53 protein-coding genes, 1 tRNA gene, 1 rRNA gene and 2 pseudogenes are annotated in these 52,135 nt (G+C 70.0%); 35 read left to right on the top strand and 22 right to left on the bottom strand.

From position 1 onward, the window contains the following. Positions 1-91: ribosomal RNA gene (rrf, locus tag BDK63_RS14565) — 5S ribosomal RNA — on the top strand; the annotation flags it as partial. A 190-nt stretch (positions 92-281) separates the two neighbouring features. Then, positions 282-479, top strand: coding sequence for a hypothetical protein (locus tag BDK63_RS14560; protein WP_343065328.1), 198 nt, complete (start codon positions 282-284; stop codon positions 477-479). A gap of 91 nt (positions 480-570) precedes the next feature. On the opposite strand, the gene BDK63_RS14555 is transcribed toward BDK63_RS14560, so the two are convergent. Continuing rightward, positions 571-1,386, bottom strand: a complete 816-nt coding sequence (locus tag BDK63_RS14555) for a Tim44 domain-containing protein (RefSeq protein ID WP_183333224.1) — start codon at positions 1,384-1,386, stop codon at positions 571-573. Positions 1,387-1,505: 119 nt separating this feature from the next. Here BDK63_RS14555 and BDK63_RS14550 point away from each other — a divergent pair, with 119 nt between their 5' ends. Beyond that, positions 1,506-2,081, top strand: coding sequence for an isochorismatase family protein (locus BDK63_RS14550; RefSeq protein WP_183333208.1), 576 nt, complete (start codon positions 1,506-1,508; stop codon positions 2,079-2,081). A gap of 6 nt (positions 2,082-2,087) precedes the next feature. Here BDK63_RS14550 and yaaA read toward each other — a convergent pair whose 3' ends face one another. After that, positions 2,088-2,867 carry a peroxide stress protein YaaA gene (yaaA, locus tag BDK63_RS14545; protein WP_183333206.1) on the bottom strand — a complete coding sequence of 260 codons (780 nt, stop codon included), beginning with the start codon at positions 2,865-2,867 and terminating at the stop codon, positions 2,088-2,090. A gap of 96 nt (positions 2,868-2,963) precedes the next feature. After that, positions 2,964-3,995, bottom strand: coding sequence for an NADP(H)-dependent aldo-keto reductase (locus BDK63_RS14540; protein WP_183333204.1), 1,032 nt, complete (start codon positions 3,993-3,995; stop codon positions 2,964-2,966). A 230-nt stretch (positions 3,996-4,225) separates the two neighbouring features. Here BDK63_RS14540 and BDK63_RS14535 point away from each other — a divergent pair, with 230 nt between their 5' ends. Together BDK63_RS14535 and BDK63_RS14530 are read left to right on the top strand one after the other, a co-directional pair. Continuing rightward, positions 4,226-4,741: a tetratricopeptide repeat protein gene (locus BDK63_RS14535; protein WP_183333202.1), complete on the top strand. Its 516-nt coding sequence runs from the start codon at positions 4,226-4,228 to the stop codon at positions 4,739-4,741. A 70-nt stretch (positions 4,742-4,811) separates the two neighbouring features. Continuing rightward, positions 4,812-5,312, top strand: coding sequence for a hypothetical protein (locus BDK63_RS14530; RefSeq protein ID WP_183333200.1), 501 nt, complete (start codon positions 4,812-4,814; stop codon positions 5,310-5,312). A gap of 33 nt (positions 5,313-5,345) precedes the next feature. Here BDK63_RS14530 and BDK63_RS14525 read toward each other — a convergent pair whose 3' ends face one another. From BDK63_RS14525 to BDK63_RS14500, 7 genes are all read right to left on the bottom strand, one after another. Then, on the bottom strand, positions 5,346-5,900 hold the full coding sequence (locus BDK63_RS14525) for an LOG family protein (RefSeq protein ID WP_183333198.1): 555 nt from the start codon (positions 5,898-5,900) through the stop codon (positions 5,346-5,348). Positions 5,901-6,040: 140 nt separating this feature from the next. Further along, positions 6,041-6,163 carry a hypothetical protein gene (locus tag BDK63_RS18700; protein ID WP_281379297.1) on the bottom strand — a complete coding sequence of 41 codons (123 nt, stop codon included), beginning with the start codon at positions 6,161-6,163 and terminating at the stop codon, positions 6,041-6,043. A 46-nt stretch (positions 6,164-6,209) separates the two neighbouring features. After that, positions 6,210-6,731 carry a DUF501 domain-containing protein gene (locus BDK63_RS14520; protein WP_183333196.1) on the bottom strand — a complete coding sequence of 174 codons (522 nt, stop codon included), beginning with the start codon at positions 6,729-6,731 and terminating at the stop codon, positions 6,210-6,212. Further along, the gene (locus BDK63_RS14515; protein ID WP_183333194.1) at positions 6,703-7,029 is read right to left on the bottom strand and encodes a hypothetical protein; all 327 of its coding nucleotides are present in this window, start codon (positions 7,027-7,029) and stop codon (positions 6,703-6,705) included. Before BDK63_RS14515 ends, BDK63_RS14520 begins: the two co-directional genes overlap by 29 nt. Before the next feature lie 82 nt (positions 7,030-7,111). Beyond that, positions 7,112-7,582 (bottom strand): Cys-tRNA(Pro) deacylase, encoded by a 471-nt coding sequence (gene ybaK, locus BDK63_RS14510; RefSeq protein WP_183333191.1) that lies wholly within the window; start codon positions 7,580-7,582, stop codon positions 7,112-7,114. Beyond that, positions 7,579-7,986 (bottom strand): acyl-CoA thioesterase, encoded by a 408-nt coding sequence (locus BDK63_RS14505; protein ID WP_183333189.1) that lies wholly within the window; start codon positions 7,984-7,986, stop codon positions 7,579-7,581. Before BDK63_RS14505 ends, ybaK begins: the two co-directional genes overlap by 4 nt. 71 nt (positions 7,987-8,057) lie before the next feature. Continuing rightward, the gene (locus tag BDK63_RS14500) at positions 8,058-8,870 is read right to left on the bottom strand and encodes a hypothetical protein (protein WP_183333187.1); all 813 of its coding nucleotides are present in this window, start codon (positions 8,868-8,870) and stop codon (positions 8,058-8,060) included. A gap of 49 nt (positions 8,871-8,919) precedes the next feature. Between BDK63_RS14500 and BDK63_RS14495 the strand changes: the two genes are divergently transcribed. Next, on the top strand, positions 8,920-9,258 hold the full coding sequence (locus BDK63_RS14495) for a hypothetical protein (protein WP_183333185.1): 339 nt from the start codon (positions 8,920-8,922) through the stop codon (positions 9,256-9,258). A gap of 12 nt (positions 9,259-9,270) precedes the next feature. Here the strand turns inward: BDK63_RS14495 and BDK63_RS14490 are convergent, their stop codons facing one another. Next, positions 9,271-9,705, bottom strand: a complete 435-nt coding sequence (locus BDK63_RS14490; protein ID WP_183333222.1) for a hypothetical protein — start codon at positions 9,703-9,705, stop codon at positions 9,271-9,273. A 54-nt stretch (positions 9,706-9,759) separates the two neighbouring features. Between BDK63_RS14490 and BDK63_RS14485 the strand changes: the two genes are divergently transcribed. Continuing rightward, positions 9,760-10,935 carry a MalY/PatB family protein gene (locus tag BDK63_RS14485; protein ID WP_183333183.1) on the top strand — a complete coding sequence of 392 codons (1,176 nt, stop codon included), beginning with the start codon at positions 9,760-9,762 and terminating at the stop codon, positions 10,933-10,935. A gap of 76 nt (positions 10,936-11,011) precedes the next feature. Here BDK63_RS14485 and BDK63_RS14480 read toward each other — a convergent pair whose 3' ends face one another. Further along, positions 11,012-11,947: a tetratricopeptide repeat protein gene (locus BDK63_RS14480; protein WP_183333181.1), complete on the bottom strand. Its 936-nt coding sequence runs from the start codon at positions 11,945-11,947 to the stop codon at positions 11,012-11,014. Positions 11,948-12,028: 81 nt separating this feature from the next. On the opposite strand from BDK63_RS14480, the gene BDK63_RS14475 reads away from it, so the two are divergent. Beyond that, positions 12,029-12,811, top strand: a complete 783-nt coding sequence (locus BDK63_RS14475; protein WP_183333179.1) for a DUF3750 domain-containing protein — start codon at positions 12,029-12,031, stop codon at positions 12,809-12,811. Positions 12,812-12,872: 61 nt separating this feature from the next. Here the strand turns inward: BDK63_RS14475 and BDK63_RS14470 are convergent. Then, a tRNA-Met gene (locus BDK63_RS14470) sits at positions 12,873-12,949 on the bottom strand. Positions 12,950-13,139: 190 nt separating this feature from the next. Here BDK63_RS14470 and phbB point away from each other — a divergent pair. Then, entirely contained in the window at positions 13,140-13,886 is a 747-nt protein-coding gene (gene phbB / locus BDK63_RS14465; RefSeq protein WP_183333177.1) for an acetoacetyl-CoA reductase, read from the top strand. A gap of 117 nt (positions 13,887-14,003) precedes the next feature. Here the strand turns inward: phbB and BDK63_RS14460 are convergent, their stop codons facing one another. Further along, positions 14,004-16,790: a DUF349 domain-containing protein gene (locus BDK63_RS14460; protein ID WP_183333175.1), complete on the bottom strand. Its 2,787-nt coding sequence runs from the start codon at positions 16,788-16,790 to the stop codon at positions 14,004-14,006. A 257-nt stretch (positions 16,791-17,047) separates the two neighbouring features. Between BDK63_RS14460 and minC the strand changes: the two are divergent. The 4 genes and pseudogenes from minC to sbcB all read left to right on the top strand — a co-directional run bounded on the left by minC (position 17,048) and on the right by sbcB (position 20,491). Continuing rightward, positions 17,048-17,796: pseudogene (gene minC, locus BDK63_RS14455) on the top strand (septum site-determining protein MinC). 63 nt (positions 17,797-17,859) lie between these two features. After that, positions 17,860-18,678 carry a septum site-determining protein MinD gene (minD, locus tag BDK63_RS14450; RefSeq protein ID WP_183333171.1) on the top strand — a complete coding sequence of 273 codons (819 nt, stop codon included), beginning with the start codon at positions 17,860-17,862 and terminating at the stop codon, positions 18,676-18,678. Further along, positions 18,675-18,926, top strand: a complete 252-nt coding sequence (gene minE / locus BDK63_RS14445; RefSeq protein ID WP_183333169.1) for a cell division topological specificity factor MinE — start codon at positions 18,675-18,677, stop codon at positions 18,924-18,926. The genes minD and minE overlap by 4 nt, the downstream gene beginning before the upstream one ends. A gap of 77 nt (positions 18,927-19,003) precedes the next feature. Then, the gene (gene sbcB, locus BDK63_RS14440) at positions 19,004-20,491 is read left to right on the top strand and encodes an exodeoxyribonuclease I (RefSeq protein WP_183333167.1); all 1,488 of its coding nucleotides are present in this window, start codon (positions 19,004-19,006) and stop codon (positions 20,489-20,491) included. Between the two features lie 195 nt (positions 20,492-20,686). Here the strand turns inward: sbcB and BDK63_RS14435 are convergent, their stop codons facing one another. Continuing rightward, on the bottom strand, positions 20,687-23,554 hold the full coding sequence (locus BDK63_RS14435) for an insulinase family protein (protein WP_183333165.1): 2,868 nt from the start codon (positions 23,552-23,554) through the stop codon (positions 20,687-20,689). A 23-nt stretch (positions 23,555-23,577) separates the two neighbouring features. After that, positions 23,578-24,252 carry an SOS response-associated peptidase gene (locus BDK63_RS14430; RefSeq protein WP_183333164.1) on the bottom strand — a complete coding sequence of 225 codons (675 nt, stop codon included), beginning with the start codon at positions 24,250-24,252 and terminating at the stop codon, positions 23,578-23,580. 200 nt (positions 24,253-24,452) lie between these two features. On the opposite strand from BDK63_RS14430, the gene BDK63_RS14425 reads away from it, so the two are divergent. Together BDK63_RS14425 and BDK63_RS14420 are read left to right on the top strand one after the other, a co-directional pair. Continuing rightward, complete coding sequence (locus BDK63_RS14425) at positions 24,453-25,070, top strand: TetR/AcrR family transcriptional regulator (RefSeq protein WP_183333161.1); 618 nt, start codon at positions 24,453-24,455, stop codon at positions 25,068-25,070. Next, a complete protein-coding gene (locus tag BDK63_RS14420) occupies positions 25,067-25,789 on the top strand; it encodes a 1-acyl-sn-glycerol-3-phosphate acyltransferase (RefSeq protein ID WP_425485960.1) in 723 nt (240 codons plus the stop codon). Before BDK63_RS14425 ends, BDK63_RS14420 begins: the two co-directional genes overlap by 4 nt. 10 nt (positions 25,790-25,799) lie before the next feature. On the opposite strand, the gene BDK63_RS14415 is transcribed toward BDK63_RS14420, so the two are convergent. After that, entirely contained in the window at positions 25,800-27,071 is a 1,272-nt protein-coding gene (locus BDK63_RS14415; protein WP_183333159.1) for an HlyC/CorC family transporter, read from the bottom strand. Between the two features lie 78 nt (positions 27,072-27,149). Then, positions 27,150-27,950: a cytochrome C assembly family protein gene (locus BDK63_RS14410; RefSeq protein ID WP_183333157.1), complete on the bottom strand. Its 801-nt coding sequence runs from the start codon at positions 27,948-27,950 to the stop codon at positions 27,150-27,152. A 234-nt stretch (positions 27,951-28,184) separates the two neighbouring features. Here BDK63_RS14410 and ffh point away from each other — a divergent pair, with 234 nt between their 5' ends. From ffh to BDK63_RS14355, 11 genes are all read left to right on the top strand, one after another. Further along, positions 28,185-29,594 (top strand): signal recognition particle protein, encoded by a 1,410-nt coding sequence (ffh, locus tag BDK63_RS14405; RefSeq protein WP_183333155.1) that lies wholly within the window; start codon positions 28,185-28,187, stop codon positions 29,592-29,594. Between the two features lie 182 nt (positions 29,595-29,776). After that, on the top strand, positions 29,777-30,025 hold the full coding sequence (gene rpsP / locus BDK63_RS14400) for a 30S ribosomal protein S16 (RefSeq protein WP_183333153.1): 249 nt from the start codon (positions 29,777-29,779) through the stop codon (positions 30,023-30,025). 37 nt (positions 30,026-30,062) lie between these two features. Beyond that, on the top strand, positions 30,063-30,614 hold the full coding sequence (rimM, locus tag BDK63_RS14395; protein ID WP_183333150.1) for a ribosome maturation factor RimM: 552 nt from the start codon (positions 30,063-30,065) through the stop codon (positions 30,612-30,614). A 50-nt stretch (positions 30,615-30,664) separates the two neighbouring features. Beyond that, positions 30,665-31,426, top strand: coding sequence for a tRNA (guanosine(37)-N1)-methyltransferase TrmD (gene trmD / locus BDK63_RS14390; protein ID WP_183333218.1), 762 nt, complete (start codon positions 30,665-30,667; stop codon positions 31,424-31,426). A 146-nt stretch (positions 31,427-31,572) separates the two neighbouring features. Next, positions 31,573-31,929 carry a 50S ribosomal protein L19 gene (gene rplS / locus BDK63_RS14385; RefSeq protein WP_023005502.1) on the top strand — a complete coding sequence of 119 codons (357 nt, stop codon included), beginning with the start codon at positions 31,573-31,575 and terminating at the stop codon, positions 31,927-31,929. Positions 31,930-32,063: 134 nt separating this feature from the next. Then, positions 32,064-32,966 (top strand): site-specific tyrosine recombinase XerD, encoded by a 903-nt coding sequence (xerD, locus tag BDK63_RS14380; protein WP_183333148.1) that lies wholly within the window; start codon positions 32,064-32,066, stop codon positions 32,964-32,966. A 3-nt stretch (positions 32,967-32,969) separates the two neighbouring features. After that, the gene (locus BDK63_RS14375; protein WP_183333146.1) at positions 32,970-33,710 is read left to right on the top strand and encodes a DsbC family protein; all 741 of its coding nucleotides are present in this window, start codon (positions 32,970-32,972) and stop codon (positions 33,708-33,710) included. A 110-nt stretch (positions 33,711-33,820) separates the two neighbouring features. After that, positions 33,821-35,137, top strand: a complete 1,317-nt coding sequence (locus BDK63_RS14370; protein WP_183333144.1) for a homoserine dehydrogenase — start codon at positions 33,821-33,823, stop codon at positions 35,135-35,137. 3 nt (positions 35,138-35,140) lie between these two features. After that, positions 35,141-36,529 (top strand): threonine synthase, encoded by a 1,389-nt coding sequence (gene thrC / locus BDK63_RS14365; protein ID WP_183333142.1) that lies wholly within the window; start codon positions 35,141-35,143, stop codon positions 36,527-36,529. Between the two features lie 285 nt (positions 36,530-36,814). Then, positions 36,815-38,626, top strand: coding sequence for a single-stranded-DNA-specific exonuclease RecJ (locus BDK63_RS14360; RefSeq protein WP_183333140.1), 1,812 nt, complete (start codon positions 36,815-36,817; stop codon positions 38,624-38,626). A 4-nt stretch (positions 38,627-38,630) separates the two neighbouring features. Next, positions 38,631-39,248, top strand: a complete 618-nt coding sequence (locus tag BDK63_RS14355; RefSeq protein ID WP_183333138.1) for a YitT family protein — start codon at positions 38,631-38,633, stop codon at positions 39,246-39,248. A gap of 60 nt (positions 39,249-39,308) precedes the next feature. On the opposite strand, the gene BDK63_RS14350 is transcribed toward BDK63_RS14355, so the two are convergent. Both BDK63_RS14350 and BDK63_RS14345 read right to left on the bottom strand, forming a co-directional pair. Then, positions 39,309-42,071, bottom strand: a complete 2,763-nt coding sequence (locus BDK63_RS14350) for a heavy metal translocating P-type ATPase (protein WP_343065326.1) — start codon at positions 42,069-42,071, stop codon at positions 39,309-39,311. Then, complete coding sequence (locus tag BDK63_RS14345; protein WP_183333136.1) at positions 42,068-42,532, bottom strand: MerR family transcriptional regulator; 465 nt, start codon at positions 42,530-42,532, stop codon at positions 42,068-42,070. Before BDK63_RS14345 ends, BDK63_RS14350 begins: the two co-directional genes overlap by 4 nt. 308 nt (positions 42,533-42,840) lie before the next feature. Between BDK63_RS14345 and BDK63_RS14340 the strand changes: the two genes are divergently transcribed. From BDK63_RS14340 to BDK63_RS14305, 8 genes are all read left to right on the top strand, one after another. Beyond that, the gene (locus BDK63_RS14340) at positions 42,841-44,172 is read left to right on the top strand and encodes an OmpP1/FadL family transporter (protein WP_183333134.1); all 1,332 of its coding nucleotides are present in this window, start codon (positions 42,841-42,843) and stop codon (positions 44,170-44,172) included. Between the two features lie 198 nt (positions 44,173-44,370). Next, positions 44,371-45,469, top strand: a protein-coding gene (gene prfB, locus BDK63_RS14335) for a peptide chain release factor 2 (RefSeq protein WP_183333132.1) whose coding sequence is annotated in 2 segments (ribosomal slippage) — positions 44,371-44,445 and positions 44,447-45,469 — 1,098 coding nt in all. Because the reading frame shifts where the segments join, the coding sequence is not laid out codon by codon here. A 4-nt stretch (positions 45,470-45,473) separates the two neighbouring features. Beyond that, positions 45,474-47,039 (top strand): lysine--tRNA ligase, encoded by a 1,566-nt coding sequence (gene lysS / locus BDK63_RS14330; protein ID WP_183333130.1) that lies wholly within the window; start codon positions 45,474-45,476, stop codon positions 47,037-47,039. A gap of 60 nt (positions 47,040-47,099) precedes the next feature. Then, positions 47,100-47,486, top strand: coding sequence for a hypothetical protein (locus BDK63_RS14325; protein WP_183333128.1), 387 nt, complete (start codon positions 47,100-47,102; stop codon positions 47,484-47,486). Positions 47,487-47,564: 78 nt separating this feature from the next. Beyond that, positions 47,565-48,983 (top strand): MFS transporter, encoded by a 1,419-nt coding sequence (locus BDK63_RS14320; protein WP_183333126.1) that lies wholly within the window; start codon positions 47,565-47,567, stop codon positions 48,981-48,983. A 42-nt stretch (positions 48,984-49,025) separates the two neighbouring features. After that, on the top strand, positions 49,026-49,337 hold the full coding sequence (locus BDK63_RS14315; RefSeq protein ID WP_183333124.1) for a BolA family protein: 312 nt from the start codon (positions 49,026-49,028) through the stop codon (positions 49,335-49,337). Next, positions 49,334-50,158 carry a hypothetical protein gene (locus BDK63_RS14310; RefSeq protein WP_343065325.1) on the top strand — a complete coding sequence of 275 codons (825 nt, stop codon included), beginning with the start codon at positions 49,334-49,336 and terminating at the stop codon, positions 50,156-50,158. Before BDK63_RS14315 ends, BDK63_RS14310 begins: the two co-directional genes overlap by 4 nt. Further along, on the top strand, positions 50,148-50,663 hold the full coding sequence (locus BDK63_RS14305) for a GNAT family N-acetyltransferase (protein ID WP_343065324.1): 516 nt from the start codon (positions 50,148-50,150) through the stop codon (positions 50,661-50,663). Before BDK63_RS14310 ends, BDK63_RS14305 begins: the two co-directional genes overlap by 11 nt. A 21-nt stretch (positions 50,664-50,684) precedes the next feature. Here the strand turns inward: BDK63_RS14305 and BDK63_RS14300 are convergent, their stop codons facing one another. Next, positions 50,685-50,876, bottom strand: coding sequence for a cell division protein ZapB (locus tag BDK63_RS14300; RefSeq protein ID WP_183333122.1), 192 nt, complete (start codon positions 50,874-50,876; stop codon positions 50,685-50,687). A 100-nt stretch (positions 50,877-50,976) separates the two neighbouring features. Further along, on the bottom strand, positions 50,977-51,648 hold the full coding sequence (gene rsmD / locus BDK63_RS14295) for a 16S rRNA (guanine(966)-N(2))-methyltransferase RsmD (RefSeq protein WP_183333120.1): 672 nt from the start codon (positions 51,646-51,648) through the stop codon (positions 50,977-50,979). Positions 51,649-51,739: 91 nt separating this feature from the next. Between rsmD and BDK63_RS18415 the strand changes: the two are divergent. Continuing rightward, a pseudogene (locus BDK63_RS18415) lies at positions 51,740-52,135 on the top strand (signal recognition particle-docking protein FtsY); the annotation flags it as partial.

Raw genomic sequence — 52,135 nt, 5'->3', positions numbered from 1 at the left:
CACCTGATCCCATGCCGAACTCAGCAGTGAAACCGCTTAGCGCCGATGGTAGTGTGGGGTTTCCCCATGTGAGAGTAGGTCATCGTCAGGCACCTATTGAAGAAAAGCCCCGTGTTCGAAAGAGCACGGGGCTTTTTGCGTTTCGGGCGCCGTCGTCGGCATGTAGCGATGTCGTTACATGGTGTTGCAGCCGGTAGTGGAGCCGGCCGGGTGTCTGGACTAGGGTGGAGACGGATACTGCCTTGCAGGATCCTCGGATACCGAGTTCTCAGGAGGAGACGATGATGAAGACCGATATGCTCAAGAGGCTGGGCCTGGCGCTGTTGATCGCCATGCTCGCGGGTGGCCTGGTGGCCTGCCAGGACGACCCCGGCCCGGCGGAGGAAGCCGGCCAGGAGATCGATGAGGCCATGGAGGATGCCGGGGAGGGCGTCGAGGAGATGGGGGAGTCCATCCAGGACGCTGCCGAAGGCAACTGATGGCAGGCAAGGCATGATATGCAGAAGGCCGGGCATTCGCCCGGCCTTCTGTGTGTCTGGATACCCGGCGGGAGCCTGCCCGCCGAGTCGTTCAGCCGTTCTGCTCGATGCCCCGTACGTACCAGGGAGCATCGTCACGCAGTTCGCGGACCAGGTGCCAGGTCTCGTTGAACTCGTTGTGCTCGTCGTTCTCGTCGAGGATGCCGTGGAAGATCACCGTGGCCTCGGCCTGCTGCCCCAGTTCCTGGACCATGCCCAGCTCGGCGAAGAGCCGCACCACCTCGGTGCGGTTGTTGGCCGGATGCCGGGCACGTTCCTCGCGCAGCAGGTTGTAGAGCTCGGGGGTGACATACTCCTGGATGCCGGCGAAGTCGTTGTTGTCCCAGGCGCGCTGCAGGGTCATGAAGTGCTCCTTGGCACCGCCCAGGAAGCGCTCCCGGTCGAACCATTCCGGCTCGCCGGTGAAGGCGCCGCCGACGCCCATGGGCGGGGTATCGGCCTGGAAGGCCTGGGGCTGGGGGCGCGCCATGGCATCGCCGCTGCCCGCGCCGGCCATGGCGGGACGACGGCGGGCCAGCAGGCGGAAGAGCAGGAAGCCGATGGCGGCCACGATCAGGATGTCCATCAGGCGCAGCTCGTCGAAGGCGCCGCCGAAGAACAGCGCCGCCAGCAGGCCGCCGGCGAGCAGGCCGCCCAGCATGCCGGGCATGCGCGAACCGGCCGCCGCCCCCTGCTGCTGGCCCTGCCGGGCAGGCGCGGCCTGGTTGGGTGCTGCTGCGGGGCGATCCGCCGAGCGAGAAAAGCTGCCGACATTGCCGCCGCCACCCAGGCGGCGGGCCTCGGCGAGTTCCAGGGCGGGGCCGAGCGTGAAGAGCCCGACGACCAGCATGGCGAGAAGGTGACGCATCAGGGGTGCCTCCAGGGTCTGGGTGACTTCCGGTTGGATGGGGAAGGGGTCGAGTCGGTTCATTCTACCGGCTATGCTGGGGGCTCACGACAACAACCGTAGCGACATGGAGTCTGCCGATGCGCCTGACACGTGAAGAGAGCCTGATGTTGATCGTCGACCTCCAGGCGGGGCTGCTGCCGGTGATCGAGCACGGCGACCAGGCGGTCACCGAGGCGGCCTGGCTGGGGGGGCTGGCCGAGTCGATCGAGGTGCCGGTGTGGGTCACCGAGCAGTATCCGGAGGGGCTGGGCGGCAGCGAGCCGCGGCTGCTGGAAGCGCTGCCGGGGCATCGACGCTGGCAGAAGCTCACCTTCGACGCCTGCGGCAACCCGGCGTTCGTGGCGGCCCTGGCGGAGAGCGGCCGGCGCCAGGTGGTGCTGTGTGGCACCGAGGCGCATATCTGTGTCATGCAGACGGGGCTCGGGCTGCTGGCGGCGGGCTACGAGGTCTACTGGCTGACCGAGGCCTGTGCCAGCCGCCGGGCCGGCGAGGCACGACTGGCCCGGGAGCGCATGGTCCAGGCTGGCGCCGTGGCGGTGAGCGCCGACATGGTGGCCTACGAGTGGCTGCACCGCTGCGACGACGAGCGCTTCAAGCAGGCCCACCGCCGCTTCCTCAAGGGCCGCTCGGCGCGGCCGCTGGTGTTTGTCTAGGGAGCGTCAGGCGGCGCCTTCCGGGCGGGTGAAGACCAGGGTGTCGCCCTCGCTCATGGCCGCGTTGTAGGTGTAGCCGGCGACGTTGAAGCCCTTGAGGCCTTCCGGGTCGTCCAGGCGCTCGCGGATCATCCAGGCGGCCATCAGCCCCCGCGCCTTCTTGGCATAGAAGCTGATGATCTTGAGCTTGCCGTTCTTCTCGTCCTTGAACACCGGGGTGATCACCCGTGCCTCCAGCGCCTTCGCATCGATCGCCTTGAAGTACTCGTTGGAGGCCAGGTTGACGAGCACGCGACTGCCGCTGGCGGCTACCGCGCGATCGAGCTCGGCGGTCAGGGTCTCCCGCCAGAAGGCATAGAGGTCGCGGCCGGCGGGGTTTTCCAGCCGGGTGCCCATCTCCAGGCGGTAGGGTTGGATCAGGTCCAGGGGGCGCAGCAGGCCGTAGAGGCCCGACAGGATCCGCAGGTGCTCCTGGGCGAAGGCGTTGTCCTCGTCGCTGAAGCTTCCGGCCTCGAGCCCGACGTAGACGTCACCCTGGAAGGCCTGGGCGGCGGGTTTGGCATTCTCCGGGGTGAAGGGGGGCTGCCATTCGGCGAAGCGCGCGGCGTTGAGGCCGGCCAGCTTGTCGCTGATGCCCATGAGGTCGCTGAGCCGCTGGGGCGAGTAGTCCCGCAGGATCTCGATCAGCGCGCGGCTGCGGTCGAGATGGTCGGGCTGGGAGTGCATGGCCGTGGTGGCCGGCGTCTCGAAGTCCAGCGTCTTGGCGGGGGAGATCACGCTCAGCATGGGGCGCTCCTGATCCTGGTGAGAGTGCCACGAGTATACCAAGCGAGCCGCCGGCGGTGGGCTATCGCGGTGATAGCCCACCGGCCCACGAGGGCGTCAGGGGCAGGGGTTGGGCAGTCGGGCGTGGACCGCCTCGATGGCCTCGAGGACGCCCTGGTCGAGCTTGAGGGATTCGCTGGCCAGGTTGTCCTCCAGCTGGTCCATGGTGGTGGCGCCGATGATGTTGCTGGTCAGGAAGCTGCGCGAGTTGACGAAGGCCAGCGCCATCTGGGCCGGATCCAGGCCGGCGTCGCGGGCGATCTGCACGTAGTCGCGGGTTGCCTGCTCGGCCAGCGGTGAGGTGTAGCGCTGGAAGCGCTCAAAGAGGGTCAGCCGGGCCCCCGCCGGGCGCGCCCCGTCCAGGTACTTGCCGGAGAGCACGCCGAAGCCCAGCGGCGAGTAGGCCAGCAGGCCGACGGCCTCGCGGTGAGCGATCTCGGCCAGTCCCACCTCGAAGCTGCGGTTCAGCAGGTTGTAGGGGTTCTGCACGGAGGCCACGCGGGGCAGGCCCAGGGTCTCGGCCAGGTGCAGGGCGCGCATCACCCCCCAGGGCGTGTCGTTGGAGAGGCCGATGGCGCGCACCTTGCCGGCATCCACCAGTTCCCTGAGTGCCGACAGCGTCTCCTCCAGCGGGGTGGCGTCCTCCTCCTCGTCATGCACATAGCCGAGTCGACCGAAGAAGTTGGTCTTCCGGTCGGGCCAGTGCAGCTGGTAGAGGTCCACGTAGTCGGTCTGCAGCCGGGCAAGGCTGTCGTCGAGGGCACGGTGCAGGTGGTCGCGGGTGAGGCGCGGGCCGCCGCGGATGTGCTCGAGGCCTGGGCCGGCCGCCTTGGTGGCGAGTATCACGTCGTCCCGGGCGCCGCGGCGCTTCAGCCAGCTGCCGATATAGGCCTCGGTCCGGCCCTGGGTCTCGGCCCGGGGGGGGACAGGGTACATCTCGGCGGTATCGATGAAGTTGATGCCGAAGGCCACCGCGCGGTCGAGCTGTTCGTGGGCCTCGGCCTCGCTGTTCTGCTCGCCGAAGGTCATGGTGCCCAGGCAGAGTCGGCTGACCTCGATGCCGGTGTTCCCAAGCGGTCGCGTCTGCATCCGTCTTTCCCCTTGCAAGGATCTCGTGATCTGGAAACGGCATGGTAGCGGCAGCTCGACCAAGGCAGCAAATGACAGGGGTTGAGTCACCGCAAGGGCGGGCGTATGCTGGCCGCCCGTTTGCCCCGGGAGCGCTCTCGGGGCCAGTCGATCAGGCAGTCAGGAGACGCCGAGCACAGGGTGGTGCGCGCCGTCATCTTCTCGCTTTTCACAGGATCCGGTTGTTGGCCATGTCGCAGGCATCATCACTGTTCACCCGGCTCGAGTATCGTCTGGCGGAACAGCTGTTCCATACCCGCTGGCTTCCGCGTTCGCCGCGCACCCAGCGGCTGACCATGCACCTCTTCCAGCGCTGTGCCGATGCCGGCCATCCGGCGGCGCTCTCGCTGTACGGGCACATGCTCTTTCATCGCGGCATGAGCCCCCAGGACAAGGCGCGCGGCGCCCGCTACGTGCTCGAGGCGGCCCATGCAGGCGATGCCCGTGCCCAGTACCAGGCCGGACAGATCCACGAGCACGGCTGTGCCCTCTATCCGCGCCGCGATGACCACGCCGTGACCTGGTATGCCCGGGCCGGCGAGGCCGGTCACCCCCTGGCCGCCGCCCGCCTCGCGCGCGCCTATCGCGAAGGCCAGCTGGGCCTGCCGGTGGACGCCGAGCGCGCCGGCCACTGGCAGCACCTCGCCGACCGCGCTGCCGGCCTGGGGGATGCGCTGGACAGCGGCGAAGCCGAGACGCGACACTAGGACCTCGACCGGCCGGGCACCCCCGGCCAACCGTGTCGATCCGCCCCGAGCCTCGAGGACCCGCCCCACCGTGACGCTACCGACACTGCTCGATATCGAGGCGTCCGGGTTCGGGCGCGGCAGCTACCCCATCGAGGTCGGCCTGGCCCGTCCCGACGGCAGCAGCTGTGCCTTCCTGATCCATCCCCTAGACGAGTGGACCCACTGGGATCCCAAGGCGGAGCTGCTGCACGGCATCTCCCGTGCGCGACTGCATCGCGAGGGCCATCCCGTGCGTCAGGTGGCTCGCTGGCTCAACGACGAGCTGGGGGAGATCGGCATCGCCTACAGCGACAGCTGGGGCTACGACAATACCTGGCTGTCGCTGCTCTTCCACCATGCCGGCATGCTGCCCGCCTTCCGCCTGGAGGCCCTGCGCAAGCTGCTCAGCGAGGGGCAGCTGGCGCTGTGGAAGTCCACCAAGGAGGCGCTGATCGAGGAGCTGGGCATCCATCGGCACCGTGCGGGCGAGGATGCCCGCCTGCTGCAGCTCACCTACCAGCGGACCCGCGAGCTGGCCGGCGACGCCTGACCCCCGCGACCCCTGCCGGACGCTCCCCCGGCCTCAGCCGATCTCGGCGAGGCGTCCCTCCAGGATATCCAGCAGTTCGGCCGGCTCCGTGGCGTCGAACAGCTCGGCGCGGGTGCGGGCGTTGAGGAAACCGTGCTCGACCGTGCTGTCCAGGAAGGCCAGCAGCGGCGCATAGAAGCCGGCCGTATCGAGCACGCCGATGGGCTTGTCGTGCAGGCCCAGGTAGTGCCAGGTCCAGGCCTCGAAGAACTCCTCGAGGGTGCCGATGCCGCCGGGCAGCACGATGAAGGCGTCGGCGTGGGCGGCCATGCTGGCCTTGCGCTCGTGCATGTTGCGCACGCGTATCAGCTCGCTGAGCCCGTGGTGGGCCTGCTCGCGCTCCACCAGGTGGTCGGGCATCACGCCGACCACTTCGCCACCCTCGACCATGGCCGCGTCCGCCAGGGCACCCATCAGGCCGATGCGGGCCCCGCCATAGACCAGGGTGTGGCCGCGCCAGGCCAGTTCGCGGCCGAGCCGGCGCGCGGCCTCGAGGAATTGCGGGTCACGGCCGTCCCGTGAGCCCAGATAGACGCAGAATCTCGACATGCTCTTCTCCTTGGCGGGGGCGCTTTCGCCTCCTGGCAGGGCCTATGCTGGCGCCGCGGGGCCAACGCCGCAAGCCCGTCCCATGCCCGGAACGACGAAGGGCGCCGAATGGCGCCCTTCGCGGTCGGGTGTGTCGCGGCTCAGCGCATGCCCTCCGCATCACGCTTCATGGCCTGGCTCAGCAGCTTGAGGCCGACGCCGGTGATCACGAACATGCTGGCGATCAGGACGAGGCTGGCAACGACATGGGTATCGACGTACATCAGGGGCTCCTTGTTGGGGCTTGGGGTCAGGGAAAAGGGTGCAGGCTCAGGGGAGGCAGGCCGCCACGTCGTATTCGGCGTCCATCCACTGGCCGATGACGTTGTGGCCACACAGGTGATGGGCGTACTGGGTATGCAGGCAGCGCACCTGGTCCCAGTTCGCGATGCCGCCGATGCCGCGCTCCCGGAGCACGCCATCATAGCCGAGCCGGATTACCTCAGCCTTTTGTGCATCGCTCATGAAGCGCCAGCGCGCCTCGACGTAGTCGCGATGGCTGGCGTGGTAGGCGGCGAGGAACTCGGGGTCCTCCTGCAGGCGCGCCTCGAGCCGCTTGATCACCCCGGCGGCCTCGATGTGGGAGATCTCCACCTTGAGCCGCTCCGAACTGAGCCAGTAGAGGGTCGGGAAGGGCTTGCCATCGACGATGGGCGCCATGCGCAGCACCAGCGGGGTGCCCTCGCCGTCGGTGGCCGCCACGGTCTCGATGCCGCGCGGCGCGCGTCCCAGCTGCTCGGCGATGATTGCCAGCTGGCGCTCGTCAGGGGTCTGATCGGTGCGGATCACCATCGTCGGGGTCCCGTAGAAACTTGTTGGACTGGCCGACGGCCAGGAAGAAGGCGCGGTTGAGCTGCTCGGGGGTGGGCGCGTAGCGCCACTCCCGCTCGCAGTACTCGCCGGCCCGGGCCATCAGCACGTCATAGAGGCGATTGAACGGCGCATCATAATCGTAGGGGTCGGCGCCGAACAAGCGGATGTGCGGGTAGTCCGCGAAGCGCTCCACGAAGTAGCGGATCAGGTCCGCCTCCACCGCGCGGTGGCGGGCGACATTGTCGGGGTCCAGCCAGAGGTCGTAGCGGATGGCCATGACCACCTCCTGTCAGTCATCGGTTGCCGGCCGGGCCGGCCATGTCGTTGGGACAGCGGGCGGAGCCGTTCGGCTCGCTCGGTCAGGCCCGGGCGATCGAGGCCAGGCGGGCCCCGGTGAGGTGCAGCAGGTCACCGGGCGCGAGCCGGATCTCCAGGCCGCGGCGCCCGCCGCTGACATGGATCGCCGGCAGGGCCTCGGCGCTGGCGTCGAGGAAGGCGGGCAGGCGGCGCTTCTGGCCCAGCGGGCTGATGCCGCCGACCACGTAGCCGGTAGCGCGCTCGGCCTCCTCGGCCTCGGCCATCCGGGCCTTGCGGGCCCCGGCGGCGCGGGCCAGGGCCTTGAGGTCGAGCTGGCCCGAGACCGGCACGATGGCCACCGCCAGGCGGCCGTCGTCGAGCCGGGCGATCAGCGTCTTGAAGACCTCGTCGGGCGAGAGTCCCAGGGCGCTGGCGGCCTCCTCGCCATAGGCCGGGCTGCGCGAATCGTGGGCATACTCGGCCAGGGTGAAGTCGACCCCGGCCTTCTCGAGCGCTCTGACGGCAGGGGTCATGCGTCGGCCGGCTCCTTCTGCAGGTGGGCCTCCAGCGCCTCGCGAAGCTCGCCCTCGATGGGGATGGCCCGCTTGGCCTCATGGTCGAAGTGCACCATCACGGTGTGGCCGAGGTTGGTGAGCTTGCCGGCCTGGCGAGCCTCCTGGCTGACCGTGAAGGAGCTGTTGCCCAGGCGCGAGACGTAGGTGCGGATCTCGATCTCCTGGCCATACTGGAGCTCGGCGCGGTAGTCGACCTCCATGCGGGCCATGATCAGGCGCCACTTGCGCGGGTCCAGGTCGGGGGTGAACAGGCGGAACAGGTCGTTGCGGGCCAGCTCGAACCAGGCGGGCAGCCGGGTGTTGTTGACGTGGCCCAGGGCATCGGTGTCGTAGAAGGCGGGTTCGACTTTGCGAACGAACATCGGCGGGTTCCTTGTGGTTGTCGTGTCAGGGATACAGCCTTGCCCCGAGCAAGCGCTTGGTCAAGCCCCGGCTAGGCGGCGACGGCGTTGCGTGTCCTGCGCCAGGCCTGCAGGCGGGTCCAGGCCAGCAGCCAGACGGTGGCCACCGCGAAGCCGGCCAGGGTGCCCAGGGCCAGCCCGAGGCGGTCGTAGGTGAGCGAGACACACAGCGCATACCAGAGCAGGGCGCCGAGCCCGGCGGGATAGTGCTTGATTACCGTGGCCACCGGTCCCGGGCCGTGGGCCAGGTGCAGGATCACCAGCATGGGGTACATGCTGATCGGGAAGGCCGACATCACGCCGGCCCAGGCCGCCGGGAGCACGTGGGCCAGGCCGGTGATGGCGAAGATGATCGCCGCCGCCAGCAGCGCCCGCAGCATCAGGGCCGGCCAGGTGACCGTGCCCCGCGCCGTTACCCGCACGTCGGGCACGCGCCGGTAGAGGCGCAGGAAGGCGGCGATGGCCACCAGGGTGGTCAGGGTGCCGGTGACCCGGGTGAACTCGACCTGGGTCAGCGCCAGGCCGGTGGCCAGGAAGGCCGCCAGCCCCCCGGCGGTGCCGGCGAGCACGCCGCGGAAGCCCTCGCGGCGCCCGCACAGCAGGTAGCCGCCGCCCATCGCCAGGGTGGCGGTGAAGCCGGCGAGGGTATGCACGGCGCTCTCGGCGGCGAAGGCGGGGGAGAGCTCGAGGCCGATGAAGAACAGGGCGATAGCGGTGCCCAGGGGGTAGCCGGCGAGCAGGCCGGCGATACGCGGGCTGACGCGCACGGCGATGGCGCCGAGGCCCAGCACCATGCCGATCGACACGGCGAGCTTGGCCAGCTGCCAGCTCAGGGGAACTTCCATCTCGTTTTCCTTATCCTGTCAGGGAGGCATCCAGATCCCCGGAGAGTGCATGGCCGGCCACGAGCTGTCACCGCCGCCGCGACCCGATACCTGTGAACTGTGCGGGCGTGCGGCTCCGCTGACCCGGCACCACCTGATTCCGCGCTCGCTGCACGGCAAGGCGCGCTACCGGCGGCGCTTCGACCGGGTCGAGCGGCTGACCGCCATCCTCTGGCTCTGTCACCCCTGCCACCGGCATATCCACGCGGTGCTCGGCGAACGGGAGCTGGCCGACCATTATCGCAGCCGCGAGGCGCTGATGGGGCACCCCGAGATTCGCACCTTCGTCGAATGGCTGGCCACCAAACCCGCCGGCTTCAAGCCCAAGCGGCCGCCGCGGCGGCGCTGAGGTCGTCGGGAGCTAGATCAGCCGCAGCCCCTGGCGGTCCATCCAGGCCGCCTTGAGGGGCCCCGCCAGGAGCGTACGCAGATGCTCGGGGAGGGCCGCCTCGGCACTGGCGTGGTCGGGAAAGTCGCGGTTGCGCAGCCAGCAGTAGGCCCAGGCGCAGGCCTCGTCCTCGCCCTGCGGCAACGGCCGTGCCGGCATCTGCACCAGCAGGAAGGTGGCGGTGCGGGCCGCCCACAGCGGGATGGCGTCGCCGGCCTCGGGCTCGCTCCAGGCGGCCAGGGTCGCGGCATCGGGAGTGGCCTCCGGCTGGCCGAGCTTTGCCACCCGGGCCGTCTCGGCCAGGATCAGCGCCAGGCGCGCCTCGTCGCCCTGGCCGAGTCGCCGCCACTGGCCGATCAGGGCGGGCAGCCCGCGGCGTACCTTGGCATAGAAGCCGTCTTGGGGCATGGTCTGGTTCATCTGATGGTTGTCCCGTTTCGCTGTGCTGATGAGGGAGGGCGCATGGAGTTCGATTTTGCCACGCCGGTGGAGCGCCGCCACCCGGCCGGGGGGGAGTGGCCCTCCCAGAAGTGGCATCGCCACGGCGAGGAGGTCCTGCCGCTGTGGGTCGCCGACATGGACTTCCTCTCGCCGCCGGCGGTGATCGAGGCCCTGCACGCCCGGGTCGAGCACGGCGTCTTCGGCTACGGCCTGGTACCCGATTCGCTGCGCCAGACCCTCTGCGCGTGGAGCGCCGAGCATTACGGCTGGGCCATCGAGCCGGCCTGGCAGCACTGGCTGCCAGGGGTGGTGCCGGCCCTGCACCTGGCCAGTCTGGCACTCACCGAGCCGGGAGACGGGGTGCTGACGGTCACGCCCATCTATCCGCCCTTCCTCCGGGTGGCCGAGCGCACCGGCCGGCTGCCCCAGCAGGCGGCGATGCGCGAACCCGAGGCCCCCGGCGAACCCTGGCGGCTCGACCTGGAGGCCCTGGAGGCGGCGATCACGCCCCGCACGCGGCTGCTGCTCTGGTGCCAGCCCCACAATCCCACCGGGCGGGTGTGGACCCGCGACGAGCTGGCCGGCCTGGCCGAGCTGGCGGTGCGCCACGACCTGCGGGTGGTCTCCGACGAGCTGCACTGCGACCTGCTGCTGGACGCCGGGGCGCGGCACGTGCCGCTGGCGGCGGCCTTTCCCGAGCTGGCCGAGCGTACCCTGACCCTCTGGGCGCCGTCGAAGACCTTCAACCTGGCCGGCCTGACCACCGCCTGCGCGGTGATCCCCGATGCGGGGCTCCGGCGCCGCTTCACCGCGGTGGCCAGGGGGTTGCAGCCGGATGGCAACGTGCTGGGGCTGGTGGCGGCCGAGGCAGCCTACGGCCGCGGCGAGCCGTGGCGGCAGGTGCTGCTCGAGGTGCTGCGTGGCCACCGCCGCACACTGGTCGAGCGGGTGGCGCGCTGGCCAGGGGTCGCCATGAGCCCTCCCGAGTCCACCTACCTCGCCTGGCTCGACCTGCGCCGGGCGACGACCCTGGCGGGCGGCGATTCGCCCTGCAAGGCGCTGCTCGAGCGGGCGGGGGTGGCGCTCTCCGACGGTGCCGACTTCGGTCGGCCGGGCTTCGCGCGGCTCAACTTCGGCACCACGGCCACCCAGCTGGACGCGGCGCTGGCCCGGCTGGATCGCGTGCTGGCGGTCTGAACGGCGCAAGGGCCGCCGGCGGGCGGCCCTTTCCGACGTGCCGGCGGATGCCCCGGGCGATCCCGCCGCTGACCGCTCAGTAGAGCAGGGCGAACAGCTTGCGACGGTAGGCGACGGTCAGCGGATGGTCGGCCCCCAGGGCGTCGAAGACCCGCAGCAGGGTCCTGCGGGCGGCATCGTCACCCCAGGCGCGGTCCTGCTTCATCAGGGCCAGCAGGTCCTCCAGGCCCGCCTCGTAGTCGCCGTCGGCGACCCGGCGGAGGGCGCGCTGGTAGCGGGCCTCGCTGTCGTCCCGGCCCTCCAGGGCGGCGATGGCCTCGGCGGAGGGGGCCTCCTCGCCGAACTCGATGCTGGCGCGCACGCCGCGGGCCGGGGCGGCGTCACGCTCCTCCGGCGGCAGGTTGTCGAGCAGGGCGCGGGCATCCTCCCCCTGGCCCAGGGCAACCAGGCTGCGGGCCAGCTCCACCTGGTAGGGATAGTGCTGGGGGTGCTGCTGCACCAGCTGTTCATAGAGGGCGCGGGCGGTAGCGGCATCGCCGGCCGCCAGCGCCTCGGCGGCCTGCTCCTCGGGGCTGGCCGGGGCATCCTCCGGGGCCGGGAAGTAGCGGCCGAGCCATTCGCGGATCTGCTTCTCGGGCAGGGCGCCCTGGAAGTGGTCGACCAGCCCGCCCTGGCTCACCAGCTTAACGTCGGGCACCGAGCGGACCCCCAGCTGGGCGGCGATCTCCTGGTTCTCGTCGATGTTGAGCTTGGCGAGGATGAAGGCCCCGCGATACTCCCGGGCCAGCTTCTCGAGCACCGGCATCAGGTTCTTGCAGGGTTCGCACCAGGGGGCCCAGCAGTCGAGCAGCACCGGCACCTGCATGGAGAGCTCGAGCACCTGCTGGATGTTGCCCTGGTCGACGTCGATGATCACCTCGGCCTCCTGGCCGGCGGGCGCCGTGGCGGTCGAATCGCCGGCAGGAGGATCGGTGGCGAGCGGCTCGCCGGTACGCGGGTCGACGATGGACATGGTGTGGGGTCCCGGGTCAGAGTGAATTCCCTCACAAGATGCGGGTGGTCAGGCGGCGATTCAAGGGGAGACGCACCGGTGATGAGACGAATCCTGCGGCTGCTGGCCGGGATGGTCGTGACCCTGGCCCTGCTGCTGGCCGGGCCGCTGTGGATGCTGGCCACCGAGGCCGAGGGGGAGGGGCGGCACTGGGCCTCAGCCAGCCGCGAGCCGGCGGGGCTGGCGCCTGCGCCGGGGGTGGCGCCCGGCGCGGTGGTGCAGCTCTACGCCGCGCGCACCTGGGGCTGGCGGGGTGCCTTCGGGGTGCATACCTGGATCGCCACCCGGGAGGCGGGCGCCGAGGCCTGGCGGATGCACCACGTGCTCAGCTGGCGTCGTCCCGCCCTGGTGTCCGAGGCGACGCGGGTGCCGGATCGCGCCTGGTACGGCAACCCGCCGGCCCTGCTGGCCGATTACCGGGGCGAGGCGGCAGAGCGGCTGATTCCCCGGATCGAGGCCGCGGTGGCCGCCTATCCGGCCCCGGCGGCCTATCGGGCCTGGCCCGGCCCCAACAGCAACACCTTCACCGCCTGGGTGGTGCGCGAGGTCGAGGGGCTCGAGGCGGTGCTGCCGGTCACCGCGGTGGGCAAGGACTACCTGTTCGAGGGCCTGCTGGCCGCGGCGCCTGGCGGGCGGGGCCTGACGGCATCGGCCGGCGGCGTGCTGGGCCTGACGCTGGGCCGGGACGAGGGCATCGAGGTCAACCTGCTGGGGCTGTCGCTGGGCCTCGACCTGCGCCGCCCGGCGCTCAAGCTGCCCGGCGTCGGCCGGCTGGGCATGGCACCCACCATCAAGGGGGAAGGGGGCGGCAGCGGGGACCGCTGAATCTGAAATCGTAGGCATGAAAAAGGCCAGAACTGGTGGGTTCTGGCCTTTCTCTTAAATTTGGTAGCGGGGACCGGATTTGAACCGATGACCTTCGGGTTATGAGCCCGACGAGCTACCAGACTGCTCCACCCCGCATCAACGTGAGGAGTATTCTACAGGGATTACCCCTTTAGTCAAGGGTGCAGGTTCAAACGCTCGTCCCGCCTGCACTCTGTGGTCCATACTGCGCGAAGTTGTCATCTGGTTGGCAACTTCATCGAGAATAATTCCGGTGCCGGCCCGACCCGGCCGGCCCGCTCAGCGTCATGACTATAGGGAGGTAACAATGGCCAACAACGCAACCGTTGCTTGGGTAACCGGTGGAACCGGCGGTATCGGCAGCGCGATCTGTCGCGCCCTGGCCGACGAGGGCTACCAGGTGGTGGCCGGCTACCACAACCCGGAGAAGGCCAAGACCTGGCTGGAGGCCCAGAAGTCGGATGGCTACACCAACATCGATATCGCCGGGGTGGACCTGGTGGACTTCGATGCCTGCGTCAATGGGGTCAAGGAGATCGAGGAGAAGCACGGCCCGGTCGGTGTGCTGGTCAACTGCGCCGGCATCACCCGCGACGGCACCATGAAGAAGATGACCCCGGAGCAGTGGCACGAGGTCATCGACACCAACCTCAACAGCGTCTTCAACACCTGCCGCAGCGTGCTCGACTCCATGCTCGAGCAGCAGTACGGCCGCATCATCAACATCTCCTCGATCAACGGTCGCAAGGGCCAGTTCGGCCAGGTCAACTACTCGGCCGCCAAGGCCGGCATGCATGGCCTGACCATGGCGCTGGCCCAGGAGACGGCCACCAAGGGCATCACCGTGAACACCGTGTCGCCGGGCTACATCGCCACCGACATGATCATGAAGATCCCCGAGAAGGTGCGCGAGTCGATCCGCGAGACCATCCCGGTCAAGCGCTACGGCAAGCCCGAGGAGATCGGTCGCCTGGTGGCCTACCTGGCCCACCAGGAGTCCGGCTTCATCACCGGCGCCAACATCGACATCAACGGCGGGCAGTTCATGGGCTGATCGCCCTCCCTGTCATGACGTCCCCGCGGCCGAGGCGGTCGCGGGGCGTGGCAAGCGAAAGCGCGAGGCAATCCCTCGCGCTTTCGCGTTCTCGGCAGACCGGCAGACCGGCAGGGGTCAGGGAGGCGGGAGCCGGGTCAGGTGCTCGAGCAGGCGATCGAGTTCACCCACCTCGTGGGCCCACAGCTCGGGGGAGACGGGGCCGGTGGCCAGCAGCTCGCGCAGCACGCCGCGGACCTCCTCGGCCCGCGAGAGCTCGCGGCCGAGGTTCTCGTTGAGGCGCTCGACCTGGATCGCCAGCCGCAGCGGGTCGTCCCGGTGGCTGACGCGCCCCACCGCCAGCAGCGAGAGGTGCACCCGGACCCTGGCCAGCCGCTCGGCCACCTCCGAGGGGCTGGAGGGCTCGAGACGTGCCGCGTTGCGCCGCGCATGGGCGCCGCGCATGTCCTCGGCGAGGGACAGGCCTTCCGGCAGCCCGACGTCGCGGCTGGCCTCGCCGGCCAGGCTGTCGGCGTCGGCCGCCAGGTGCTCGGCCAGCAGCGGCTGGACCGCGCGCCAGCCCTCCACCTCGTCGATCACCGCCAGGCGCTCGAGGCGTTCGCGTCGGGCGCGCACGATGCCCGACCAGCGCCGGCGCATGCCCTCGGTGCGCCGCCCCGTGGGCAGTGGCTCGAGGGCGGCGGCGTCACGGATCGCCGCGTCGAGCACGGCCTGGTCGTCGCTGCTGGCGGGGTGCCAGGCGTCGAGGCGATCGATCAGGGCCTGCATCGCCTCCAGGCGCTCCCGGGCCCGCTGGGCGCGGTCGTCGCGCTCCGCCTCCCGGGAAGCGAAGATCTGGTCGCACAGGCCGCGGAACTCGCGCCACAGCGCCTGCTCCTCGCCCTTGGGGGCCCGGCCCAGCTCGCGCCAGCGACGCTGCAGGGCCTTGGCCTGATCGGCGCGACGGGCGGCGGGCAGCGGCTGCTCGAGCAGGCCCCGCGCCTCGTCGATCAGCTCGCGCTTGGCGGTGGCGATGGCGTGGGCCCGCTGGTCGATCAGCGCCTGGAGCTCATGGCGGATGCGGCCGAAGCGCCGCCCGATGGCCTCTGCCTGGTCGCGGGGCACGGGAGAGGCGTGGCGCCACTGTTCGCGGGCCTTGTCGCGGATGTGGCGCAGGGCGTCCGGGTCGGCCTCCTCGGCGGGCTGGGCCAGCAGGGTCTCGAGCTGCTCGCAGAGCGTCTCGCGGGTGGCCAGGTTGCGCTGGCGCTCCTCGTCAAGCCGCGTCCGCCAGGGGGCGAGACGGTCATGGATGCGGTCCGAGGCGGCACGGAAGCGGGCGGACTGCTCGCGGTTGGCCGCGGCGTCGCCCAGCGACTTCCACTCCTTGACCAGCTGGCGATGGCGGCGATCGAGGGCGCCGTCGCTGGCCCCCGCCTCGTCGGCCAGGGCCTCGATGGCCTGGCAGAGCTGGTCGCGCTTGGGGCCGGCGACGAAGCCGCGCCAGTCGCGCAGCTCGGCCAGCCGGGCGCCCAGCCGCTTGAGGCGCGCCTCGTGGGGCTGCAGCTGCCGGTCGGGAAGCCGTTCGGCGGCCTGGCGCAGCCGCTGGTGCAGTCGACTGGCCCCCTTGAAGGCGCCGCTCTCCAGCAGGCGCTCGAACTGGTCGAGCTCGTCGACGAAGCGTGCCAGCCGCGCCTCGAGGTCGTCCCCGTTCGTTGCCTCGCTCTCCCGCGCCAGGTGCGTTCGAGCCCGCTGCAGCAGCGGCGAGGGGGCCAGGCCCTCGGGCCAGCCGACGGCCTCCACCAGGGCCTGTAGGCGCTCGTCGTCGCCATCGTGCAGCGCGCGCTCGATCTCGCCGGCGCGCTCCTCCAGCCTGACCCAGGCCTGGCTGAGGCGGTCGAAGCCTCGCCGCGCCTTGTCGTAGCGCTTGCGCAGGGCCTCGTCGGGAAGGTGCTGGTCGGAAAGCGCCTGCCAGCGGTTGTCGAGCAGCTGCTTCTGGGCGCGCAGGCTGGCGATGTCCTGGTCGGTGATGCCGTCGCTGCGGGTCAGCGCGTCAAGGCTCTCCTCGAGGGCTTCCACCAGGGCCTCGCGGGTCTGGTCGGCATCCTCGCGACGCTGGTGGGCCGCCTCCCGGGAGCGCTGGTGGGCCTCGTGGTCGCCGATCACCTTGCGGCAGCGCAGGCAGGCATCCTGGTAGCGGCGCTCCTGGCCGGCATCGGGCAGGTCCTCCAGGCTGCTCCATTCGCGCATCAGGTGGCGGAAGCGACCGGCATAGAGCGGCTCCCAGGGGGCGCTGGCATGGCGCTCCAGGTCCGCGAGCAGCGCCTCGCGGCGCTCGCGCGCGGCGGCCAGCGAGGCGGCGTCGGCGCGGATGCGGTTGAGGCGCTCCCGGGCCTGGCGCATCACCTGGCGGTCGCGGCGGGCGGACTGGGCCAGCCGGGCCAGCCCGGCCTCGCTCTGCACGCGTGCCGCGGCGGCATGGCGTACCGCGGCGATGCCGTTGTCGCAGGCCTGGCGGATCAGGGCCTCCTCGTCGTCGAGCCTCTCCAGGGCGGCCAGGCGCAGCTGCTGGTTGTCGCCCTGCAGGGCGATCTCGGCCAGCAGGTCAGGGGAGGCCAGCCGCTCGACCAGGGCGATGCGCGCGCCCAGCTCCAGGCTGCCCTGGCGGCCGCTCAGCAGCTCGACGAGCCGACGGGAAAGCTCGGCGGAGGCCGGCGCGGCGTCCAGCAGCGCCATCAGGCGGGCGGGGTCGTCGAGCCGTGCCAGGGCGGCGGAACGCACCTCGGCATCGTCGTCCAGGGCCAGGCGCTCCAGGGCCTGGCGATGCTCCTCCCGTGCGGGGTCGAGGCGGGGAATCGCCTGGCGGCGCACGGCCGGGTCGGGGTGCTGCCAGCGGGGGGCGAAGAGGCGGCGAAGGAGTCCTGACATGGGTGATCCTGAGAGGGGCGCATCACGCACCGGGACGCGCAGGCCTGTTGTTGTAGATGTCGATGAAGGTGACCGAGGGGCGTTGGAATATCTAAGCACGCGCCGCCGCTGGGGAAAAGTCCGTCTCCCCGGCAGGGTGTGGCCGATGGGAGACACTGACAAGCCCCCGCGGCTGGGCTTATGATCAGTTGCAGGGGGCGTGTCACTCGCTTAGCTTTGAGTCGATACCCCGACCAACACTGACGTGGAGTTCGGCAATGAGCCTCAAAGTGGACAGGGACAGCATGGCCTTCACCTTCAAGGGGGGATGCTGCCGATGACGGTCATGGAGCTGACCAGCGCCGACCCCGAGCGGATTCGCGACCAGCTCGCCGGCAAGCTCAGCCAGTCCCCGGCCTTCTTCCAGCATACCCCGGTGGTGCTCAGCGTCGAGAAGCTCGATGAGCCCCACCTCGCCCTGGAGCGCATCTGCGCGGTGTGTCGCGCGCACAAGCTGCTGCCGGTGGCCGTGCGCGGCGGGCCCGAGCCGGTCAAGCAGTCGGCCTGGGCCCTGGGGCTCGGCTGGTTTCCGCCCCAGGAGGCCGCCAGGCCGCGCCCCCTGGAGAGCGTGGCCCCCGGCGAGGCCGAGTCGGCGGCGGACGCCGCGGCCGAGATCGAGGCGCCGCCCGGCGTCTCCAGCGGCGGACGCATCTACCGTGGCACGGTGCGCTCGGGGCAGCAGGTGACCTCGCCGGAGGGTGACCTGGTGGTGGTCGGGTCGGTCAACGCCGGGGCCGAGGTGCTGGCCGCCGGCAGCGTGCACGTCTACGGCGCCCTGCGCGGGCGTGCCCTGGCCGGCATCCACGGCGATCCCCTGGCGGGGATCTTCTGCCGTGAACTGCATGCCGAGCTGCTCTCGGTGGCCGGCAACTACAAGCGCCTCGAGGACATCGACCCCTGCCTGCTGGGCACCACCGTCCAGGTGCGCCTCGAGGGCGACCAGCTCGGCATCACGCCGCTGGCCTGACCCCGGGCAGGGTCGCCATCGTCAACACCCCATTACCACCTACCGACTGACAGGAAGCGTAACTTGGCCAAGATCATCGTTGTGACCTCCGGCAAAGGGGGCGTCGGCAAGACAACCAGCGCGGCAGCCATTGCCACCGGCCTGGCGCTGCGAGGCAACAAGACCGTGGTCATCGACTTCGACGTGGGGCTGCGCAACCTCGACCTGATCATGGGGTGCGAGCGCCGCGTGGTCTACGACCTGGTCAACGTCATCCAGGGGGAGGCCGGGCTCAGCCAGGCGCTGATCCGCGACAAGCGGGTCGACAACCTGCATATCCTCCCGGCGTCCCAGACCCGCGACAAGGACGCCCTGAGCCAGGAGGGGGTCGAGAAGGTCCTGGAGACGCTGGGCAAGGATTTCGACTACATCCTCTGCGACTCCCCCGCGGGCATCGAGCGCGGCGCGCAGCTGGCCATGTACTTCGCCGACGAGGCGATCGTGGTCACCAACCCCGAGGTCTCCTCGGTGCGTGACTCCGACCGCATCCTCGGCCTGCTGGCCTCCAAGACCCGGCGCGCCGAGCGTGGCGAGGAGCCGATCAAGGAGCACCTGCTGATCACCCGCTACAATCCGGGTCGGGTCGACAGCGGCGACATGCTCAACCTCGACGACATCCGCGAGATCCTCGCCATCGACCTGATCGGGCTGATCCCGGAGTCCGAGGCGGTGCTGCGTGCCTCCAACCAGGGGGTGCCCGTGACCCACGACGCCGACAGCGATGCCGGCCAGGCCTACACGGACACCGTGGCCCGACTGCTCGGCGAAGACGTGCCCCTGCGTTTCCACGAGTACCAGAAGAAGAGCCTGCTGAGCCGCATGTTCGGAGGAGGTCGCCGGTGAAACTGCTCGAATTCCTGAAGCGAGAGCGCAAGAAGTCCGCGTCGGTCGCCAAGGAGCGGCTGCAGATCATCGTGGCCCACCAGCGCAGCCAGCGCGGGCAGCCTGACTACATGCCGCTGCTGGAAAAGGAGCTGCTGGAGGTGATCCGGCGCTATGTCCAGGTGGACGACGATGCCATCAACATCAGCCTGGACAGCGAGGACAACTGTTCGGTGCTGGAGCTCAACGTCACCCTGCCGCGGGGCTGATCGCCCCCGGCTGAGGGGTGCGCGGTGCTGTGCTAGGCTGTGGCCTCCATGCCTGATTCGCCGGAGAGACCTTGCCCATGGCGCCGCCCGACGCCCCGCTGACCTTCCTGTGGCACGACTACGAGACCTTCGGTGCCGATCCGCGCCGCGATCGCCCCTCGCAGTTCGCCGCGATCCGCACCGATGCCGACTTCAACGAGGTCGGCGAGCCGGTGGAGTGGTTCTGCAAGCCGGCCGATGACTACCTGCCCCACCCCCAGGCCTGCCTGATCACCGGGATCACGCCCCAGCAGGCCCGCCGTCGCGGGCTGCCCGAGGCGGAGTTCGCCGGGCGCATCCAGGCGCTGATGAGCGAACCCGGCACCTGTGCGCTGGGCTACAACACGCTGCGCTTCGACGACGAGGTGAGTCGCCACCTCTTCTACCGCAACCTGATCGACCCCTATGCCCGGGAGTGGCAGAACGGCAATTCCCGCTGGGACCTGATCGACGTGGTTCGCGCCTTCCATGCCCTGCGGCCCACCGGCATGGAATGGCCGACCCGCGATGACGGCGCGCCGAGCTTCCGGCTCGAGGACCTCACCGCCGCCAACGGCATCGCCCACGAGGGGGCCCACGATGCCCTGGCCGACGTGCGGGCGACCATTGCCCTGGCGCGCCGGCTCCGGGAGTGCAATGCCAAGCTCTTCGACTACCTGCTGAAACTGCGCGGCAAGCGGGCGGTGGCCCGCCTGCTCGACGTGCCGGGGCGCAAGCCGGTGCTGCACATCTCGCGGCGCTATCCGGCGAGCCGCGGCTGCAGTGCCCTGGTGGTGCCGCTGGCCGAGCATCCCACCAACCCCAACGGGGTGATCGTCTACGACCTGTCGGTGGACCCGGCGCCGCTGTTCGACCTGACGGCGGAGCAGATCCGCCGGCGCGTCTTCGTCAGCAACGACGACCTGGCCGAGGGCACCGAGCGCATCCCGCTCAAGGTGATCCATGTCAACAAGTGCCCGGTGCTCTTCCCCGCCAGCGCCCTCAAGGACGTGGAGGGGCCGCAGCAGGGCGAGTATGGCGAGATCGTCGCGCGCCTGGGCCTGGACGTGGACGCCTGCCGGGCCCACTGGAAGCAGCTCAATGCCCGCCCCGAGGTGGCCGGCCGGGTGGCCGAGGTGTTCGCCGAGCCGCCGCCCGAGGGGCCCGGGGACCCGGACCTGATGCTCTACTCCGGGGGGTTCTTCTCGCCGGCCGACCGCCAGCAGATGCAGCGGGTCCGTGACACCGACCCCTGGGACCTGGTCGGGGCGCGCTTCGCCTTCCAGGACCCGCGCCTGGAGGAGATGCTGTTCCGCTATCGCGCGCGCAGCTACCCCGAGACCCTGGAGGGCGAGGAGCTGGCGCAGTGGGAGGCCTACCGCTGGGCGCGGATGAACGACGCGGCGGTGGCCGGCCTGACCCTCAAGGGCTTCGCCCGCGAGATCGAACGCCTCAACCAGGTGGCGCTCAGCGACCGTGACCGCCAGGTCCTCGAGGAGCTGGTGATGCATGTGGAGGCGATCATGCCACCCCAGGCCTTCGACTGAACGAATTTCCTGCTGCGCTCGATATCCTGGCCGCCGGCGGTGCTCACGATCCTCATTGAGCTGCCAGTCAACTCCGGTCGCTGTGCTCCGGCGGCGGCCAGCCTCTCTTCGCTCGCGACGGAAATTCTCATCGTTCCCAATGACTAGCATGCGCCCGGCCTTGGCCGGGCGCTGTCGCTGCGGGCGGGGTGACGGCTACTCCTCGAACTCGGGGAGCGGATCCAGGTGGCGGGTCAGGGCCAGGATGTCGTCGGGCTCATCGCCGGGGTCGAAGGCGACCTGGACGGCGGCGGCCTCGCGCAGCTGATGCCAGGCCTGGCGCAGCTCCTCGGCGGAGACCGCCAGGGCGCGCTCGGCGAGCCGTTCACGGCGGTCGAAGTCGGTATCACCGAAGGACATCGCCTGCCATAGCCGGCCGGCGCGCCCGGAGAGGCTGGTGTCGCGACGGGTCAACTGGTCATGCACGGCCTGGCGGTAGGGGGCGAGGGCCTCCTCCTCCAGCGTCTCCAGGCGGGTCGCGAAGTCGTCCAGGAAGGCATCGATGCGCTCATCGATCGCCTCGCTGCGGGTATCCGGCGACTGCACCAGCAGCGCCAGGCCCGGCGCATCGAGCATCGGCGAGTAGCCGGCATTGACCACATAGCCCAGCTGCTCCTCGGTGCGCAGGCGCTGATAGAAGGGCGTGTCGATCAGCTGGCCGAGCACCGCCAGCTGCGCCTGGCTGGCCAGCGAGCGGTCGGGGCCCTGCAGATAGCGCAGCAGGACGGACTCCTCGCGGCTGGTGTGCGGGGTCAGGCGCGGCAGGTCGGCGTCGGCGCGCAGCGGGGTGAGCTCGGGAATGGCATCGGCCGCCAGGCGCGGGGCAAGCGCCTCGGCCACCTGGCGGCCCAGGGCCTCGGCCCGCTCGGCGGTCAGGTTGCCCACCGCCATGGCCTCCAGGCGGAGCTCGGCCAGGAGGGCGTCGCGGGCCTCGCGGAGGTCCTCCACGTCGAGCTCGCGGCTCGCCTCCAGCAGGGCGGTGCTGGGCCACTGGGGCCGCACCAGCGCCTCGGCGAGGGTGCGGCCGGCCTGGCGATGCAGCGCCGCCTGGGGAGCGTTGCGCCACTCCCGCTGCAGGCGATAGCGCACCCGCTCGAAGTCGGCCAGTTCCACCTCGCCGTGCTGCAGCTGCTCCAGTACCCGCGTCATCACCCGCTCCTGGCGATCGCGCCAGCCGGAGAAGGAGAGGGTGATGCCGCGGGCATGGGCATAGGCCTCGAAGTGCTGGCCGGCCAGTCGCGCCGGATAGAGGGCCTCGTTGAGGCTGTCATCCAGCCAGCCGGCGAGCAGTCGCGCCAGGGCGGCGTCCCTTGCGGAGTGGGCGGCGCCGGGGTGCTGCAGGCTGAAGCGCCACTCCACCTTGGGGGTGGTGAAGGTGACATCCGCCATGTGCCAGAGGTCGAAGGCCGGCTCCTCCACCAGCCGCCGCGGGCGCTCGTCCTGCGCCTCGAGCAGCGTGATGTCCTCGGCGATATAGGGGTTGGGATCGGGCAGCGCCAGGCCGGTCAGCGCCGTGGCCTCGCCGCCCGCGTCGCGCCTGTCCTCCCCCCCGTCGTGGGCCCAGGGGGCGTGGAACCAGGGCGAGGTCCGCTCGCCCTCCACGTCCGGGGCGCTGTAGAGGCGGATCAGGTTGTCCGGATCGAGGGCGTCGAGGTAGGCCTCGGCACGCTCGCGCTCGAAGCCGTCCATGCGGTAGGCGGCATACTGCACGTCCTCCACCGGGAAGCGCGACAGGTTCATGGCCAGGCGCATGGCGCCCTGCAGCGGCGAGCCATGCTGCTGGAAGCGGAACTCCTGCTCGGCCAGTCGCGCCTTCTCGTCATGGCGCCATGCCTCGAGGCCGCCCTCGCGGATCTGTTCGATGGCATCGAACAGGGTGGCCTCGATGGCGTCTCGCTGCTCGGCGCCGGCCGGGGTCAGGCTGATGCCGATGCTGAACAGGGCATGGTGGCCGTCGCCGCGGGAGACCCCGGCGGAGAGGCCGTCGGCCCAGCCGGCGGCGCGCAGCACCGCGAGCAGGCTGCCGTCGCCCTCGTGGCCCAGCAGGTGGGCGATCAGGTCGGCGGGCTTGTGGCGATACTCGGCGATGGGGTCGGGGATCGGGAACAGGAAGCGCAGCTGGCGGCTGTCGCGCACCGACTGCATCGCGACCCGTTGCGGCAGGGTGCCGCTCAGCGCCAGCGGCGCGGTGATCTCGGGGGCCGAGAGCCCGCGGTCGGGAATGGCGGCGAAGCGTTCTGCCACCAGGGGCTCGAGCTCGTCCAGCGGCTGCGGGGCGATCAGCGCCAGGTGCATGACATTGGCGTCGTAGTGGCGCTCGTAGAAGTCGATCACCCGCTCGCGAAGGCTCGGTTCGCCGTCGGCCGGGTCGGCCAGGGTCTCGCGGCTGCCCACCGAGAAGCCGGTGGTGGGGTTGTCCGGGTTGAGCAGCTCGTTGAGCACGTCGTTCTCGCGTCGCCCGTCGTCACGAATGCGGGCCATGTACTCGGAGTGGACGATGTTGCGCTCGCTCTCCAGCCGATCGGCATTGAACAGCGGCGAGACGAAGAACTGGCTGAACCGGTCCAGGGCGCCCTCCAGGGCCGCCGGGTCGATATCGAAGAAGTAGTTGGTGTCCTGGGGGGCGGTGAAGGCGTTGTGGCTGCCGCCGTGGCGCGTGATGTAGCCCTGGTAGGCGTCCGCCTCGGGGAACGGCTCGGTGCCCAGGAACAGCATGTGCTCGAGGAAGTGGGCCAGGCCGGCCAGGTCCTGGGGGTCCTGGGCGCTGCCCACCGAGACATTCATGGAGGCGGCGGCCTTGTCGGCCTCGGGATCGCTGACCAGCAGGGCGGTGAGGCCGTTCTCCAGGGTCAGTACCCGGTAGTCCCGGGTATCGTGGGGGCTGACGATCGGGGTGATGGCCTCGGCGACACCCTCCTGGGGGGCGGCCGTGGCGCCGTTGACCAGCAGGGCGGCCGCCAGGGCCAGCGGCCCGAGCAGACGCCCCGGCGATCGCGCAGGGGCGGGGGGCAGGACGGTGGACATCGTCTCTCCTTGTCGGGAAGGCATCAGGCGCGGCGGCACAGCATGGGGCCGATGGGGTGGGCGCAGGCCGCCTCCTGGTTCGCGGGATTGTTCACTCGTCTAGATACCGGAAAAGCGCCCAACAGTTCCTCGCGAGCGGTCACCAGCAGCGCGCGGGCCGTGTCGGGGGGCGTCCGGGGGTCGAGCCAGCGACGCGCCGCGTCGGGCTCGATCACCGCCGGCAGGCGGTCGGTCAGCGGCGCCAGCAGCGGGCTGGTGGCCACCGTGACCAGCGCCAGCGAGTCGGTGTGCTCCGCGAGGCTGGTGTGGAAGCGGCACCAGATGGCCGCGAGCAGCAGGGGGCCGCGGTCGGCGCGGGTGACCAGGAAGGGCTGCTTGAAGCGTGCCTGCGCCTTCCACGCATAGACGCCGCTGGCAGGGACCAGGCAGCGGCGCGCCAGGAAGGCCTCGCGGAACATCGGGCGTGCCTCCAGCGACTCGGCCCGGGCGCAGTGGGGGGCGTGGTCGAGCACCTCCAGCCAGGGCGGCGTCAGTCCCCAGAACAGCCGGCCCAGGTGCGCCACCCCGGCCTCCAGCCGAATGGCCGAGAGCGTGCGCCGCGGCGCCAGGTTGGGGCTGGTCACCAGCGGCGCGTCGACCGTCAGGTCGGGCATCAGCTGGGCGAGGTCGAGCGGGGCGATATGCAGTCGGCCGGCCATGGGCACTCCGCGAACGGTGGGACGACAGGGTAACCAAGTCGCCGGGGGGAGAAAAGCGTCGAGGGGATCGCCTCGGGGTCGCGGCCTTGCGTTCGGCATCCGGCGCGATAAGCTATCGAAAACAGTGTTCGATCTGCGCTATGCTAGCCCACCGGCCGACCCGCTCGGCCACCGCACGTCAATGGCTCGCGAGGAAACCGATGGCCCGTCCCAGACAGCATGCGCCCGAGGCGCTACATGCCCAGGTCATGGCGGCATGCGATGCCTGGCTGCAGGAGAACCCGGTGCACACCCTGTCGCTGCGCGCCCTGGCCCGGGAGGTGGGCTGTGCACCCAGCACCCTGCTCAAGCTCTACGGCAGCTTCACCAACCTGCTGCAGCACGTCAATGTCGAGACCCTGGCGCGGCTGCGCGGGGTGATCGAGCCGCTGACCAGCCAGGCCACGCCGGAGGAGCGACTGCGCGCGCTGGCGCGGGCCTACTGGCAGTTCGCCCAGCGCGATGCCTATCGCTGGCAGCTGCTCTTCGACTACCCCCTGGCCCAGGAGGGCGAGCTCGACCAGCGGCAGAGCGACATGATCGAGGCGCTCTTCCTGCGGGTCGAGACCACCCTCAAGGAGTACCAGCCGGCGCTGGGTGACCTCGAGGCACGCCGCCTGGGCCGCACCCTCTGGGGCAGCGTCCACGGGCTGGTGCTGCTGGGACTCAACGAGCGCCTGGGCTACTGGCAGGGCCAGCAGCTGGAGGTGGGCGAGCTGCTCGACCAGCTGCTCGACACCATCCTGGCCGGCCTGAGGGCGAGGTCCGGCGCGACGTGACCCCGCTGGCCTGGTTCCTCCCCGCCTGCCTGGGGCTCGCGCTTGCCTGGGGGCTGCTTCGCCACCCCCGTCCCACGGTGCGCTGGCTGGTCTATCTCGCCGTGCGCCTCGTCTACCGGCTGCGCCTGAGCGGGCAGGCGAATATCCCGGCCCAAGGCGCCGCGCTGGTGGTCTGCAACCATGTCAGCTTCATGGATGCCCTGGTGGTGGGTGGCGCCAGCCGGCGGCCGCTGCGCTTCCTGATGGACAAGCCGATCTACGACTCGCCCTGGCTCAACTGGCTGTTCCGGCTGGTAGGGGCGATCCCCGTGGAGTCCGAGCGGCGCGATCCCGGGAACATCCGTCGCGCCCTGGAGGAGGTCAGTCGTGCCCTGCGCGATGGCGAGGTGGTGATGCTGTTCCCCGAGGGGCGGCTGACGCCGGATGGCGAGATCCACCCCTTCCGCCGGGGGCTCGAGCTGATCCTGGCCCGCGACCCGGTGCCGGTGGTGCCCGCCGGCCTGGCCGGGCTGTGGGGCTCCTGGACCTCCCACTGCCATGGCCCGGCCCTGAGTGGCCGTCCGCGCCGCTTCCGGGCCCGTGTGGCGCTGCACTTCGGCGAGGCGCTTGCCCCCCATCATGCGAGCCGCCAGCGCCTGGAGGCCCGGGTCCGCTCGCTCAAGGCCGAGGCCGACCGCTGGGTCGAGGCCGAGGGCGTGCAGGTGCTGGAGCGACGCTGACCGCCGCGCCTCAGCGGCGCCGCGGCGCCTGCCAGCAGCGCGCGGCGGTGATCAGGTTGTCGCGAACCTCGAGGATCTCCATGCGGACGCCGGCCAGCTGCAGGCAGGCGGGGCCGTCGGGAAAGGCCTCCAGGTGCTCGAGGATCAGGCCGTTGAGGGTCTTCGGGCCATCGGTGGGCAGTTTCCAGCCCAGCGCCTTGTTGATGTCGCGGATGTTGGCGGTGCCGTCGATGACATGGCTGCCGTCCTCCTGCCGGTGGATCTCCTGCTCCATGCCCGCCACGTCGGTGGTGAACTCGCCGACGATCTCCTCGAGGATGTCCTCCAGGGTCACCAGCCCCTCCACGTCGCCGTACTCGTCGACCACGATGCCGATGCGGCGCTTCTGCTTCTGGAAGTTGAGCAGCTGGGTGTGCAGCGGGGTCGATTCCGGGATGAAGTAGGGCTCCCTGGCCTCCTGGACGATGGCCGCCTTGGTCACCTCGTCGCGGGACAGGAAGCGCGCCGCGTTGCGCAGGTGCAGCATGCCGATGATGTTGTTGATGTCGCCCTTGTAGACCGGCACCCGGGTGTGCTGGCTGGTGCGGATCTGGGCGAGGATCGCCTCCAGGTCGTCGTCCAGGTCGATGCCCACCACCTCGTGGCGCGGCACCATGATGTCGTTGACCGTGACGTTCTCCAGGTCGAGGATCGAGAGCAGCATCGCCTGGTGGCGCTGGGGAATCAGCGTGCCCGCCTCGTGCACCACGGTGCGCAGCTCGTCGCGGGTCAGGTGGTCGGCGCCGCCGTCGATCTGCTTCACGCCCATCAGCCGCAGCAGGCCGTTGGAGATGGCGTTGACCATCCAGACCAGCGGGTAGAGCAGCTTGAGCAGCGGCTCGAGGACCATCGAGGCGGGATAGGCGATCCGCTCGGGCTTGACCGCGGCATAGGTCTTGGGGGTGACCTCGGCGAAGATCAGGATGACGATCGTCAGCAGCAGCGGCGCCACGGCCGGGCCGGTCACCTCGCCGAAGAAGTGGATGGCGAGCACCGTGGCGATGGCGGCGGCCAGGTTGTTGACCAGGTTGTTGCCGATCAGGATCACGCCGATCAGGCGGTCCGGGCGAGCGAGCAGACGCAGCACCCGCTGGGCGCGGGACTCACCGCTGCTGGCCTGGTGGCTCAGGCGGTAGCGGTTGATCGACATCATGCCGGTCTCGGAGCTGGAGAAGAAGGCGGAGAGGCAGATGAGCAGGAACAGCAGGCCGAACAGCAATCCCAGCGGGAAGTCGTCGCTCAAGTCGAAGGGTCCTCAATGGCGTGTCAGGCTCGATTTGACGGGACGGGCGACGGCACTGTCAAGGCGCCTGGCCCGGCCTCAGCCGCGGCCCAGCACCACCTCCAGCACGAACTTGCTGCCGAAGTAGGCCAGCAGCAGCACCGCGCAGCCGCCCAGGGTCCAGCGCACTGCCCGCATCCCCCGCCAGCCCAGCCGATGGTGGCTGAACAGCAGCACCGAGAAGATCACCCAGGCGGCCAGCGAGAGGATCGTCTTGTGGGCCAGGTGCTGGGCGAACATGCTGTCGAGGAACAGGAAGCCGCTGAGGATCGACAGCGTGAGCAGGGCCACGCCGGCCCAGATCAGCTCGAAGAGCACCCGCTCCATGGTGGTCAGCGGCGGCAGGGCCTGGACGATGCCGCGGATGTGGTGGTGGCGCAGGGCGCGGTTCTGCAGGCCGAGCAGCACGGCCTGGGCGGCGGCAATCGCCAGGGTGGCGAAGGCCAGCAGCGCGCTGAGGGCGTGCAGGGCGATGCCCGGCGTGAGGCCGTTGGTGCGCTCGGGGCTCGGCAGCCCGGTGGCCAGCAGCAGGGCCAGGCCGGCCAGCGGGAAGACCCCCACGGCGGCATTGAGCACCGGCTTGAAGAGGCTGACGACCAGCAGCACCAGCACCAGCATGGCGCTGATGACGATCACGCTGGTGGAGAGTCCGGGCAGTACCGGCGCCCCGTGGCCGAACAGCCCGATGGCCAGCGGCAGGTGGCAGAGCAGCCCCAGGATGCCCAGCCCGCGCACCAGCATGGGCTGTGGCGACACTCGGCGAGCGAGTACCAGTCCCTGCCAGGAGGCGGCGGCGATATAGAGGATGAAGGCCAGGGTGGCCAGAGAGAGCGCCTGCATCGGTTGCTTTCCATGCGCCTGTAGGATGGGTGGCGTGCCGCTACTATACCCAATCCCCCGGTTGGCGCACAGGCCGTGGCCTGCGGCAGCCCCCCGCAGGCTTGTCGCCAGATCAGTCCCGAGCCATGCAAGTTATCTCGTTAGCCGTGGGCTCGCCCCGGGGTGCATGGAGACTCGCGGCCACAGCGCGTATAATCCCCAGCCATATTCGGGCCGTCGCCACTGGAGAGGCCAATGTTCCAGAATCTCAGCGAGCGTCTGTCGCAGACGCTCAAGTCGATCAAGGGTCAGGCCCGCCTGACCGAAGAGAACGTCAAGGACACCCTGCGCGAGGTGCGCCGCGCGCTGCTCGAGGCCGACGTGGCCCTGCCGGTGGTCAAGGACTTCATCGAGCGGGTGCGCGAGCGCGCCGTGGGCCAGGAGGTCTCCAAGAGCCTCTCGCCGGGCCAGCAGTTCGTCAAGATCGTCCAGCAGGAGCTCGAGGCGACCATGGGCGAGGCCAACGAGGGGCTGACCCTCAAGGGCTCGCCGGCGGTGGTGCTGATGGCCGGCCTGCAGGGCGCGGGCAAGACCACCTCCGTGGCCAAGCTGGCGCGCTACCTGCGCGAGCGCGAGAAGAAGAAGGTGCTGGTGGTCTCCGCCGACGTCTACCGCCCGGCGGCCATCGACCAGCTCGAGACCCTGGCGAAGGAGGTCGAGGTCGACTTCTTCCCGTCGCGCTCCGACCAGCAGCCCGTGGCCATTGCCGAGGCGGCGATCAAGCACGCCAGGATCCAGTTCCATGACGTGGTGATCGTCGATACCGCCGGTCGCCTGGCCATCGACGAGGCGATGATGGCCGAGATCCAGGCGCTGCATAAGGCGGTGGCGCCCCAGGAGACGCTGTTCGTCGTCGACGCCATGACCGGCCAGGACGCCGCCAACACCGCCAAGGCCTTCCATGAGGCGCTGCCGCTGACCGGGGTGATCCTCACCAAGGCCGACGGCGATGCCCGCGGCGGTGCGGCCCTTTCGGTACGCCACATCACCGGCAAGCCGATCAAGTTCATGGGCGTGGGCGAGAAGGTCGATGCCCTGGAGCCCTTCCACCCGGACCGCGTCGCCTCGCGGATCCTCGGCATGGGCGACGTGCTGTCGCTGATCGAGGAGGCCGAGCGCACCGTCGACAAGCAGAAGGCGGAGCAGCTGGCGAAGAAGGTCAAGAAGGGCGAGGGCTTCGACCTCGAGGACTTCCGCGACCAGCTCCAGCAGCTCAAGAAGATGGGCGGCATGGGCGGGCTGCTCGGCAAGCTGCCGGGCATGGGTCAGATGGCCGAGATGGCCCAGGGCCCCGGCCCCGAGAAGGAGCTGGGCAAGCTCGAGGCGCTGATCAACTCCATGACGCCCCAGGAGCGCCGCCGCCCCGAGATCATCAACGGCTCCCGCAAGCGGCGTATCGCCGCCGGGGCTGGCCTGCAGGTGCCCGACCTCAACCGCCTGCTCAAGCAGCACAAGCAGATGCAGAAGATGATGAAGAAGGCGGGCAAGAAGGGCGGCATGCAGAAGATGATGCGCGGCATGTCCGGCATGATGGGCGGCGGCGGCCCGGGAGGCCCCGGCGGCATGGGAGGAATGGGCGGCCCCGGCGGGATGCCCTGGCGGTAGGCCCGAAAAAGGTTCCCAAGCGGGGCTGTTTTCCGTAGAATGCTGCGTCTTCACTGGCAGGACCGCGATTCGTCGTGGCCGACGCCATGACCGAATGCCCGAAACGGGGTCTGTCGACGATCCGTCGGCAGGCGCCGCTTCCCGAGCAGTACAACCCAATCCGCAACGAAGGACAGACAACGATGGTTACCATTCGTCTGGCACGTGGTGGCGCCAAGAAGCGTCCCTTCTACCACCTGACCGTGACCGATTCACGCAACGCCCGCGACGGCCGCTTCATCGAGCGCCTGGGCTTCTTCAACCCGATCGCCCGCGGTCAGGAAGAGCGCCTGCGCGTCGACCTGGACCGCATCGCCCACTGGGAAAGCCAGGGTGCGCAGCTCTCCGACCGCGTCGCCGAACTGGTCAAGGAAGCCCGCAAGCAGGCCTGATGCGCCTGACTTGCCTGCTGACGTGGTGGGGTCGTCGATGAGCGAACACGCGCAAGCGCCGCAAGGCGACGATCATGTGGTGCTGGGGAAGCTGACCAGCCCCTACGGCGTCAAGGGCTGGCTCAAGGTGTACTCGTACACCAGCCCCATGGACGGCATCCTCGACTATGAGGAGTGGGTGCTGCGTCATGAGGGCCGGCTGGAGCGGCGGCATCGGGTCCAGGGTCGTCGTCACGGCAAGGGCCTGGTGGCCCAGATCGAGGGCGTCGACAGCCGCGAGGCGGCCGAGGCCCTGGCCGGCGCCGAGATCCTGCTGCCCAAGGCCGAGTTGCCCGAGCTCTCCGGTGACGACTTCTACTGGCACGAGCTGGAAGGGCTGCGGGTGGTGACCCGTGATGGCGTCGTGCTGGGCAGGATCGATCATCTCTTCGAGACCGGCGCCAATGACGTCATGGTCGTGAAGGGCGGGCTCGAGGCCGATGCCATCGACGCCCGTGAGCGGCTGCTGCCGTTCCTGCCCGAGGAGGTCATCCTCGAGGTGGACCTCGAGGGCGGCGTGATGACCGTCGACTGGGATCCTGACTTCTGATGGATGCCGCGTCGATGGCATCGGAGTCGGTTTCCGAACCGCTCCCCGGCATGTGGATCGGCGTCGTCTCGCTGTTCCCGGAGATGTTCGAGGCGATCACTCGCCACGGCGTCACCGGCAGGGCGGTGGAGAAGGGGCGTATCGCGCTGGAGTTCTGGAATCCGCGCGACTACGCCACTGACCGGCATCGCACCGTGGACGATCGCCCCTACGGCGGTGGCCCCGGGATGCTGATGAAGGTCGATACCCTGCGTGCGGCCATCCACGAGGCCCGGGAACGGGCCGAGCAGGCCACCGGGCAGCGCCCCAGGGTGGTCTACCTGTCGCCCCAGGGGCGGCGGCTCGACCAGGCCGGCGCGCAGGAACTGGCGTCCGGGCCGCCGCTGGTGGTGGTGGCCGGGCGCTATGAAGGCATCGATGAGCGGGTCGTCGAGACCGACATCGATGAGGAGTGGTCGATCGGCGACTACGTGCTGAGCGGCGGCGAGCTGCCGGCCATGGTGCTGATCGACGCCGCGGCAAGGCTGGTGCCCGGGGTGCTGGGCCATCAGGATTCCGCGGTCGAGGACTCCTTCAACGACGGGCTGCTGGACTGCCCGCACTATACCCGCCCGGAGGAGATCGACGGGCGGCGGGTGCCGGAGGTCCTGCTCAGCGGCAACCACGGTGCCATCCGGCGCTGGCGGCTGAAGCAGTCCCTGGGGCGTACCTGGCTGAGGCGCCCCGACCTGCTGGAAGGCAGGACGTTGAACAAGGAGCAGCGCGAGCTGCTCGAGGAGTACCTCGAGGAACACGCCCTGACGGCCAGGTAGGCAGGGCGGAGGTGCGGGGAGCGTCGCGTCGCTGGCCCGCGTCACCCATCGTCTCCCGCGCTCTCGAGCTCACTCGGGCGCCGGGATCACGATCCATCGGCACTCCAAGCCGACCGGTGGATCAACATTTTGAGGAGTTATCCGTCATGAGCAGCAAGAACAAGGTGATCCAGGCGCTCGAAGCCGAGCAGATGAGCAAGGAAGTCCCGGCCTTCGCCCCCGGCGACACCGTCGTCGTCCAGGTCAAGGTCAAGGAAGGCAACCGCGAGCGTCTCCAGGCCTTCGAGGGCGTGGTGATCGGCAAGCGCAACCGCGGCCTGAACTCCGCCTTCACCGTGCGCAAGATCTCCCACGGCGTCGGCGTCGAGCGTACCTTCCAGACCTACAGCCCGCTGGTCGACTCCATCAGCGTCAAGCGTCGCGGCGACGTGCGCCAGGCCAAGCTGTACTACCTCCGCGAGCGCAGCGGCAAGTCCGCCCGCATCAAGGAAAAGCTGGCCTGAGGCTGACGCCTCGGCCGGCCACGGACCGGGGCATCTGCCCCGGCCCCGCGCGAAACCCCGTCACCGCACCCGCGGGGCGGGGTTTCGCGCTTTGGGGGCGGCCTTGACGGCGCGCCGAGTCCATGGGAGGCGTGATGCGCGACCACGATGACGCCGGCCAGTTGATCGATGCCTTCCTCGATGCCCTGTGGCTCGAGCAGGGCGTCAGCGACCATACCCTGGTCGCCTACCGGCGTGACCTGGCGGCCTGGGCGGAGCGCCTCGCGGTGTGCGGCGAAGCGCTGCTGGCGCCGGCGCCGGCGACGCTGCCGGCCTGGCTCGACGAGCGTCGCGAGGCCGGCTATCGGCTGCGCAGCAACGCGCGACTGCTCTCGAGCCTGCGGCGCTTCTACCGCTGGGCGCTCGAGCAGGGGCGCCTCGCCCATGACCCCCTGGCCGAGGTGAGGCTGCCACGGGTGCGCCCGGCCCTGCCGGACACCCTGGAGGAGGCCGAAGTGGTGCGGCTGATCGAGGCGCCGGATGTCACCACCGATCTGGGGCTGCGCGACCGGGCCATGCTCGAGGTGCTCTACGGGGCGGGGCTGCGGGTCTCGGAGCTGGTCGGGCTGACCACCGATGCGGTGAACCTGCGACAGGGCGTCGTGCGGGTGCGGGGCAAGGGCGACAAGGACCGGCTGGTGCCGCTGGGCGAGGAGGCGGTAGAGTGGCTGTCACGTTACCTGCGTGCGGGACGTGGCGGCCTGATGGCCGACATCACCCGGCCGGCACTCTTTCCGGGGCGGGGCGACCGGCCGATGACCCGCCAGGCCTTCTGGTACCGGATCAAGGCCCATGCGCTGGCCGCCGGCATCGATCGGCCGCTCTCGCCCCATACCCTGCGGCACGCCTTCGCCACCCACCTGTTGAATCATGGGGCCAACCTGCGTGTCGTACAGCTGCTGCTCGGTCACAGTGATCTCTCGACCACGCAGATCTATACCCATGTGGCGCAGGCCCGCCTGGAGGCCCTGCATGCCGATCATCACCCGCGAGGTTGACACATGAATACCCCCTTCCGGACACTCCTCTCCGGCCTGCTGGCCGCTTCCCTGGCCGCCCCGCTGCTGGCCCAGGCCGACCCGGCCGGCGAGCTGGCGGAGCGGCTGGCGGTCAACGGCCAGCCGATGCCGGTGGAGAGCGTGCGCGAGACGCCGCTCGAGGGCTTCTTCGAGGTTCGCCTGACCACCGGCGAGCGCTTCTACAGCGACGCCGAGGGCCGGCACTTCCTGGTCGGTGACCTCTACGAGAATGGCGACCAGGGCCTGGTCAACCTGACCGAGCAGGGTCGCAACGGCGAGCGCGCCGCGCGCCTGGCCCAGGTGCCCGAGGACGAGCGGGTGATATTCCGTGGCGCCGGCGAGAGCCGCGCCGAACTGGTGGTCTTCACCGATACCACCTGCCCCTACTGCCGCCAGCTCCACGAGGAGGTGCCGCGGCTCAACGAGCTGGGCATCGAGGTGCACTACCTGGCCTTCCCGCGGACCGGGATGAACGCCCAGGGGGCGCGCACCATGCAGCAGGTCTGGTGCGCCGCCAACCCCGCCGAGGCGATGAGCACCGCCAAGCGGCAGGAGCCCCTCTCGGGGCCGGCAGACTGCGACAATCCGGTCGAGGCACAGTATCATCTGGGCATGGAGCTCGGCGTCCAGGGCACGCCGGCCATCGTGCTGCCCGACGGCCGCCTGGTCCCCGGCTACGTGCCGGCCGAGCGCCTGGCCGCCATGCTCGGCATCGAGGGCTGAGCCCCGGCGATCCACACACGACAGACACCGGCCCGAGCCGGTGCAGCGGCCTGCCTGCGGGCGGGCCGACACGCTGAGACACAACCAGACACGCGAGCAGGAGCAAGACATTGAAACCGGTGAGAGTAGGAATCTGTGGGCTGGGAACCGTCGGTGGCGGCACCTTCAACGTGCTGACGCGAAATGCCGATGACATTGCCCGTCGTGCCGGCCGCCCGATCGTCATCGAGCAGGTCGCCCATCGCAGCCCCAACCCCGACTGCGACCTCACCGGCATCAAGACCACCCAGGATGTCTTCGAGGTGGCCAACAACCCCGACGTGGACGTGCTGGTGGAGCTGATCGGCGGCTACGACGTGGCCCGGGAGCTGGTGCTCACCGCCATCCAGAACGGCAAGCACGTGGTCACCGCCAACAAGGCGCTGATCGCGGTGCACGGCAACGAGATCTTCGCCGCGGCCCACGAGGCGGGCGTGATCGTGGCCTTCGAGGCCGCCGTGGCCGGCGGCATCCCGGTGATCAAGTCGCTGCGCGAGGGGCTGGGCGCCAACCGCATCGAGTGGGTGGCCGGCATCATCAACGGCACCGGCAACTACATCCTGACCCACATGCGCGACGAGGGGCGAGCCTTCGAGGATGTGCTGGCCGAGGCCCAGGCGCTGGGCTATGCGGAGGCCGATCCCACCTTCGACGTCGAGGGCATCGACGCCGCCCACAAGCTGACCATCCTCGCCTCCATCGCCTACGGCGTGCCGCTGCAGTTCGAGAAGGCCTTCACCGAGGGCATCTCCCGGGTGACCGCCGAGGACGTGGAGCAGGCCGATAACCTGGGCTACGTGATCAAGCACCTGGGCATCTCCAAGCGTACCGACCAGGGCCTGGAGCTGCGCGTGCATCCCACGCTGATCCCCAAGGAGCGGCTGCTGGCCAACGTGCACGGCGTGAAGAACGCCATCGCCGTGATGGGCGACGCCGTCGGCCCGACCCTCTACTACGGCGCCGGCGCCGGCGCCGAACCCACCGCCTCCTCGGTGGTGGCCGATATCCTCGATGTGGCCCGCGACATCGCCACCGACCACCACTACCGGGTGCCCTACCTGGCCTTCAGCGGCATCGACGAGGACGTCAGCCAGCTGCCGATCCTGCCCATGGAGGAGATCATCTCCGCCTATTACCTGCGGCTGCTGGCGGTGGACCGCCCCGGCGTGCTGGCCCGGGTGGCCACCATCCTCGCCGAGCAGGGCATCTCCATCGAGGCGCTGATCCAGAAGGAGGCCACCGAGGGCGAGCTGGTGCCGATCATCCTGATGACGCACCGCACCCGCGAGCAGCACATGAACGAGGCGATCCGCCAGATCGAGGCCATGGCCGACATCGCCGGTCCGGTGACGCGGATCCGCGTCGAATCCCTGGACGAACAGGAATAACCGATGCGCTATATCAGCACCCGCGGGCAGGCGCCCGCGCTCTCCTTCGAGGAGGTCGTGCTCACCGGCATGGCCAGCGACGGCGGCCTCTACGTGCCGGAGACCGTCCCGCAGCTCTCCCATGACGACCTGGCCGAGATGGCGGGGCTCTCCTACGCTGAGATCGCCTTCCGGGTGATGCAGCCCTTCGTCAACGGCGAGATCGACGATGACACCTTCCGGCGGCTGGTGACGGAGGCCTATGCCACCTTCAGCCACGACGCCGTGGTGCCGCTCAACCAGCTCGACGCCAACCACTTCCTGCTCGAGCTGTTCCACGGCCCGACCCTGGCCTTCAAGGACGTGGCGCTGCAGCTGCTCGGCCGGCTGCTCGACCACTTCCTGAAGAAGCGCGGCGAGCGCGCGGTGATCATGGGCGCCACCTCCGGGGATACCGGCTCCGCCGCCATCGAGGGCTGCCGCCACTGCGACAACCTGGACATCTTCATCCTCCACCCCTACCAGCGGGTCTCGGAGGTGCAGCGTCGCCAGATGACCTCGGTGCTGGCCGACAACGTCTTCAACGTCGCCATCGAGGGCAACTTCGACGACGCCCAGGCCATGGTCAAGGCGAGCTTCGCCGACCAGTCGTTCCTGAACGGCACCCGGCTGGTGGCGGTGAACTCCATCAACTGGGCGCGCATCATGGCCCAGATCGTCTACTACGTGGCCTCCGCCGTGGCCCTTGGCGCACCGCGCCGCAAGGTGAGCTTCTGCGTGCCCTCGGCTAACTTCGGCAACGTCTTTGCCGGCTACATGGCCTACCGCATGGGCCTGCCGGTGGAGCGCTTCGTGATCGCCACCAACGCCAACGACATCCTGCACCGCACCCTGGCCGCCAACGACTTCTCCAAGCAGGAGCTCAAGGCGACCCTGGCGCCCTCCATGGATATCGTGGTGTCGTCCAACTTCGAGCGGCTGCTGTTCGAGGCCTATGACCGCGACGGCGCCGCCGTGGCCGAGCTGCTCGCCCGCTTCCAGGCCGAGCCGACCGCCCTGGCGGAGGCGCCCCTGGCCCGGCTGCGCGAGCGCTTCGCCAGCCACAGCGTGGACGACGCCACCATCCTCGAGGTGATCCGCGAGGCGCACCACCGCACCCAGGAGATCCTCGACCCGCACACCGCCACCGGCTATCGCGCTGCCGAGCGCGAGCGGGGCGACGCGGCCGTGCCGATGATCACCCTGGCCACCGCCCACCCGGCCAAGTTCGCCGAGGCGGTGGTCAAGGCGGGCTTCCCGGGCGTGCCGCTGCCGCCCCACATGGACGACCTGCTGGAGCGCGAGGAGCGCTACACCGTGCTGCCCGCCGAGCTCTCCGCGGTGCAGCAGTTCGTGGTCGAGAACCGCCGCTAAGGCCCAGAGCCGGAAGCTAGAGCTGGAAGTGAAATAGCGAGGGGCGCCGGGGCAGGTCTGGAGGGGGTCTTTTTCCAGGGGTGAGGAGCACTGCTCTGAACGGGCTGGCCAAGGATGGCCAGCACCGGCCCTGCAAGCGGAGCAGGATGCGAGAGCGCCGCAGGGAAAAAGTAGCTTACAGGGAGGTATTCACAGCGCCCCCGAACAGGCCTGTCGCCGGATCAGCCCCGAGCGGGCTGCTACCTCTGCGTTCTCAACTGCCAGCATTACCTGCAGGAGTCAGGCTTGAACGCCGCAAGCGATCCCATCGATCTGAGTGAGCGCCTGAGGCCGCGCATCCTGCCGCGGCCCCGGGACGCCGCCCTCTATGCCCGCGCCCAGCGCGAGGGGCTCTCCGAGCTCCAGGCGCGGATCCTCGCCGGCCGCCTGAAGGGCTTCGAGGGCGAGCTCTCGCCGCTGATCTCGCCCAGCCTGCGCCACCTGGCCCACCCCGAGAAGCTGGTCGATGCCCGGCGAGCCGCCGAGCGCATCGCCCAGGCGGTGGTCGACGGCGAGCACATCGGCATCCTCACCGACTACGACGTGGACGGCATCACCTCCCACGTGGTGATCCGGCGCACCCTGGTGGAGCTCTTCGGCGTGCCGGAGGCGAGGCTGCACAGCCTGATCGGCCACCGCATCCATGACGGCTACGGTATCAGCCTGCCGCTGGTGGAACGCACCCTGGCCCTCGCGCCGCGCCCCCGCCTGGTGATCACCGCCGACTGCGGCAGCAGTGATGAGCCCCGGATCGCCCGCCTGGCCGCGGAGGGGATCGACGTGGTGGTCAGCGACCACCACGCCCTGCCGGTGGAGGGGCCGCCGCCCTCGGCCCATGCGGTGGTCAACCCCACCCGCGACGACTGCGCCTACCCCGACCCCACCATCGCCGGCTGCATGGTGGCGTGGCTGGTCATGTCGCTGACCCGTTCGGTGCTGGTCGAGTGGGGCGTGCTGCCCGAGGCCACCCCCAAGCTCTCTCCCTGGCTCTCCTACGTGGCGCTGGGCACCGTGGCGGACTGCGTCTCCCTGGGCGGCAGCCCCGCCAACCGCGCGGTGGTGACCCACGGCCTGGCGCTGATCAACCGCATGGAGGCCGCCTGCTGGCGGGCCATGGCCGAGCGCCTGGGGGCCGACAGTGTGCCCTTCGATGCCGAGACCCTGGGCTTCCAGATGGGGCCGCGGATCAACGCCCGCTCGCGCCTCGACGACCCCTATGCGGCGCTGCACTTCATGCTCGCCGAGCAGGATCATGTGGCGAGCCGCTACCTGGACGTGCTGGATCAGGACAACCAGTCGCGCAAGGCGATCGAGGCCGACATGGCCGAGGAGGCGAGGGCGCTGGCGCTGCCGGCGCTGGCCGCCGACGAGCCCGCCGTGGTGGTCTATCTCGAGAGCGGCCATCCCGGCGTCCAGGGCATCGTGGCCTCGCGGCTGGTGCAGGCCTATGGCCGGCCGGCGCTGGTGCTGACCCCGGCCGCGGCGCCGGGCATGCTGACCGGCTCGGGCCGCTCCATCGAGGGGCTGCACCTGCGCGACGCCCTGCAGCGCACCTTCGAGCTGGCGCCGGAGGCGCTGCCGCGTTTCGGTGGCCATCGGGGGGCCGCCGGCGTCGGCGTGCCCGTCGAGCGGCTCGACGCCTTCAAGGCGGCCTTCCTGACGGCGGTAGGGGAGCAGCTGGGCGAGGCCGAGCTCTTCCCCAGGATCCTCACCGACGGTGAGCTCGCCCCGCACCAGCTGAGCCTGGCGACCCTGGACGAGCTGCAGGCGCTGGGCCCCTACGGCCGCGAGTTCGACCCGCCGCTGTTCCAGGGGGAGTTCCTGGTGGAGCGCCTGCGCCCGGTGGGCGCCGACGGCACCCACCTGATGCTGGAGCTCTCCTCCGGCGCGGCCAGCCTCAAGGCGATCTGGTTCCGGGCGCTGACCCCCGGGGAGATGCCGACCTTCGGCGTCGGCGACCGGCTGCGCTGCGCCTTCAAGCTCAACCGCAACCGCTGGCGGGGGCGCGAGAGCCTCCAGCTGATGGTCGAGCACGCGGAAGCCCTCACCCAAGGATAGCCGGATGGACCCTCAGGAACTGCCCACCGACCCCCACCGCCTTCACGAGGACGTGATGGCGATGCTGGTCGGGACCCTCTTCGTGGCGCTCGGCGTCACCTTCTACACCCAGGCGACGCTGCTCACCGGCAGCACCGCCGGCCTGGCCTTCCTGCTGCAGTACGCCACGGGCTGGGCGTTCGGTGCCTGGTTCTTCCTGATCAACCTGCCGTTCTACTGGCTGGCGATCCGCCGCATGGGCTGGAGCTTCACCCTGCGCACCTTCGCCACCATCGCCCTGGTCTCGCTCTTCTCGGAGCTGACCGGGCGCTGGGTGACCCTCGAGGGCCTCAACCCTCTCTACGCGGCGCTGATGGGGGGCAGCCTGATCGGCATCGGCATGCTGATCCTGTTCCGCCACCGCTCCAGCCTCGGCGGGGTGAACATCCTGGTGCTCTACCTGCAGGACCGCTACGGCTGGCGGGCCGGCTACGTGCAGCTCGGCATCGATGGCTTGATCATGCTGGCGGCGCTGATGACGCTGCCGATCGAGCGCGTCGGCCTCTCGGTACTGGGCGCCGTGGCCCTCAACCTGATCATCGCGCTCAACCACAAGCCGGGCCGCTACATGGGCGTCAGCTGATCCAGAACCACCAGACGATCAGGGCGATCAGGCCCACGCCTGCCAGATTGACGAGCCAGCTCATGGGGTGGCCTCCTGCGCTTGGGAATTGCCTGCGGATTCGCCGGCGGGCCGGAACAGGCGCAGCCGGTTGGCGTTGCTCACCACGGTGATCGACGACAGCGACATGGCCGCGCCGGCGATCATCGGCGAGAGCAGCATCCCGGTGACCGGATAGAGCACCCCGGCGGCGATGGGAATGCACAGGGTGTTGTAGCCGAAGGCGCCCACCAGGTTCTGCTTGATGTTGGTCAGTGTCGCCCGGCTGATCTCGATGGCCGAGGCCACGCCGTGCAGCGAGCCCCGCATCAGGGTGATCCCCGCGCTCTCGATGGCCACGTCGGTGCCCTGGCCGATGGCGAAGCCCACGTCGGCGCGAGCCAGGGCGGGGGCGTCGTTGATGCCGTCGCCGACCATGCCGACGACCTCGCCGGCCTGCTGCAGGCGCTCGATCTCGGCGTGCTTGTCCTCGGGCAGCAGCCCGGCGCGGAACTCGTCGATGCCCACCTCCCGGGCGATGGCGGCGGCGGTGTGCTCGTTGTCCCCGGTCAGCATCACCACCTTGAGGCCGTCGGCCTGCAGGCGCCTCACCGCTTCCACGGTGTCATGGCGCAGCGGGTCGCTGATGCCGAACAGTGCGGCCAGGCGGCCGTCCACGGCCAGGTAGACCACGGTGCGCGCCTTCGCCTCCAGTTCGCCGGCCTTCGCCTTGCCGCCGGCCAGGTCGACGCCGGCCTCCTCCAGCAGGCGGGCATTGCCCAGCAGCAGCGCCTTGCCGTCGGTCGTCCCGGCCTTCACGCCGCCGCCGGTGACGCTGTCGAAGTCGCGTATCTCCGCGGCCTCGATGCCGGCCTCCTCGGCATATGCCATGAGTGCTGCGGCCAGGGGGTGCTCGGAGCCCCGCTCCAGGGCCGCCACCAGCGCGAGCACCTGCGGCTCTTCTCCTTCAAGGATCTCGGCTTCGGTCACGCTCGGCCTGCCCTCGGTGAGGGTGCCGGTCTTGTCCACCACCAGGGTGGTGAGCCGGCTGGCGATCTGCAGCGCCTCGCCGCTTCTTACCAGCACACCGTGCTCGGCGGCCTTGCCGACCCCGATCATGGTGGAGATCGGCGTGGCCAGGCCCAGCGCGCAGGGGCAGGCGATGATCAGCACCGTGGTGGCGGTGACCAGCATGTGGATCACCCGCGGCTCGGCGCCAAAGTTGAACCAGATCAGGGCGGTGACCACGGCGATGATCATCACCGTGGGCACGAAGATGCTGGAGACCTTGTCGGCCAGCTCGCCGATGGGCGGGCGGGAGTTCTGGGCGCTGGCTACCTGCTCGGTGATGCGGCCGAGCTTGGTGTCGGCGCCGACGCGGGTGGCCCGGTAGACCAGCGAGCCCTTGCCGTTGACGGTGCCGGCGCTGACCTCGTCGCCCGCGGCCTTGTCCACCGGCACGGGTTCGCCGGTGAGCATCGACTCGTCGATATGGCTCCTGCCCTCGGTGACGACGCCGTCCACCGGCAGGCGCTCGCCGGGGCGCACGCGGATATGGTCCCCCTCGCGCACCTCGTCGATGTCGAGCTCGCGCTCCTCGCCGTCGCGGATCACCTGGGCGGTGCGGCTCTGCAGGTCGAGCAGGCGCTTGAGGGCATCGCTGGTGCGGCCCCGGGCGCGCAGCTCCAGGGCGTTGCCCAGCAGCACCAGGCCGATGATCATCGCCGAGGCCTCGAAGTAGATGCCGTGGGCCACGGCGGGCAGCCAGGGGGCGAAGGCCACCACGCCCATGGAGTAGACCCAGGCCGTGCCCGTGCCCATGGCGATGAGGGTGTCCATGTTCGCCTGGTGGTGCTTGAGGTTCTTCCAGGCATTGACGAAGAAGTGGCGGCCTGGGCCGGCCATCACCGCCAGCGTCAGCAGGCCGATCACCAGCCAGAACAGCCGGCCCGTGCCCACCGGGTGGGGGTGGTAGACGAACATGCTGGCCATCAACGGCACCGCCAGCGCGAGGGACCAGGCGCTGCCCTTCAGGCGGCGACGATACTCCCGGGCGTCCTTCTCGGCGCGGGCCTCTTCGGCCTGGCGCAGGTCGACGATCGGCTCGGCCTCGTAGCCGGCCGCCTCCACGGCGCGGATCAGCTCGGCCTCGCTCACGCTGCCGCGCACCTGGGCGGTGCGGGTGCCGAAGTTGACCTCCGCGCCGACCACGCCCGGGGTGCGTTCCAGCGCTTTCTGTACGCTGGTCACGCAGCTGGCGCAGGTCATGCCGCTGATGGAGAGACGCCGGGTGGTAGCGCGCTCGTCGTCGCCCTCGGTGGCGGCAGGAGCGGCCGTCGTCGCTTCGGTCGGCGCCGGCGGGTCGGCGCTCTCTGCCTCGCTGGTCGTCTCCTCGGGATCGCCGGGCGGATAGCCGGCATCCTTCAGGGTCCGATCCAGGGCCTCGTTCTCCAGTGTGGTGGTGACGTCCAGGCGCTTCTCTGTGGGGGTGCCGACGACCTCGGCGTCGGGATCCTCGGCCTGGATGGCCTCGCGCATGCGCTTCACGCATCCCTGGCAGCTCATGCCGGGGATCGTCCGCTCGCGCCTCAGGGGGCGGCCCGAAGGCGGATACCCTGCCCCCTGCAGCGCCCGGTCCAGGGCGCGGTCGTCCAGTCCGGTGGTGACTTCCAGGCGCTTATCGTCCGGAGTGCCGACGACCTCGGCATCGGGATCCTCGGCCTGGATGGCCTCGCGCATGCGCTTCACACACCCCTGGCAGCTCATGCCGGGCACGGTGCGTTCGAGGGAGGGGCGGACGTTCATGGGCTCTCCTTGGCGGTGCCGCCGTGGCACCAGGACGGGCGGTTGCCGCCCTTCAGCGGTTCGGGGAAGCTCTCGATCAGGCGACACAGGCTGTGGCCGTCCGGGGTGCCGTCGGGCATCTCGGCCCAGGCCGCCAGGGCCTGCTCCATGCGCGCAGCCAGGGCCTGCAGCTCGGCGATCCGCTGGTGGATCTCGGGCAGCCGGCTGGCCAGCAGGTCGCGGACCATGGGGCAGGGGGAGTCGCCGTGGTCGGCGTGGGCGAGGATGTCGCGGATCTCGGCCACGCCGAAGCCCAGGGTGCGGGCACGCTGGATGAAGCGCAGCCGCTCCAGGTGGCCCTGGTCGAACAGCTGGTAGCCGTTGTCGGGATGGCGCTCGGGGTGCAGCAGCCCCTCGCGGACGTAGTGGCGGACGGTCTCGGCGGTGACGCCGGCCAGTCCCGCCAGCTCGCTGACCTTCATGGCACTTGCCTCATCTGGGTCGTGGCAGTGTGCCCAGTGTAAAACCCTTGTGTTACCCAAAGGTCAAGGAATGCGTGACGCACCTCCGTGCCGGCGTCGGCAGATAGCGGGGTATTGCGTAAGTCACTGAAAGTTCGATCACTCAAACGTACGTGCGACCAAAGTATTAGCGTTTCCGGTATTAAAACGAACGTTTGGCCTTGAAACTGCGTCCCCGTTGCGAGAAAAGGGGAGGGCACGCCATCGCCCCGCCATGAGGGCCGGTCGGATCCACTCCCCGTGAACCTGAATCCAAGGGAAGTCACGTCATGAAGAACAAGTTCAACAGGCTTTCACTGGCCGTGGCCATTGCCGCCGCCGCCTTCGCCAGCCAGGCCCACGCCGGCGGCTACCAGATCAACGAGCAGAGCGTCAGCGGCCAGGGCTACGGCCACGCCGGGCGCAGCTCCAACGTCAACGACGCCACCATCGTGTTCGGCAACCCGGCCGGCATGTCGTTCCTGGATCGCGCCCAGGTGACGGCCGGCGGGACATATCTGGATGTCAGCACGGATATCGACAATGCTAGAGCAACTCGCGACTTCGGTGCCGGCCCTGTTCCGATTGAAGGTTCATCGAAGGGAGACATGGTGCCTGGGACACTGATCCCCTTCGCCTTCTATGCACACCCGGTCAATGAGCGCCTGGCCTTCGGTTTCGGTGTCTACGCCCCCTTCGGCTCCAAGACCGACTATGAGGATGGTTTCATCGGGCGGAATCTGGGCAACTACACCGAGCTGACCGTGATGAGTGCCCAGCCGACGGTCTCCTATCGCTTCAATGAGCAGTGGTCAATTGGTGCGGGTGTGACCTACAACCGCGTCGATGGTGAATTGCATCGACAAGTAGCAAACCCTTTTAACCCGACCGACCCTTCATCAGACTTGGATGCCCGTGTTGATGGCGATGATGATGGCTGGGGTTACAACCTGGGCGTGCTGTTCCAGCCGGTGCCCGAGACGACCTTTGGGCTGACTTATCGCTCCAAGGTCAGCTATACGCTGACGGGTGACTATCGCGCCAAAGACCCAGCTGGGCTTGTTGATACATTTGCTCCCGACCGATTGAACCGAGATGCCAAGCTGGACCTGACCACACCAGAGACCGTCAATTTCTCCATCACTCAGCAGATGAGCGACAATCTCAAGCTGATGGCGGGTGCCTCTTGGACCCGCTGGAGCCGCTTCAACGAGATCCGTGTGGTAGACCCTAACGATCCAGGTGGTGACCCCATCACCCTTGAGCAGCAGGATTACTCCAATGCATGGGCCTATTCGCTGGGTGGTGAGTACCAGCTGAATCCGCAACTGGCGTTGCGAGCGGGCATCACGCTGGACTTCACTCCGACCAGTGATGACTTCCGTAGCGCACGAATCCCGTCTGACGACCGTCGCATCTTCTCCATCGGGGCCGGCTGGACACCCACGGATAATCTGACCCTGGATCTTGCCTACTCCTACCTGACAGAGCGCGGTACACGAGTTGATCAAAGCCGTGTGGACCACGAGAGCTTACCTGTTCCGGATGTGGTATCCGCGTACTCCGCCGACTACAAGAACGAGGCCCATGGCTTCGGCGCCCAGCTGACCTACCGCTTCTGAGCGGCGGCCAGCCAGGCGTAACCACTGGAACCCGGCCGAGGCCGGGTTCCGTGCGTCAGGGTGGCCGAGCCTGGCGCGGGGTGGGTGCGGCGGGGCGCGGGTTTCGCTACAATAGGCGTCCTTTTCGCGCCGCCGGGGCCTTGACGACATGTCAGCGCCGCGGCGGCCGTTTTTCCAACGCTGACTCGGATGAGCCCCATGCTGGAAACCAACCCGATTCACCAACTCATCAAGGACCTGTCCGAGCGGACAGACGTCCTGAGGGGGTATCTTTGACTATGCCGAACGCAAGGATCGGCTAGAGGAAGTCACCCGCGAGCTCGAGGACCCGGGCGTCTGGAACGACCCGGACTACGCCCAGAAGCTGGGCAAGGAGCGCGCCTCGCTGGAAACCATCGTCCAGACCATCGACGAGCTCGACCAGGGCCTCGCGGATAGCCGCGACCTGCTGGAGCTGGCCGAGATGGAGGAGGACGAGGATACCGTCGCCGAGGTCCAGAAGGAGCTCGACGGCATGCAGGCGAGCCTCGAGCGGCTGGAGTTCCGGCGCATGTTCTCCGGCGAGATGGACGAGAGCAACGCCTACCTGGACATCCAGGCGGGCTCCGGCGGCACCGAGGCCCAGGACTGGGCCAACATGCTGCTGCGCATGTACCTGCGCTGGGCCGAGCATCACGGCTTCAAGGCCGAGATCCTCGAGCTCTCCGGCGGCGAGGTGGCCGGTATCAAGTCCGCCACGGTGCATGTCCAGGGCGACCACGCCTTCGGCTGGCTGCGCACCGAGACCGGCGTGCACCGCCTGGTGCGCAAGAGCCCCTTCGACTCCGGCGGCCGCCGCCATACCTCGTTCGCCTCGGTGTTCCTGTCACCGGAGATCGACGACAGCTTCGAGGTCGAGATCAACCCGGCGGACCTGCGCGTCGATACCTACCGCTCCAGCGGCGCCGGCGGCCAGCACGTCAACACCACCGACTCGGCGGTGCGGATCACCCACGAGCCCACCGGCATCGTGGTGGCCTGCCAGAGCCAGCGCAGCCAGCACGCCAACCGCGACTTCGCCATGAAGCAGCTCAAGGCGAAGCTGTGGGAACACGAGATGGAGAAGCGCAACGCCGCCAAGCAGGAAGCGGAGGACTCCAAGGCCGACATCGGCTGGGGCAGCCAGATCCGCTCCTACGTGCTGGACGACCAGCGCATCAAGGACCTGCGCACCGGCGTGCAGACCAGCAACTGCGACAAGGTGCTGGATGGTGATCTGGACCAGTTTATCGTCGCCAGCCTCAAGCAAGGATTGTAACCAAATGGCCAACGAGAGCTCATCACCGGATAGCCCTTCACAAAGCAGCCCGCAGAACGACGAGAACCGCCTGATCGCCGAGCGCCGCGCCAAGCTGGCCGCGCGTCGCGAGCGGGCCGCCGAGCGCGGCGAGAGCGCCTTCCCCAACGACTTCCGCCGCGACAGCCAGGCGGCGGAGCTGATCAATGAGCTGGGCGACAGGGACAAGGCCGAGCTGGAAGCGCTGGACCGCCAGGCATCGGTGGCTGGGCGCATCATGCGCAAGCGGGGCCCGTTCATCGTCATCCAGGACGCCTCGGGCCAAATCCAGCTCTATGTCGACAAGAAGGGGCTGCCGGCCGAGGTGCTGGAGGACGTCAAGGGCTGGGACATCGGCGACATCGTCGCGGCCCGCGGGCCGATCCACAAGTCCGGCAAGGGCGACCTCTACGTGATGATGGTCGAGGCGAAGCTGCTCACCAAGAGCCTGCGCCCGCTGCCCGACAAGTTCCACGGCCTGACCGACATGGAGGCGCGCTACCGGCAGCGCTACGTGGACCTGATCATGAACCCCGACTCGCGCCGGGTCTTCGAGACCCGGGCCGGGGTGATCAGCGCCATGCGCCGCTTCTTCGAGGAGCGCGGCTTCATGGAGGTGGAGACGCCGATGCTGCAGCCGATTCCCGGCGGCGCCACGGCGCGTCCCTTCATCACCCACCACAACGCGCTGGACATCGACATGTACCTGCGCATCGCGCCGGAGCTCTACCTGAAGCGCCTGGTGGTGGGCGGCTTCGAGCGGGTCTTCGAGATCAACCGCAACTTCCGCAACGAGGGCCTCTCCACTCGGCACAACCCCGAGTTCACGATGATCGAGTTCTATCAGGCCCATGCGAACCATCACGACCTGATGGACCTGACCGAGGAGATGCTGCGCAGCGTGGCCCGCCAGGTGCTGGGGACCACCACGGTGGTCAACACGGTGCGCAACAGCGAGGGCGAGGTGCTCGAGACCTTCGAGTATGACTTCGGCAGCCCGCTGAAGCGGATCACGGTGTTCGATGCGATCCTCGAGTTCAACCCGGACATCCACGCCGAGGCGCTGGCCGACGAGTCCGCCGCGCGCCAGATCGCCGAGCGGCTGGATATCGACGTCAAGGACGGCTGGGGGCTGGGCAAGATCCAGATCGAGATCTTCGAGAAGACCGTCGAGCATCGCCTGAAGCAGCCCACCTTCATCACCGAGTACCCCACCGAGGTGAGCCCGCTGGCGCGGCGCAAGGATTCCGACCCCTTCGTCACCGAGCGCTTCGAGTTCTTCGTCGGCGGCCGCGAGATCGCCAACGGCTTCTCGGAGCTCAACGATGCCGAGGACCAGGCCGAGCGCTTCCGCGCCCAGGCGGCGGAGAAGGACGCCGGCGACCTTGAGGCGATGTACTACGACGCCGACTACGTGCGCGCGCTCGAGTATGGCCTGCCGCCCACCGCCGGCGAGGGCATCGGCATCGACCGGCTGGTGATGCTGTTCACCGACAGCGCCTCGATCCGCGATGTGCTGCTCTTCCCGGCCATGCGGCCCGAGGTGGAATAGTTGGTAAACACCGCCTGCGGCGCCCATAATGGTCACCGTTTCGACGTCGAGGAGACCGCCATGAAACTGCTCAACCGCTCCGCCCTGAGCGTGCGCCCGACCCAGCCTTTCGTGGACTGGATCAACGGGCTCGAGCCCACCCTTGGCGATGATGACCTGACGCTCGCCGACGTCGAACGGGAGAGCACCGTCTACCTGATACCGGAGATGGACACCCCCGAGGCCCTGGAGTCCTTCGTGCGCGAGCGCTATCTCGAGATCCTCGAGACCGAGCTGCGTGCCTGGGAGGAAGACGAGCGGCAGTGGCCCGAGGCCATCGACTGGCCGCTGTTCCAGCGCTTCCTGCGCGTCGAGCACAGCTACCTGGCCATCGACCTCGACGACGAGGCGGCCCTGGAGATCTCCGAGGTGGACGACAGCCTGCTGCTGGAGACCGATCAGGACTGATCCCTGACCGGCCACTCCCCTCGAGAAACCGGCTTCGGCCGGTTTCTTCGTTATCGACCCCGCCGTGATGGAAACAGGATGAGCCGACTCTTCGATTCACGCCCCGGCGACGACGGCCTGCCCGGGCCGGCGCGTCGCCTGGCCGTGCTGGCGCTGGTGCTCGGTACACTGATGGCGGTGGTGGACACCACCATGGTCAACATTGCCCTGCCCTCGATCGCGACAGGCCTCGAGGTGTCGGCCTCCCGGGCCGTCTGGGTGACCAACCTCTTCCAGATTAGCTGCGCGGCCTTCCTGCTGGTGTTCGCCGCGCTGAGCGAACTGGTCAGCCGCCGCCGGCTCTACGTGGCGGGGGTAGGCGTCTTCACCCTGGCGTCGCTGGGCAGTGCGCTCTCCACCAGCCTGGAGTCGCTGCTGGTGTTCCGCGCCCTGCAGGGGCTCGGGGCCGCGGCGACGCTCTCCATCGGGCCGTCGCTCTACCGCTCCATCTTCCCCTCGCGGCTGCTCGGCAGCGCGCTGGGCCTCTCCGCCATGGTGGTCGCCGCCGGCTATGCCACGGGGCCGGCCATCGGCGGCCTGGTGCTCTCGGTGGCGGACTGGCCCTGGCTGTTCGCCCTGCACCTGCCGCTGGGCGTGATCGCGGTGGTCCTGGCGTGGCGGGCGCTGCCGCGGGAGGCCGGTCGGCGAGGGGGCTTCGACATGGCCGGCGCACTGCTCTCGGTGGCGATGCTCGGCGGCTTCTTCATGGCCATGGACGGCGTCGGCCACCAGGCGCCCGCCTGGCAGGTGGTGGCCTGGCTGGCGCTGAGCATCGCGGCGGCATGGGGCTTCCTGCGGCGCCAGCGCCGTGCCACCCATCCGCTGCTGCCGCTGGACATCTTCGCCGAGCCGCGCTTCAGCCTGGCACTCGCCGCCCAGGGCACGGCCTTCGTGGGCCAGGGCCTGGCCTTCGTGGCGCTCTCCTTCCTGTTCCAGCAGGAGATGGGGTTCTCGCCGCTCGAGACCGCCTGGCTGTTCACCCCCTGGCCGCTGGCGATCATGCTGGTGGGACCCCGGGCCGGGCGCCTGGCCGACCGGGTCAATCCCAGCCTGCTGGCCTCCACCGGGCTCGCGCTGCTGCTGGCGGGGCTGGTCTCGCTGGCCTGGCTCGATGCCGGGGCCGGGGTGGTCGACGTGCTGTGGCGCATGCTGCTGTGCGGCGTCGGCTTCGGGCTCTTCCAGCCGCCCAACAATCGCGAGTTGATGAGCACGGTGCCGCGGGAGCGCAGCGCCAGTGCCTCCGGCGCCATGAGCACCTCGCGTACCGTGGGGCAGTCCCTGGGGGTGGCCCTGGTGGGGGCCTTCCTGGCCGCCGGGGCCCCGGTGCAGGCCACGCTCTGGGTGGGCGGGGCGGCCTGCCTGGTGGCCCTGTCGGCCAGCCTCGCCCGCACTCCCCTGGCCGGTGCCGCCCAGGCCCGCCGGCGTCGCGCCGCCGAGTCGTCGTCGGCGAGCGACTGAGCGAGTACAATGGGGCATCCACTTGCCTACCGGGGAGGTGCCATGCGCATCCAGGCCATCATCGAAGAGAAGCTGCAGGCTCTCGATCCCGTCTTCGTGGCGGTGGAGAACGAGAGCCACCGGCACAGCGTGCCGGCCAATTCCGAGACCCACTTCAAGGTGACCCTCGTCTCCGAGCGCTTCGAGGGGCTGATGCCGGTGAAGCGTCATCAGCAGCTCTACGCGCTGCTGGCCGACGAGCTGGCCGGGCCGGTCCACGCCCTGGCCCTGCACCTCTATACGCCCGCCGAGTGGCAGGCCAGCGGGCAGTCCCGCCCGGACTCCCCCGACTGCCGGGGCGGCAGCCAGTCGTGACCCCCGAGCCGCAGCGTCTGCAGTATCTGGAGGCCATGGGGCTGACGGCCTGGGTGGCGCGCTATGCGCTGCCCAATGCCCGGCCGACCCCGGCCTGCGACTGGGAGCTGCCCGAGGCGCCGCCGCCCGAGCCCCCCGGGGAGCGGCTGCATGCCCTGCTGGACGAGGCGGCGAAGACGCCTACGGTGCCGCGGGAGGCGCCGGAGCCTTCCCCTCGCGAGCGAGGCCAGCGCCCGGCCGGCCCCGGCAAGGCGCGGGCGCTGCTGGGTGGCGCTCCGCCCGAGGCCACGCCGCCCGCGGCCGACCCAGCCTCCGACGAGGCCGCTGTCGCCCCCGCCGAGGCGCTGCACTTCACCTTCCAGGTGGCCTGTCTCGAGGGGCGCTGGCTGCTGCTGCTGCCGGGGGAGGCGGCCCCCGAACGCACCCACCTGGCGCTGCTCGCCAACCTGCTGCAGGCCGCCGGTGTCCCGGCCCGGGCGCTGCCTCCCTTCGAGCCCTTTCGCTGGCCGCTGCAGGAGGGCCTGCCGGTGGAGGCGCCCCTCGAGGAGGCGCGCCAGGGCGTGCAGGCCTTCGTGGCTGGCGCGCGCCGCCGCGGCTGGCTGCCCGAGCGGCTGCTGCTGTTCGGCCATGACGAGGCCCTGGGCCGGGTCCTGACCGTGGCCGACGGCCGCTGCCCGCTGCTGGAGCTGCCCGCCTGGCAGGGGCCCTCCCTGGCGGAGCTGGCCGTCAGCGCCGAGGCCAAGCGAGCGCTGCTGCCGCAGCTGCTGGCCTGGGGCCAGGCGTGGCAGGCGTCCGCCGAGGAGAGGCCGGGTGAGGGCTAGCACGCAGGCAGCGAAGCCGGTGCTGGTGCGCCTGACGGAGGCCGACCTCCCGCCCGTGGTGGCGCTGGAGGCGGCCCACGTCTGGCCCACGGGCGGTTCCGCGTCGCAGCTGAGGTCTGTCCTGGCGGACCCTGCCACGGCGGTGTTCGGCCTGATGGCCGGCGAGACCCCGCTGGGGGGTGATGGGCTAGTGGCCTATGCCACGGTGGCTCGGCTGCCCTTCGAGGCGGAGCTCCAGGCGATCCTGGTGGACGGTGCCCGGCGCGGCCAGGGGCTTGCCGGGACGCTGCTCGGCGTGGTGGTCGACCAGGCCCGCGAGTGGGGCAGCGAGCGGCTGCTGCTGGAGGTCAGGGCGGGCAACCTGGCGGCCATCGCCCTCTATCGGCGCGGCGGTTTCGGGGAGGATGGCCGCCGGCGGGGGTACTATCCGCCCCGGGAGCCCGGGGCGTTGCGGGAGGACGCGGTGCTGATGTCGCTCCCGCTGGTCCGGACGCCCGCCACCTGAGAGGCGGGCGCCCGGCCGCTGTCAGTTGCCGCCGGTATCGACGTCGTCGAACTTGCCCAGCAGGGCCGAAAGCCGGCGCTCCCACTCCTCACGCTCCTGCTTCAGTCGGCTGTTTTCCTCGCGCAGCTCCTCGGCTTCCATCTTCAGCAGTTCCAGGGCCTCGACGGCGCTGGCGACCTTCTGTTCGAGCCGGTTGAAGAGTTCGATGCTCATCCTTTTCTCCTGGGGTGTCGTTCCGGGGGTGGTCCTTGCGGCCGAGCCGGCGCCCGTCGCGGGCGGTGCCGAGGCTGCAGCGTAACGCCGAGCCCCTGGCTCAGCAAGCGTCGTCGGGCGGCGACGAGGCGGCGGCGGCGCGGCGGTAGAGCCGGCCGTGACTGTCGCCGGCGCGCACCTCGCGGTGCAGCTGCCATGTCGCCGGCACCCTGGGCTCGATCCCCGCTTCGGTCTCCACGTAGATCCAGGCGTCGCCGGTGAGCCAGCCCGCCTCCAGGGCGGCGCAGCAGGGCTCGGCGAGCCCCTGGCGGAAGGGCGGGTCGAGGAATGCCAGCGAGCAGGGCGTCGGCCCCTCGGCGAGGAAGGTCAGGGCGTCGCCGACGATGACCCGACCCCGCTCGTCGGCCTGGAGCGTCGCCAGGTTCTCCTCCAGCTGGCGGGCCACCCGGGGGTCGCGCTCCACGAAGGAGGCCTTTCGGGCGCCCCGCGAGAGTGCTTCCAGCCCCAGGGCCCCGGTGCCGGCAAAGAGGTCCAGGACCCGGGCGCCGGGCGTGGCGGCGGCCAGCCAGTTGAACAGGGTCTCGCGCACCCGGTCGGGAGTGGGGCGCAGGCCGGGGCTGTCGAGCACCGGCAGCAGCCGGCGGCGGTAGTCGCCGCCGATCAGGCGCAGCCGGCCAGCGTTCCGGCGGCCGGCGTTCCGGCGGCCGGGGCCCTTGGCCTTGGCGCTCGCGGGCGGGCGGGGCTTTCGAGAGGAGGGGCGGCGTCGTGTCATGGGGGCGGATTGTACCCGCGGGCTTATCCACAGTCATGGTGCGCGGTGGTAGGATGTGGCGATTCGTTCATCCGCGAGGCTGATTCTGTCCATGTTCGGTTTTTTCAAGCGCAAGAAGCAGCAGGAGCAAGAGGCGACCCGGGAGGAGCAGGAGCGCCAGGAGCAGGCCGCCGAGGCGCCCGAGGAGGGCGCGGAAGAGGCCGACGTCCGCGCCGAGCCCGAGCGCGTCGCGCCGGCGGAGCCCCTCGCCGAGGAAGCGACTGCCGAGGAGGCGCATGAGCCTCGCCCCAAGGCCGAGCCGGTCGTCGAGGAGGTCGAACCCGCCGAGGCCTCCACCGAGGTCCCCGTCATTGAACCCGGGGAGGAGGTGGCGCAGCCTGCTGCCGAGCCCGAGCCCGAGCCCGAGCCCGAGCCCGAGCCCGAGCCCGAGCCCGAGCCCGAGCCCGAGCCCGAGCCCGAGCCCGAGCCCGAGCCCGAGCCCGAGCCC

Source organism: Halomonas campaniensis, from assembly GCF_014193375.1.
Taxonomy (GTDB): Bacteria; Pseudomonadota; Gammaproteobacteria; order Pseudomonadales; family Halomonadaceae; genus Halomonas; species Halomonas campaniensis.
The sequence above is the reverse complement of the archived record's forward strand: the minus strand, read 5'-3'. Positions and strand labels throughout refer to the sequence as shown.

Excerpts from the sequence above, each read along its gene's own strand:
- BDK63_RS14560 (WP_343065328.1), top strand. The coding sequence starts at position 282 with ATGATGAAGACCGATATGCTCAAGAGGCTGGGCCTGGCGCTGTTGATC.
- BDK63_RS14555 (WP_183333224.1), bottom strand. The coding sequence starts at position 1,386 with ATGCGTCACCTTCTCGCCATGCTGGTCGTCGGGCTCTTCACGCTCGGC.
- BDK63_RS14550 (WP_183333208.1), top strand. The coding sequence starts at position 1,506 with ATGCGCCTGACACGTGAAGAGAGCCTGATGTTGATCGTCGACCTCCAG.
- yaaA (WP_183333206.1), bottom strand. The coding sequence starts at position 2,867 with ATGCTGAGCGTGATCTCCCCCGCCAAGACGCTGGACTTCGAGACGCCG.
- BDK63_RS14540 (WP_183333204.1), bottom strand. The coding sequence starts at position 3,995 with ATGCAGACGCGACCGCTTGGGAACACCGGCATCGAGGTCAGCCGACTC.
- BDK63_RS14535 (WP_183333202.1), top strand. The coding sequence starts at position 4,226 with ATGTCGCAGGCATCATCACTGTTCACCCGGCTCGAGTATCGTCTGGCG.
- BDK63_RS14525 (WP_183333198.1), bottom strand. The coding sequence starts at position 5,900 with ATGTCGAGATTCTGCGTCTATCTGGGCTCACGGGACGGCCGTGACCCG.
- BDK63_RS18700 (WP_281379297.1), bottom strand. The coding sequence starts at position 6,163 with ATGTACGTCGATACCCATGTCGTTGCCAGCCTCGTCCTGATCGCCAGC.
- BDK63_RS14520 (WP_183333196.1), bottom strand. The coding sequence starts at position 6,731 with ATGGTGATCCGCACCGATCAGACCCCTGACGAGCGCCAGCTGGCAATC.
- BDK63_RS14515 (WP_183333194.1), bottom strand. The coding sequence starts at position 7,029 with ATGGCCATCCGCTACGACCTCTGGCTGGACCCCGACAATGTCGCCCGC.
- ybaK (WP_183333191.1), bottom strand. The coding sequence starts at position 7,582 with ATGACCCCTGCCGTCAGAGCGCTCGAGAAGGCCGGGGTCGACTTCACC.
- BDK63_RS14505 (WP_183333189.1), bottom strand. The coding sequence starts at position 7,986 with ATGTTCGTTCGCAAAGTCGAACCCGCCTTCTACGACACCGATGCCCTG.
- BDK63_RS14500 (WP_183333187.1), bottom strand. The coding sequence starts at position 8,870 with ATGGAAGTTCCCCTGAGCTGGCAGCTGGCCAAGCTCGCCGTGTCGATC.
- BDK63_RS14495 (WP_183333185.1), top strand. The coding sequence starts at position 8,920 with ATGGCCGGCCACGAGCTGTCACCGCCGCCGCGACCCGATACCTGTGAA.
- BDK63_RS14490 (WP_183333222.1), bottom strand. The coding sequence starts at position 9,705 with ATGCCCCAAGACGGCTTCTATGCCAAGGTACGCCGCGGGCTGCCCGCC.
- BDK63_RS14485 (WP_183333183.1), top strand. The coding sequence starts at position 9,760 with ATGGAGTTCGATTTTGCCACGCCGGTGGAGCGCCGCCACCCGGCCGGG.
- BDK63_RS14480 (WP_183333181.1), bottom strand. The coding sequence starts at position 11,947 with ATGTCCATCGTCGACCCGCGTACCGGCGAGCCGCTCGCCACCGATCCT.
- BDK63_RS14475 (WP_183333179.1), top strand. The coding sequence starts at position 12,029 with ATGAGACGAATCCTGCGGCTGCTGGCCGGGATGGTCGTGACCCTGGCC.
- phbB (WP_183333177.1), top strand. The coding sequence starts at position 13,140 with ATGGCCAACAACGCAACCGTTGCTTGGGTAACCGGTGGAACCGGCGGT.
- BDK63_RS14460 (WP_183333175.1), bottom strand. The coding sequence starts at position 16,790 with ATGTCAGGACTCCTTCGCCGCCTCTTCGCCCCCCGCTGGCAGCACCCC.
- sbcB (WP_183333167.1), top strand. The coding sequence starts at position 19,004 with ATGGCGCCGCCCGACGCCCCGCTGACCTTCCTGTGGCACGACTACGAG.
- BDK63_RS14435 (WP_183333165.1), bottom strand. The coding sequence starts at position 23,554 with ATGTCCACCGTCCTGCCCCCCGCCCCTGCGCGATCGCCGGGGCGTCTG.
- BDK63_RS14430 (WP_183333164.1), bottom strand. The coding sequence starts at position 24,252 with ATGGCCGGCCGACTGCATATCGCCCCGCTCGACCTCGCCCAGCTGATG.
- BDK63_RS14425 (WP_183333161.1), top strand. The coding sequence starts at position 24,453 with ATGGCCCGTCCCAGACAGCATGCGCCCGAGGCGCTACATGCCCAGGTC.
- BDK63_RS14410 (WP_183333157.1), bottom strand. The coding sequence starts at position 27,950 with ATGCAGGCGCTCTCTCTGGCCACCCTGGCCTTCATCCTCTATATCGCC.
- ffh (WP_183333155.1), top strand. The coding sequence starts at position 28,185 with ATGTTCCAGAATCTCAGCGAGCGTCTGTCGCAGACGCTCAAGTCGATC.
- rpsP (WP_183333153.1), top strand. The coding sequence starts at position 29,777 with ATGGTTACCATTCGTCTGGCACGTGGTGGCGCCAAGAAGCGTCCCTTC.
- rimM (WP_183333150.1), top strand. The coding sequence starts at position 30,063 with ATGAGCGAACACGCGCAAGCGCCGCAAGGCGACGATCATGTGGTGCTG.
- trmD (WP_183333218.1), top strand. The coding sequence starts at position 30,665 with ATGTGGATCGGCGTCGTCTCGCTGTTCCCGGAGATGTTCGAGGCGATC.
- rplS (WP_023005502.1), top strand. The coding sequence starts at position 31,573 with ATGAGCAGCAAGAACAAGGTGATCCAGGCGCTCGAAGCCGAGCAGATG.
- xerD (WP_183333148.1), top strand. The coding sequence starts at position 32,064 with ATGCGCGACCACGATGACGCCGGCCAGTTGATCGATGCCTTCCTCGAT.
- BDK63_RS14375 (WP_183333146.1), top strand. The coding sequence starts at position 32,970 with ATGAATACCCCCTTCCGGACACTCCTCTCCGGCCTGCTGGCCGCTTCC.
- thrC (WP_183333142.1), top strand. The coding sequence starts at position 35,141 with ATGCGCTATATCAGCACCCGCGGGCAGGCGCCCGCGCTCTCCTTCGAG.
- BDK63_RS14355 (WP_183333138.1), top strand. The coding sequence starts at position 38,631 with ATGGACCCTCAGGAACTGCCCACCGACCCCCACCGCCTTCACGAGGAC.
- BDK63_RS14350 (WP_343065326.1), bottom strand. The coding sequence starts at position 42,071 with ATGAACGTCCGCCCCTCCCTCGAACGCACCGTGCCCGGCATGAGCTGC.
- BDK63_RS14345 (WP_183333136.1), bottom strand. The coding sequence starts at position 42,532 with ATGAAGGTCAGCGAGCTGGCGGGACTGGCCGGCGTCACCGCCGAGACC.
- BDK63_RS14340 (WP_183333134.1), top strand. The coding sequence starts at position 42,841 with ATGAAGAACAAGTTCAACAGGCTTTCACTGGCCGTGGCCATTGCCGCC.
- lysS (WP_183333130.1), top strand. The coding sequence starts at position 45,474 with ATGGCCAACGAGAGCTCATCACCGGATAGCCCTTCACAAAGCAGCCCG.
- BDK63_RS14325 (WP_183333128.1), top strand. The coding sequence starts at position 47,100 with ATGAAACTGCTCAACCGCTCCGCCCTGAGCGTGCGCCCGACCCAGCCT.
- BDK63_RS14320 (WP_183333126.1), top strand. The coding sequence starts at position 47,565 with ATGAGCCGACTCTTCGATTCACGCCCCGGCGACGACGGCCTGCCCGGG.
- BDK63_RS14315 (WP_183333124.1), top strand. The coding sequence starts at position 49,026 with ATGCGCATCCAGGCCATCATCGAAGAGAAGCTGCAGGCTCTCGATCCC.
- BDK63_RS14300 (WP_183333122.1), bottom strand. The coding sequence starts at position 50,876 with ATGAGCATCGAACTCTTCAACCGGCTCGAACAGAAGGTCGCCAGCGCC.
- rsmD (WP_183333120.1), bottom strand. The coding sequence starts at position 51,648 with ATGACACGACGCCGCCCCTCCTCTCGAAAGCCCCGCCCGCCCGCGAGC.